We start from the raw sequence: 57,671 nt of genomic DNA on the forward strand, positions 1-57,671 counted from the left end.
ACGATACCGCGCGCGCCCGTGGCGCTGTTTTGCGCAAAGCTGGCGCCGGAGAAGTCGAAGGCATTGGCAGATGCGCCCTTGGCTTCAATGGTGCCGGTGTTGAGGATGTAATCGACGGTGCCGGCATAAAATGTCAGCCCCTTCGCCTCATTGCCATTGGCGGAAATCAGTCCGCTGTTTTCAATCCGCAGGGGGTTGGTGGCGGTTTCCACTTCCACGCCCCAAGCGCCGTCGCCTGTTGCGGTGATCGAACCCGAGTTGAGCAGCTTGCCACCGATAGTAGTCGGCGTTCCGCTGTTGACGTCGAGGACCAAGCCAATCGCATCCGGGCCGGCCATATCGATCACACCGGTGTTGGAAACATCACCCGCAATGGTAGTGCCATGCAGGTAAATGCCTTCACCGCCGCCCAGGTAACCAGGAGTCGTTACAGTACCCACCGGTGGCGTCGAGCGGATAGTGCCGGAGTTGATGACGCTGCCGCCAATCGTGGTGGCGCCGATCTCAAGCCCTTCATAACTGCCGTTGCGCATCAGAACGTTGCCCGCCTGAATCACATCTCCCGTGACAGTGCCGGGGTTCAAATTGGCGGGGCCCGTCCAGAACATCGGGTCGATAGCGATTGCACGAATAGTGTTGCCTTGTGATTCCAGCGTGATATCTGCGCGATTGATCAACGAACCCTGGATATGAGTATCGGCGACACCCAGCCCGGCTGGGGGCGAATGGGTCGGCGTGGTGATCTGCGTGGTCTGCCCGGTGAGGATCAGCGACTCGTTGTAGGTCTCGCTGACAAACTGGGTCTTGCCTGCGCCAAGGTCAACTTCCACCGCCAGCACCTGCGTGCTGATTGCGCCAACCATGATTGCCAACAGACTTTTCTGGAACGGCTTACGCGTCATTTCAAACTCCATGAACTACAGGTCAAAGCCGCCAACAGGCCCGGCGGCAGTAGGTGTATCGAACGACGGGATCAAAGGTCCCGGATGCATGCCCTCGGCGCGTTTGCCGAACGCGCAGGCGCGCGCCTTAGCACCGCACAAGGCAGTGGCGAAGAAGGGAATAAAGGGGGGAAAAGCTCACATCAATCCTTAATGTCTTTGAAAACGCTGCAGTCCATGCAGCCCGACCGCGCGTGGGTGGGCGCGGTAAAGACCTTCAAATGTACGAAAAGGTTCAGGACTGTGTCGGAAAGTTGTGCGGTCGGTCACACGGTGATGAGGTAAGGGCGTTTGCCGTGCGGTTTACATCCCGGCGTAATGGCGCCCAGGCTCAACCCACAACACGCCAACCAGATAGGCGGCCGCCGCCGCGAGCAGCACCACCGCCGCAAGCCGGCTGGCCATGAACCGCAGCGTTACCCGCCCGGTTCGAGACCGCTCGAACACAAACGCGAACAACAGCCCGACGCCGCACCACACAAAGCCCGCTGCCGCCGTGCCCACTACCGACGAACTGCGATCCAGGTAGACCCAGGCCAGCATGAACGCACCGGCGCTGGCGAACATCACCAGCAGGCACAGCCACTGCACCACTCGGCAACCCATACTCGAAAACTTCATGGAAAAGTCGTCCCAATGCGCGCGCGCTCTTTCGAGAACCAGATGCCGGTGACCTTGCCCACTACGTCCTCCACCGCAACCTGGCCCATGAAGCGGCTGTCGTTGCTGTTGTTGCGATTGTCGCCCAGTAAAAAGACATGACCCGGCTCGACCTTGATCGGCGCCATTGCCTGCGATTGCGGCCCTTTCACCCGGTCGGCCGGTGCGTGAAACAGCCCAAGGTTTTCACCGTTATGAATCAGCTCACCGTTCACGATGGCTAACGTATCCCCCGCAACACCCGCCACCCGTTTGACCGCTTCGGTGCCGTTCCAGCGATACACCACCAGATCCCCCACCTGCGGCGCGCCGACTTGCAGGTCGGCGATGATGTAGTCGCCAATGGACAGCGTCGGAACCATCGAGCCCGACGGAATGTAATAGTTCTTGAAGCCCAGCAACGGCACCCGAAAGACATCCAGCATCAGCACGAGGATCAGCACGCCGCCGACGTAGAGAGCATGAACACGTTTACGCGGCACATTGGGCGCGCCGCTGTAGCGACGGGCCAATACGGCGGACACGATGGCGGAAGTCAGCTTGACCGTAATGACGAACGCGAAGAAGGCATACAGCCCAAGCGGTGTGGTGATCCACCCCAAGGCGCCCATCAGCGCGACCCCGCCCAGTAACAACGCGGCGACCCGCATGCCCCACTGAAGGCGGCCTACATACACCAGGCCCCAGCCGGGTATGAGACAGGCCATCAGGAAGGCCTGGAGGGAGAATTTTGCGGGTTTCATCAAAGGTCCTTTATCCGGCGACTGCCTACTTAAGCTCTTGCACCAGATAACGCCCGGAAATCTGCGTGATACCGGTGAGCGCGCGGCGCAGCGCCTCAGGGTCTGTGCGGTAGGTGAGCGGCGTGTAGCCGTAGACATTCTGGCCATTGAACGGCGTGACCGCCTCGCTGGTGCGCCAGACCATTTCATCGCCGCGATTCATCTGCGCCAGGACATTGAGGGTGGGATAAATCACGCTGCTGAAACCTTGAGTCAGGCGAAAGCCCCACTCGGCCACGGTCAGCTGGATCTGCGCATCGGCGGGTTCATCGTCGCCCACCACCTTGAGCGTTGAGGTCTTGCCCAGCGCGTCGATAAAGCCCTGTTTGAGCAGCACGCCCAGATCGATTTTTTCTGCCTCCATCACCTTCAAAATGGCCACCGGCGTCGGCATCTCAGCCAACTGCCCAAGCTTCATGCCGGCGGCAAACCCGGCGCCGCTCAACGCTGCAGTGCCCACCTTGGACGCACCGCTGGCCATGCCGACGCCCGCACCAACCCCAGCCCCCAGGGCCGCGCTCCACGCTTGCTCACGGCCGAAGTACACCATGTTCTTTTCCCACTTCACGGGCAGGACTTTGACGGTCTTGATCTGCGCACGGTTTTCGGGGGTGAGGGGGTGGCTGACACAACCGCCGAGGATGAGAGTGGTGAGGAGGATGAAGAGGAGATTTTTCACATCAGTCCTTTAATGTTCACAGGTGAATAGCGGGGCCAGCAGAGCCTTGGGCTTCGGCCGGCGCCAAATGCGTTAATTTATTTGTTTTCTTTGACAAGGGTACCCAAGGACGCATCCTTGACCAGATAACGGCCTTCCAGGTCGCTCAGCACTTTGAGACTGTTGCGCGCCACGGCGAAGCCCATTTCAACTTCCTGCTTGAGGTAAACCACCTCACCGGCTTTGACGTCGATTGGCATGTCCGCCCAGTTTTCAGCCTTGGAGCTGATCACGTGCTTGCCCGGCGTCACGAAAAAATAGATGTACTGGTTACCGCGGTTGTAACCCATCTCCGAGTCGGCTTCCTTGTCATCCAGGAACACGTTGAACCGTACCAGCATCCCGACGTTGCTCGGGCGCACGACATACACCAGGCCTTTATCGGCCACGGCGGCCTTGGGCAACGAATAGCTCGCGACGTCAGCCTGCATCTTCTCTACAGAAGGCGTCGAAGAACAGCCAAACAGGGTGGCCAGGGACAGAACGACAGCGGCTTTGCAGAACAACTTGATCATGTATTTCTTCCTTGTGGGTAGCGGGTCTTATCATTGATGCATTGGGTCGTGGCCAGCCTGTCGGCGTTGTATGGCGCGAGACAAGGCATTATGCCACTACTCTGATGCCTTGCGCGGTTTTGGGTGAGGGGCTTATAGTCCGGCCGTAGTGTCGCCCGCTTTGTGCGTGAGTAGTACAACCAAATAAATCAACTAGATAAATCCGCCCCCTTTACTCACGCTTAAATAACAAGCATTTCAATTGAATAAATCCGCCTATTTTCTAGTTTGAACTACTGACCACATGGATTGACCAGCTGCAATATTTCCGGATGGCTCGTATATACGATGCTGGGATAGCGCGAGACATAAATTGCCTCGCTGGTCCGCCCGGTGGCTGTCACAAAATTACCCTCTGGCCCCACGTATGCTTTTTTCCCTTGCGGCACCATGGCATCGAGCATGAGCTTTTTTTTCTTCATATCCGGTTTACTATGCGCATCCATTGGCCAAATCTGCAGCGCATAATCTTTGGTGAATAAATAGAAATTCGGTGACGTATCTCTGGACTCGTAGAGGTGAGCACACATGACGTCACTGGCCAACACTTCTAAGTCGGGCTTATAGTGCTGACTGCTATAACTGGCAAATATCAGTTTTGTTCGCGTCTGTACCGCAAGTGCATCCTGTGGACGACACGGCGCCATGTCACCATAAGGATAGGAGCACCAACTTACCTGACTCATTATGACAATATCCTCAGCCTTTATGGAAAGGTCCTTCTGGATAGAAATCTGGTCTTCGGGCTTTTCGTAGGGAATTCCTGCGCAGCCTGTTAATAGAGTGAGCTTGAACAGAATGACTAGGTAAAGACCTTTTCGGTATACGTTCCAATACTTCATTGTCGAATTTCCTTTTCTATTGTCATGACTTTCCTGCCGTTGCTAAATGGATAAACTTGAATCAGGAAGAATAGGGGTCAGACCACCAATATACATTGATGCATTAATCGCGGTCTGCCCCCTATTTTCATTCTTTTAAGATTCACACCCAATAGGTGCGAGGTCGTTCGAATAATACCCGAACAGCAGCCCGATGTGGCCCTACACAAAAAACCGCCCTCCAATCAGGGCATAAACCAGAAAGCAAAAAACACTTTCAGATGAGGGTACTTCCCAGTGTTCATAGGTTGATCACTTGAACTTGGCATGGGTGATTTGCTGAGCGCGATTGCGAGTGTTCGCCGAGAACCTCCAAGCGTGCTACTCCAGTTTCAAGGGGTTTGTGTCTGTGTTGAATACGAACGGGCGCAAATTTGCTCCCAACCTTTTTCAATGGTACCGGTGTATTTACCGCACGATGCGCCCTTTAATTGAGCCTCCAGAAAGTCCTGCTGCGGATTGACCCACAGCAGGCCGATCAAATAGGCCGCGCCCGTCGCCAGCACCAGCAATGCCAAGGTCCGAGCCAGCATGAATTGTAATGTGGCGACGACGGTACGAGGCCGTTCGAACACGTACGCGAACAGCAGCCCAATACCGCCCCACACAAAACCAGCCGCTGCCGTACCCAACCCCGCTGGACGACGGTCGAGGTAGGACCAGACCAGCACGAAGGCAGTGGCGCTGACAAACATCACCAGCAAGCACAGCCACTGGCCAATCCGGCATCCTACGGTCGATAAACGCGCGATTTTAAAGCTCATTGAAACGTCCTCAGGCAAACGTGAGAAGTCACGTTTTGTCGTCTTGTCTTATAGGGTCGGCAAAGGGGTATTGCCGTTCAAGGCTGGAATCTTTGAAAAAACGTCAGTCATAAAATCCATGAACACGATAGCCCGCGTGGGAAGCAGTCTATTGGCGACATAAACCATCTGCACCTCATTCCCACTTTTTTCAAACAAACCCACCCCTTTTACATAACCCTCCTTGACACAAACCAAATGGACAATCAACCACTTTCAAAAAATCACTTTCACACTTTTACTCACGGATAAACGAAATTCGTCTTTACTTGCCCACCAACATCATAACTCATCACAAAAGAACTCCAGTTCTCACTCCGCGATGCTGCGCTAGCCTTCAATTCCTTAATTAATCGATACAAAACAGCACCATTGAAATCAGTTTGGGGCTGTTCATTTACCACGCCATTTTTCTCAATGGAGATCTCTTCAACCATGTATCCATCGCACACCTCAGCCTAATACCTGAATGCATCATAATCTTCAACAACTCCTGACTGAAGCAATTCAAAAATACTTTTAACAATTTCTATATCTTTGGTAATCATCCTTTATGCTGCGGTATTCGGCGAGCTTCATTTTCAAATCGAACAGTTTGACGCTTTCTATCGATTTTATAAGTGACATCCAGCGTATCTATACACAACGACCGAACGTCTTCGCGATTAAATTTTATAGTTGTCGGCCCTAATTTAAATAAATCTGTCCATTTTTCGCCGTTCACTTCCTCACAACCCTTTATTAATCCCGCTTTTATTGCACGGATCTAGACCTCACGCTTTAAATAAAATCTTTCTCAGCATGACTTGCCTCTCAGCCTGGATTCCTACATCAGCTGTGAAACACTGCTCGCAAGCAACAATCTTCAAAACACTACCCAAATCTTCCACGGAAAAACAGTCGACATTCATCAACTCTTTTTCGTCCACGCCTAATGAGTTAAGCAGAGACTTACTAACCCACACTGGCGAACCAACAGCCTCTATATAACCTTTCCTTAAAACCCAGCACCCAGGATTATTTGATATATCTGCAACCTCTTGGGTAAGCGGAAAAGTTAATCCACCAGACTGAACTCGGACATCCGGAATCGTCAACAAAAGGGGACAGAATTATTTAATAGACTTTTCCAACCCTAATTCAAATAAACCTGCCCCCTTTTCTCACTACTCTAGCAAGATTGAACAAACCGCATCCTTTTGCCCTCAATTATCTTTTGGCAAATTTATCGAAAAAGCCGAAAGGAAAGCCTCAATAGTTTTTCGATCTGCATCATTCTTTGCAAAACGCTTAAGCACTGGGACAAGATGATAAAACAATAACTCGAGCCTGCTAGGATCTTTGGGCAATGCATCGTTAATGCATGCAACCATTAACTTAACTGACATAATTGACGCGAACGCTTCATATCCTCTAGCGCTAGAGAACGGAATTTTCTTAAAATAATAATCTGCTAAACGTTTCTGCTCTGGTTTTTTCCAAGATCTATGAGGAAGAAGCAATAAAGCTTCACCCCAATTATCTGAAGCAAGCGGGTACCGACTCAATATCCAAGCTGCCGCCTGATCAGAAGTCATTTTCGCCAACTCTTTACAGAGTGATATCAATCTTGAATCCATACCAAACTATTTCCTCGGATTAAATAAGTTTTCCGGTAACCCAGAGTTAGCCTTTAGGGTAGCAGGTGGCTGATAATGACCGGAGCTATTATCCCATCTTGTTATTTTTCCTCGCTCTGGACCGTCATTGTTACCAAAGCGAATAGAGCCGGCATATTTAACTTCCCCCCCCTCGCTAAGCCCCAGATGGGTTGAAAATTGCTCATTCACATTTGGGCGGCTTACCTTGATAGTCCCATCCGGCAATGTGACAAAATCGTAAGAACCTGAAGGTGTGATTTTCCCCCCACCTTGCCCTTGCAGCCAATACCGGCCTGATTCGTCCTGAACAAGAGTTCTCACGGGCCGTTGCGCGATCGCGGGATCTGAAGGATAGACATTGGTGAGCGTGCCACGCTCGGTAAGATTGGGAATTGCTTGCTCCGGTGGTTTGCTGGAAACGGTCTTTCCGCCCGTTTGACCGAACTCACCATCTACGCGTGATTGAGGCGTATCCCATTTAGGCGGCGCCGTCCCAACGATGGGATCTTTTGGCAAACCACCCGGCTTCGCCCCTACCGTGCCGACGCTTCCAGCACCTGCCCCTGGAAGCATGCCAGGAACTATATTGATTCCGAACGGATTGAATCCTGTTTGATCGAGGTAAACGGAACCTTCCTTCATCCATGTAGGATCACCATTTACCCATAAATTGGCGATTTGATTAAGGTGCAGCTGGCCTGCCTTAGTCCATTCCTGTTCATTGACAGTTCGATAGCTAGCAACCAAGTCATTACTTGATCCGCCAGGATTCAGTGTCTCAGTTCGTTCTACTGATGCAACGATCGCTTTAGACCCCTCATCAAGCTCGGCACGAATTTGCGCGCAATTGTGAGTAGCTTCGCAATTATCCAACCGGGCCAGATTCGCAGCACTACGAGCATCGAACTCTTTTTTGACTTGATCGCAGGTTCCATTTGGGTGGCAATCTTTTTCTGCCGCCTCTAACTCAATTACATCCGAATGGTTCAGGAAATTGTACTGTGTCGCGTTGCTCGCAACCCAAGCCCCGGTCTGCAAACTCTCACCGTCAGCATCACTGTCCACCGATGCCGCAAGCACACCAATCAACTGCGAGCTCATCACCAGCAAGCTCTTTCTCTTATCCTCCGGCATGCTGGCGTACTGTTTGGCGAGGCTGTCTACCAGGGCTTCGTTCACACCTGCTGCCAACGCACCAGTACGGAAATCGCCGCCAGCGGCTTCAGCTGCCAGCCCGCCCATCAACGCATGCAGCCCAATCTTGGTGATACCGCCGTCGGCAAACCGATTCTTGGATACATCACCAATCATGTTGAAGCCATAGGCAGCAAATGCATTGGCAAGGCTGCTTTGCAATGCATCCCCGAAGCTGGCTTCTCCTCCCAGCGCTTTAGTCAGGATGGCCGATGTGCCGTTTTGCAGAACCTGATTCGCAGTAAATTGACCAACACCTTGCCAGGTACTCAATGGGCTCGCGGATGTCACTGCGCCCGAGTTAGGCAGCGCAGTAGTAGTGCCTGTCTGCGTGCTGGTCCAGTCGTCGTAGAACCCTGCGGTCAGCCCCGCGGTAACACCCGAGACAACATAGCCCCGCATCGCATCGCTGGAGGTTACGTCCTTGACCACTGCGCCTAAATTGCCACGGTTATTGATTGTGCTGATAGCACCATTGCTGGCCATGCCGGCAAGCACAACGCTGCCCGCAGCATTGGCCCAGCCTGCGGCAGATGTGGCAGTGGCAGCAGCCGTCGCCCCAGCCATCGAGGTGCCCGTCCCAGCGGCTGCAATTGCGCCGCTGGCGGCCCCCATCGTGAAGTAGGTAACAATGATCGCTATGACAATTTGCGCACCGGCGCCCAGGCCGGAATTGCTGTATTTGAAGCTGTCGTGCAGCTCTTTGACCTCGCGCCAGTCAACATCGCCACGCTGCTCCATTTGCTTGATCCAGGCGAGGCTTGGGTCCGCCTGGACCATCGCGTCGATGGTCTGGCTTACCGTGTTCTGGTTAACCTGCCTTACATCAATCTTCAGGCCGTCCACGGCCTTGATTGCCAGCTCGCCCTGCGCCACCAACTCACTCTGACGCAATGTCTCGTCGGTATTCCCCTTACCCTTGGCGCTGGTCCACGCCAGGTCACCCTTGCTCTTCTCGTGGCTCTCCTGGTGCAGGTCTTTGACTGCCTCGAACGTCACCGCACCGCCACTGGTGATGGCCAGGTCGTTACCACTCTCAAGCTTGGCCCGCTGATACAACTGATCACCGCCACTGACCAGCGACAGATCACCACCAGTCTTGATCTCAGTCCCCACATTCGTAACGCGGGTCACCTCATCGCGCTTGGTCTTCTTCGCGCCCCAGCCACCCTTCTCCTTCATGTCGTAAAGGCTGTAGGTGCTGTTCTGCGCCGCCAACAAACTCAACTTATCCCCGCTATACAGATAAGCCTCATTCCCCGCGCTGATCCTGCTCGCCACGATCGTGGTGTCACGCCCGGCCTGGCTGACAAAATCCCCACCCGCCGTCAGCACGCTCGCCACTTGGGTGGTCTGCTCGTCTGCGGTCTTGATGCGTTTCTTGCCGTGCTTTTCCTTGCCATCGACGTTGTGCATGTCGCTGACGGAGGCGATGTTGAGGTCGCGGCCGGCGGCGATGGTGAGGTCTTTGCCGGCAGTGGCGGTGCTACCGATGATGTTGACGTCTTGCCCGGCTTGCATGTTGATGCTGCCGCCCGCCGTGACGCTGGCGGCGAGGTTTTTGACGTCGGTGGTGATGCTGGATTTCTCGCCGCCGTCGCGGATCTCGTGTTTGACGCGGGTGTCGCTGGCGGCGATGAGGTTGAGGTCGCGGCCGGCGGTGAGGTTGGCGTCGTTGCCGGCGGTGAGGGCGCCTCGGTTGATGAGGTCGCGGCCGGCGTCGATGGCGAGGTTTTCGCGGGCGACGATGGTGGCGCCGCTGCCGTCGGTGAGGGTGCGCATGCCGACGCCGTCACGCACTTGGATAGCAGTGGTGTCGTTGGTGATGTCGCCTCGGAGGGCGGTGAGGCGGACTTGCTTGCCGCGAATCTCACCGGCCATGGCGTTGCGGATGCTGTCTTGGGCCAGCAGGCTCAGGTTGTTGCCGGCTTCGACCAGGCCGATGGTGTAGATGCTGCCGCTGTGACGCCTTGCACGGTTTTGGGTGAGGGGCTTATAGTCCGGCTGTCGCCCATACGGCGATCAGGTTTGGCGACCTGACAACAGAGTGCAAAAGCAATCCGCTTCATGCAGGTGTTTTTGCACCCGCAAAGCTGTGCTCGTTATGGCGGCTGTGCGCGGGAGACCTTCGGGTCTGCCGGTTTACTCTGTTGCCGGTTCGCCAACCTGCGTACAGCTGCCACCCATTCGTTTGGCGACGATTGAGTGGTGGCTTCAACCACCAAAAACAGAGTGTTAAGTATGAATAGATACATGCCCCTAACCGGCCACGACTGCACCGCCCCAGCGCTGATCATCGACACCCAGGCACCTCTCGAAGTCCTTCACGACGCCGCCGTGCACCGCATTCGGGCCGTCACCCAACTGCTGGAAAACCTGGCCTTCCGCGAACAACTCAGCAGCGATGCCGTAGTGCTTTCAGACTTCGCCCATTTGCTGGCCATTCCGCTGCGCGATGGGTGTGATTTGCTGGATGTCATCAGTCGCAGGCTGAATGCCGATCCGTACTGAGTTAAAATCGGGCGGCCTTAGTGTCGCCCGCTTTATGCGTGAGCAATTCAACTTAATAAACCGGTCCACTTTTTTTCGTCATTTCACGCAGCAAACCTGATCATCCGAAAGATAATAAAGTCCCTCCAGCTTTCCGCAAATGGAAGGAAGACCGAAAACCGGTTCTGAGGCATAAGAAATAGGCAGCTCGGATCTAATCGAACCGGCAAACTCCGAACTATCCCACGCTGGAGCGACTATGCCGCTCCAAAAACTTACGGCGTCTCCCTTATCAGACAATACAACAGGCTTTAAGTATTCAATTGCGGCATTGGAGTCCCAATACAAATAACCGCGATACACAGCGCCACTTTCACCAAAAAAATTAGCTCTAACGACAATCTGAAAGTCTGAGCACGTTTCCTGTTCGACGAGGGGGCGTACAGTTAATTCATCCTCCACAGTGTCGTCCATAGGAAAGAACCAAACGCTACAACTATCAAGATCATCAATCGTTAGCTCATATACTTGTTTTTCCGACATAACTCACCCTCCTTATTTGATTAAATGCTGTACCGATTTAAAAAGCTCAGGACGTCCAATATCTCCATACGCTTTTTGCAACCCAGTACTGATCTGATCTGGAGTATAGCTAGCGGCTTTACCCCCTACCATTGGAGGCAGATATTTACTTATAGCTTTATGCATGGCATCCGGGTTCAGCTTACCAGTATGCGAGTATTGAGTGATCAATGTCGCGGGGTGATCCATCATGTCATTTTTTGAGTACCCCAACATCTTTCCTAGATACTGAGGAAGCGTGTGGTGAGCTTGGAAGCCTTTATTTATACCCTGAAGCTCGCGATACGTAGGACTAATTTCGGCAGGCGTCGTACTTCCACCTTTGCTTGACGCACCACTGGCCGCACGACCAGCGAGTAAGACCATCGCAGCGGCGGTCCCTAGCTCAGTCAATATGTACGCTTTTTCCTTGGCCTCCAGCTTCCGGCCTACAGCACGATCGACCCACCTTGTAGAGTCATTCCAGCGTTCAACATCAGCCGATTCTTCTGGGGTCAACCAGCCTTCTTGAAGATTTTTAGCAAAAGCTACCTGCTTATCCGCAGCAAACATATCGCCCCATCCACTTGGGTTAGGCGATTGTGAAACCACATCACTAGGGTTCCCTTGAAGCAATCCAGGCGTGTCATACGTCGTCTGTCGCAGCAGGCTAAGCAGTTCCTGTGCAACAGGACTGTCCATTCGAACCGAACTATTCAGGATATCGTCAACACATTTTCGCGTCGGGCAGTCCTTGATGGGGCTGGAGTTATCCGCAGAAATATTTTCATATTTATTCAATATTTCTTTTATTTTGGCTTCACCGCAGATCTTGGTTGCGCGGCAGTCCTTAATTTCTTTAAGTAGATTCTCAGCCTCAACGTGATTCAGATTGTTATAGACCGTAGCTTGCTGAGCCACCCATGCGGCTTTTTCCTGAGCTTTTGCATCCCCACCTGCTGCTGCGGCAACCGTCAGCCCGACTAACTGGGAGGTCATTGCCAGAACTCGTTCGTGCGCCTCACCCGGAAAGATTTTTTCACCGACCAGGCTGATCAACGCTTCGTTAGCTCCGGCGGCCAAGGCCGCAGTTCGGAAGTCGCCCCCCGCGGCCTCGCCAATCAATCCGCCCACAATCGCATGCACAGCGATTTTCTTAGGAAGGCCACTACCCAATAGCGAATCACCGACTCGATCGAAAATCGCGCCACTTAGGCCGTCTGCAGCCATGCTGATCGCGGCTTGCACAACGTTATCCTTGAACTTCCCACCGTTGGTGAGCGTGTTCAGGGCTGATCGAACGGCAAGCTGAGCACCGAGGCTGCTAGGCATAAAGCCGCCGCTAATGCCGGCAACCGCATAGCCTTTCAGGCTATCGCTGGAGGTGACATCTTTAGCCACTGCGCCAAGATTGCCACGATTATTGATGGTGCTTGTCGTGGCATTTACGGCAGCTGCGGACACTACTGAGCTTGCGGCAATGCCCGTTGCGCTAGTGGAGGCTGCGCCGACAAGACCCGCACCGGCGCCCCACGTAAAGTAGGTGACAATAATTGCAATGACTAAAGATGCGCCGCCACCTAAGCCAGAGTTATCGTATTTAAAGCTATCGTGAACCTCCTGAACCCTGCGCCAATCTACGTCCCCACGTTTCTCAGCCTCTTTCAGCCAAGCCAACTGCGGATCTGCCTTCACCATTGCATCAATGGCCTGACTAACCGTTTGCTGATCAACATGCGTAACGTCAATCTTCAAGCCATCTACAGCTTTGATAACCACTTGTCCCTGCGCAATCAGCTGGCTCTGGCGCAATGTCTCGTCAGTATTTCCTTTGCCTTTGGCGCTGGTCCAAACCAGGCTGTTCTTGCTTTTTTCATGGCTTTCTTGATGTAGATCCTTGACCGCCTCAAAGGTAATCGCGCCACCGCTATCCAAAGTGATGTCACGGCCGCTCTGAAGCTTGGCAAGTTGATAGGTCTGGTCGCCTCCACTTTTGAGTACCAGATCACCACCAGTCTTGATCTCAGTCCCCACATTCGTAACGCGGGTCACCTCATCGCGCTTGGTCTTCTTCGCGCCCCAGCCACCCTTCTCCTTCATGTCGTAAAGGCTGTAGGTGCTGTTCTGCGCCGCCAACAAACTCAACTTATCCCCGCTATACAGATAAGCCTCATTCCCCGCGCTGATCCTGCTCGCCACGATCGTGGTGTCACGCCCCGCCTGGCTGACAAAATCCCCACCCGCCGTCAGTACGCTGGCCACTTGGGTGGTCTGCTCGTCCGCGGTCTTGATGCGTTTCTTGCCGTGCTTTTCCTTGCCATCGACGTTGTGCATGTCGCTGACGGAGGCGATGTTGAGGTCGCGGCCGGCGGCGATGGTGAGGTCTTTGCCGGCGGTGGCAGTGCTGCCGATGATGTTGACGTCTTGCCCGGCTTGCATGTTGATGCTGCCGCCCGCCGTGACGCTGGCGGCGAGGTTTTTGACGTCGGTGGTGATGCTGGATTTCTCGCCGCCGTCGCGGATCTCGTGCTTGACGCGGGTGTCGCTGGCGGCGATGAGGTTGAGGTCGCGGCCTGCGGTGAGGTTGGCGTCATTGCCGGCAGTGAGGGCACCCCGGTTGGTGAGGTCGCGGCCAGCGTCCATGGCCAGGTTTTCGCGGGCGACGATGGTGCCGCCGCTGCCGTCGGTGAGAGTGCGCATGCCGACGCCGTCACGCACCTGGATGGCGGTGGTGTCGTTGGTGATGTCGCCTTTAAGCGCTGTGAGGCTGACTTGCTTGCCGCGAATCTCGCCGGCCATGGCGTTGCGGATGCTGTCCTGGGCCAGCAGGCTCAGGTTGTTGCCGGCCTCGACCAGGCCGCCGGTGTAGAGGCTGCCGCTGCTGACGGCGGAGAGGTTGTTGCTGGCGCGCAGGGTGCCGACGTTGATCAGGTCGCCGCCGGTGACCAGGTTGAGGTCGCGGCCTTGGATCAGGCTGTTGCCGCGCACGTTGCGCGACTCGGCCTGGGCCAGGTAGAGCACGGGCACGAGGACGGTCTGGCCGTCGATGACGCGGTTTTCCATCCACACGATGTCGTGGGTCAGGGCGCCGACTTGCTGGCCGGTGAGGGAGACGCCGAGGCTCAGGCGCAGGGCGTCTTTGCTGGCCAACGCGTTGTCCATCAGGTAGCGGAACTGGTCGGCGTCGCTGTACAGGCCGCCGGCGAGGAAGCGTTGGCCGGTTTGGGCGAGCACGGCGTCGCGGATCAGGCGGGTTTCGTATTGGCCATCGCCGAGGCGGCGCCAGGCGTTGTCGGAGCTGAAGCCGAGTTTGCCGAGCATGTAGTCGGAGCTGAAGAAGCCCGTGAGGGAGGCGAACTCGGGGTTGGTCTCGATCAGGTAATGGCTGGTCGGATCAGGATTTTTAACGAACAGGCCGTACTCGCCCTTGGGCAGTTGGAAGTTGGGCGAGGTGGTCGGGTCGACCGGGGCGAAGGCGGTGCCGGTGTAGTCCACGGGCACGAAGCCGCCGCCGGGGGCCGCGCCTGCTACGGGCAGGATGCTGCCGGCGGCCTTGGCGCTCGGGTCGTTGGCGTGTTTGCTCAGGTTGATGTTGATGCCACCGACGGGGATGCCGGTCTGGTCGTCGCCGAGGGTGCCGGTCAACTGGGCCAGGGTATTGTTGTGCAGCGTGCCGTTTTGCAGGGTGCGGGCGACGTTGAGGTTGACCGTGCCGCCGGCTTGCAGGGTGGCGTCGTAGCCGGGGCCACTGTTGTTGGTCCAGGTGGTGACGTCGCTTATGTGCTCGAAAGGATAGCTATTGGGTGAGCGGTTTTTCAGCTCTTCGAAGCGCGCCTTATCGAAATGCCCAGCCGCCGTGGCCGCATTGAAAGCGGGAACGTCGACCCATTGCATGCGTTCAAATAAATCGTCGGAGACACGTCCTGGCGTGGTGACGACAATCTTGCGCTGCCCTGTGCGCGTGGCGGCACCCTGGTTAAGCAGGTCACCGGCGGCAATACTCAGGTCGCCATTGGCAGCCATCAGGCTGTAGCGATTCTGCACATTGTCGCCTTGCAGCAGCATGTTTTTGCCAGCTACCAGGCGCGCCGCTGCCGAATCCTTGGTCGCCGCCTCAAGGTAGGTCTCGTAGATGGTGATGATGCCTTTTTCCCACCAATCTTTTTCGCCGCAGTGCTGGCCACAGATCCAACTCAAACTGCCGGTGGTCAGCGTCTGCCCGAGTTCGAATTCATCTTTGGCGTTTTCGATAAAGCCCGCATTGATACCGATCGAGCCTTCGCTTTCCACGGTGCCGGAACGGTTACTGAACAGCGCGGCACGGCCGCCATCGCGCGCGGCGAAGCTCAAGTCGCCTTTGCTGTAGACGTCGCCATGAAGGTTGCTGAAACCATTGGCGCGCAGAGTCAGGTTGCCACCGCTGAACAGCAGCGAATCGGCCGCGTTGGTGATGCCATTGACCGCAGTGAGATTTACCGCACCCTGGGCGCCGAGGGTGCCGCGGTTATTGATCTGCGCCGCGGCGATATCCAGTTGCTGACGCGCAGTGAGGAAACCGAGGTTGTCCAGGGTGCCGCCCAGTGTCAGGCGGGTATTGTTGGCCGCCAGGCGGCCGCCGTTCTGGCTGAGGTTGTTCGCCGCCACGGTGAGTGTCTGCAGGGCCGACACGCGGCCGCTGTTGCTCATGTCGCCAGTGGTGATGCTCAGGTCACCGTCGCTGAGCAGTTCGCCGCCGTTGTCCAGGCTTGCCACATTGAGGACCAGGCCCTTGCCGCTGGCCATGCGGTCGCCGGCCTTGAGGGCCAGGCCTTGAGCACTTTTGTAGGTAAGCACTTCGTTGAGTTGCAGGCGACCGAGCCCGTCGACTTTGCCGAACGCCCAGTCGGCGGTGCCCATGCCGTTGATAGTGCCCTGGCTGCCGTTGAGGCTGGCGGTGTTGATGCGAAACAGGCCGCTGCCGGCGTGCTGCAACAGGCCGGCCTGGTTATTCAGGCTGGTGGCGTCGAGGCTGAAGGCCGTGCTGCCGAATTCGAGGGTGCCGCCCTGGTTGTTCACCGCGCCGCTGAGGTTGAGGCTGCTGCTGGCACCGCCAAGCGCGCGCAGTTGGCCGTTGGCGCTGTTGTCCAGGTTGCCACCGTTGAGGCTCAGCCCCTGGTTGGCTTCGATCAGGCCGCCCTGGTTGGTGAGGGTGTCGCGTGAGGTCAGGTTGAGTAGGTTGCCGCTGACCTGGCCGCCCTCGCTGTTGTCGAGGGTGGCGCCGCTGACGGTCAGCTGTTCTTTGCCGAACAGTTTGCCGCCACGGTTGGCCAGCGCTTCGACGGTCAGTTGCAGGTTGCCGACCAGGCTCGCCATCAGGCCACCGCTGCCGTTGTCGACCTTGTCGGCGGTGACAGTCAGGCTGTCGCCTTGCACCGTGCCGCCCTGGTTATCCAGGCTGGTGGTGTGCAACTCGGTGAGGGCGCCGCCGCTGAGGATCAGGCCCTTGCGGTTGCTCACATCCTGGCCGCTGTAGTTCAAGCCCCCGGCGCCGGCCAGCAGTTGGCCGTCGTCGTTGTTATTCAGGTGCTGGGCGGTGATGTCCAGGCGCTTGCCGCGCAGGGTGCCGCCGTTGTTGTTGAGAGTGGTGAGTTGCTTGACCAACACACTGCTTTCGCCCGCGTCGATCTGGCCGCCGACGTTGGTCAACAGGTCGCTGACGTTGAGCACCACGTCGCCGCCATCGCTGACCAACGCGCCTTTGTTGCTGTTGGTGAAGCGCTGCGCCGTCACATCGACGGTTTGGCCGAGCAGGATGCCGGCACTGTTGTCGAAACGCTCGCCGCGCAGTTGCAGCAGGCCTTCGCTCTGGATGCGGCCCTGGGCGTTGAGCAATTGGCCCGGGCCTTTGAGCAGCAGGCTTACGCCCTGGGCGCCACCGGCGAGCAAGCCGGCGCTGCGGTTGTCGAGGCCGGAGGCGCGTACGTCGAGTTGGTCACCCAATACGCGTCCGGCGCGGTTATCGATATCACCACCGGAGACGTCGAGCAGCAATTGTTTGCCGACGATGACGCCGCTCTGGTTATCCAGGTTCGCGGCGTGCAGTTCGATATTGCCCTGCCCGGCCTGCACGCGGCCCTGGGCGTTATTGAGCTGTTGCGCGGCGGTGAGGGTCAGCTTGCCGGTGTCGGCGCTCAATACGCCGCCGGCATTGCTGCCGAGGGTGCCGGCGTTGACGGTCAGGTCGGTGCTGGCCTGGGCGAAACCCTGGGCGTTGTTGAAGCCGTTGGTGACGGTGAGGTTGAGCGCGCCGCCGTCGGCCTGGATCAGGCCCTTGAGGCTGTTGTTGAGCTCGGTGGCATTGACGTTGGCGGTCTTGGCCACCAGCACGCCGTTCTGGTTATTGAGCTTGCCGGCGTTGAGCGTCAGCTCGTTGGCGATGATTTGCCCGCCGCTGTTGTTCAGGTCGGCACTGGTGAGTACCAGGCTGCCGCCGGCCATCTCGATACGGCCCTGGTTGTTCAGGGATGCGCTGTTGAGCGTGGCGGCCTGGCCTTCACCGAAGCGAATCAGGCCGCCGAGGTTGACGATGGCTGGTGAGCTGATCGCCAGGCTTTGTTCGCCGAACAAGCGTGCGGTGGCGCCCTGGTTGGTCAGTTTGGAGCTGCTGACCTCCACAGTCTTGGCCTGGATGATCGCGCCCTGGTTGGTCAGCGCCTGCGCGGCGGCGATCGCCAGGGCGCGGCTGGCCAGCAGGTTGCCGGAGGTGGTGACGGTTTGCGCGTTGACTACCAGGTCGCCGGTGGTATTGCGGCTGTTGTCGGAGGCGACGCCGGCTTCGACGATGCCGGGGTTGGTGACGGTCGCGGCGTTGAGTTCAATGCGCTGACCGGCCGCCACGCTCTTCTGGTTGACCAGGGCCTGGGCGCTGGTGATCTGCACGTTGCCGGTGGCGTAGACCTTATCGGTAAGGTCGACGTTCTGCGCAGTGACCTTGATGTTACCGGCAGTGGCCGCCGCCTGCGCCATGCTCAGACGCCCATTGGCATCGAGCTGAATATCCCCACCACTGGCCGCCAGCGTGCCGTCGAGCTTAACGCCCACACCCGCCTCGGTGCCCACCAGCTTGATCGCGCCGGCGTACATGCCGCCCAACGCGCTGGAGTCGATCGCCAGCTCGGGCTTGGCGCTGCCGTCGTCGGCGCGCGGTGTGGTTTTCAGGCTTTGGACGTCCACATCGTTGCGCCCGGCGATTACGTTCAGTTCGCGCGCGTTGATCTGCGCGTTGATCTTGGCCGAGCGGGTGATGATGTCGAAGCGGTCGACGTTGCTGGCGTTCAAGCCTTCGCCGTCGATGGTCACCGCGCCGCCGTCGACCTGGTAGCTTTTCAGTTGGCCGTTCGCGTCAAGTACCGGTTTGCCGGTGGTGAGGGTGACGTTCGGCGTGTTGATAAAGCCGCAGCCGCTGCAGGTGACGCCGTACGGGTTGGCGACGATGACTTTGGCCGACTGCCCCGCCACTTCGGTGTAGCCGCGCAATTGGCTGGGGTTGCTGCCGGTGACTTCGTTGAGGATGACGCTGGCCGCGCCGCCTTTGAGGTTGGGGTTACCGACGATGTAGCCGCCCAACTGGGTGTTGGTCACCGCGCCGCTGGCGTTGTTGAGGATCACGCCGTTGGGGCCGACGTTGTATTGCTGGAACTGGTTATGGGACAAGCCGGCGCTGTTGGGCGTGGCGATGTTCACCACCGGCACGCCATTGCCCGCCGCGCCAACGGAGGTGCCCGGCGCGCTGACCACAATGCCTTCGGCCTGGGCCAGCAGCGGCTGCCAGAACAGCGCGTTGGCCAGGATCAACGCCAGCCCGCGCTTGGGCAGGCCGAAGAACGCGTCACGCGGCTTCAAAGCGGCGGAAGGTTGGCGGGCCAGGAAGGCAAATTGGCGAACATCCATTGTCAGATTCTCATTGCGGCGGGGCGTTGAATTACAGGAAGAAGTCCATGCGGAAGTAGATCGGCGCTTCGCGCTCGCTCACTACGGCCGGTCTTTCCAAAGAATGGGCAAAGGTCACGCTGGTGCTGACGTGCTTGCCCCGGGCGAACAGTTCCAGGGAGTTGCTGGACACGCGGCCATGCACATCGCCGTTGTAGCGGTCGTTGCTGATCACGCCCTGGTCGTAGCCGACGCTGGCGCCGTACTCGGCAAAGGCCGGGCGCATCCAATCCAGGGTCACCGGGCGCGCCCAGCGCACCTCGTTGCGCCAGTAGCCGCCGCTGTCGCCGGTCAGTTGCTGGTCCTTGAAACCGCGTACTGAGGCCGAGCCGCCCAGACTGACGCGTTGCGGGCTGAACAGAATGTCTTCGCTGCGCTGACCGGTGGCCAGGCTGGAAAAACTCAACGACTCGCCCCACAGCGTGAACGGCTGCAGATAGCTGACGGTGGCGGTGTATTTGCGGTAGCGCGAATTGGCCTGGCGGTTGCCGAACTGATCGCGTTCTTCTTCAGACTGGGCATCGAGCAGGCCGATGCCGTTCTGCATGCCCAGGTCGAGGTTGACGAACGCATTGCCGATGCGCCGACCGTGGTTGATGCCGAACTGGAGTTCGCTGAGGCGGTTGCTGCTCGGCGCGGTGCGCACGTCGAGGACGTAGTTGTTGGTACGCAGATGGGCCAGGCCGACGTTCACCGAGGTCTTGCTCACGTCGTCGCGGTGGATCACCCGCTCGGCGCGCAGCTGGTGGTTCTCGTTGTCGCCATTGAGCTTGAATTTGGTGCTGTCGGTCTGGCCGTACGTGCGGTAGTCGCTTTCGCTGTAGGTGTAGCTGAAGTTCCACCAGCCCCACGGCACGTTGTAATACAGCATGCTGTTTTTCGAGGTTTTCTGGTGGTCGCTGACAGCGTCGTGGCCGCCGCGAAGTATCAATTGGTCGCCCAGGCCCAGGGGGCTGTCCCATTCCAGGCCGGCGCCCCACTGCTGTTCGCCGGTGCTTTTCTGGCCGTCGTTGTTACGCGACAGGCTGGCGCGCCAGGGCTTTTGCGGGGTGTTCTTGACCACCACGTCACTGCCGCCGATCTGCTGGCCTGGGGTCAGTTCCATCTGCGCCTGCTTGGAGGGCAAGCGGTTGAGTTGGTCCACCAGTTGCTCGATTTCGCGCAGGTTCAGCGCCTCGCCGACCTTGCCGGGAAAGGCCATGGCCAGTTCGCGGTCGGTCACGCTGCTGCCCTCGGCGCTTTTCAGCGCTTCGAGTTTGCCTTCGACCACCAGCACCTGCAGGTGGCCGCTGGACAGGTCTTGCTGCGGCAAGTAGGCACGGCTGGTGACGCGGCCTTTGGCGATGTAATAGTCGGTGATGACCTTGAGCAATTCATTGAGCTGCGACACGCCCAGGCACTGGCCGATGTAAGGTTTGAGCAGGCGCGCGCGGTCGGCGACGGACAGGCTGTCGGCGCCCTTGAGTTCGATGTCTTGGATCGGGAAGCAACGGCTGTCGGCCGGCGTGGCCGGGGCCTCGGGCTTGGCCTGTTTGCCGGGCAGGTCCTGGAGTTCCTGCAGGCGACGGCTCTGTTCTTCGAGCAGGCGATTCTGCCGGTCGCGGATCAGGTCTTGATCGCCGGGCGTAGGCGCGGCGGACGCACTGTTCACGCTTAAACAAGCGAGCAGGAAAGTGCACAGCGATAACCGAATCCGTGGCAATAACAGGGGCATGTTCGATCCGTCGAAAAATCAAGGGGGCGCAAACTAACATCGAACTTGCTCTAACCCAAGCACAGGGGTTAGTTGCACGCTCGCACTTACTTAACGCCTAACCTATTGATTATTAATAATAAAAAAAATCAAAAAGAACTAATGCCATTCGCTCGAGTGATTATTCCGACCAGTGGCGATTCTTTTTGAATATGAGCCGAGCACCTTGATAAATAGCCATTATTTCGCCATCAAGGTTCCGCCGAGATAGGTTAGTACCGAGAAAGCAGGAAAAGTTCGCGGGCGTTTTGTGAATTGGATCCCATTTGTCGGGATTGCGCTGCAAGGCAGGAAACGCTCACCGGCAGGGCCACCTGTTTTTCGTGCCCCCTTGCAGGTACAGGTGTCTACACAGCTTCGGCGTAAACATAACCTGAGAAAATGAGGTTGTTGTGGTGAGCAGGCTTGCCCTGCTCACCACAACAAGCCCGCTCACCCCATGACTGCACGGCCGGAAGCTATCCACCCAGGGGATTCAGCCGATGTCCTGGCCTTTTTCCTGGCCGGGCACGAGGGTCAGTGGCGGGCGTTCCACGTCACGGGAGACGTGGGATTTAACTTCGCCCACACCGCCGTCTTCATCGTTGTGAATCACCAGTACGCCCGGACGGCGCAGTTGTTCCAGGTCGCCCGCGCCCAATTTGAAGCTCTCACTGAGATGCTTGTCGCTCAGGCCGCTGGTTTGTGCGCGGCGCTGGGCGAATTTGCGGCCTTTGCGTTGCTGATAGCGCGCCCAGGAGACCAGGATCACCGCGTTGAACAAGGCGATCCACAGGTAGATCTGCAGGGTGTTGAGCGCTGCGAAAATCGGTGCTTCGATCCGCGGGCCGCCATGGGTGTCGAGCATCGAAGTGATGCCGCGCGCGAGCAACCAGATCAAGCCGGCCCAGGCCATCAGGGTCAACAGCACGTCGATAATCCACATCACCAGGCTTTGGCGAGTTCTGACCAGGTTCATGATCACGCCTCCTCACTGACAGGTTTGATACCACGGTCCGGGCTCACCCAGCGCGCGCGTTTCTGATGCTGGTTGAACAGCACCTTGGGGAAACTCACCAGCGTGGTAAACAGGCTGACCAGCCAGAACACCATCGGGTACCACACCGTCCAGAACAGGGTTTTCCATAGGTCTTTCTCGTAACGGCGGTCGATGATAATGCTGACCGCGAACTGCAGCAGACACACCATCGCCAGCACCAGACCGGTAAACGCCGGCGGCATCAGGGCGTCGACGGCGATTGCCTGCGGCAGCGGAATAAACTTGCCCACGCCCCAGAAAATCACCGACAGCAGGAAGGTAAACGCCCAGCCGGTGGACAGGCAGTACTCGAACAGCAACGGCCACAGGTAGCGGTGACGCCATTGCCAGATGCCGCGGATGTTCTTGAACAGCACTTCGGCGCCGCCCTGGGCCCAGCGCAAACGCTGCTTCCACAGGCCGCCGACGGTTTCGGGCATCAGGATCCAGCACAACGCGCGCGGCTCGTAGAAAATGCTCCAGTGGTCCAACTGCAGCTTCCAACTCACGTCGATGTCCTCGGTGATCATGTCGGTGCTCCAGTAGTCGATGCGGTCCAGCGCTTTCTTACGGAACGCCACCACCACACCCGACACCGTGAAGATCCGGCCGAACACGCGCTGGGTGCGCTTGATCAAACCGATGATCGACGAGAACTCGCCCACCTGCACACGGCCGATCAAAGTCGACCGCGTGCGAATCCGTGGGTTGCCGGTAACAGCGCCCAGCCGGGGGTTATCGAGCATCGGCGCGACCAGATAAGCCGCCGCGTTTTTGTCGAGCAACGCATCGCCGTCGATGCACACCAGGTATTCGCTGCGCGCCGCCACCGCCCCCATGCGCAGGGCCACGGCCTTGCCCTGGTTCTGTGCCAGGTGCAGCACGCGCAGGCGTGGATGCTCCAGTGCCAGGGCATCGAGCACCGCTGCGGTGTTGTCCTTGGAGCCGTCGTTGACCGCGATCACTTCAATGTTCGTGTACAGCTGGCCGAGCGCCGCATGGATGGTATCGGCGGCGTTATCCCCTTCGTTGTAGCAAGGGATGATGATCGAGATCAGCGGATTGCCGGCCAGGGTCGGCGCCGGGGTGTCTTCCTCCCAAGGCCAGTGGCGTTCCCAGTGCAGCCAGAAGTACAGGCCGCCGGCAATCCACAGCGCTGACATGAACAGCGGGTAGAAGAATACGAAGTCCATCAGGAACTGCCCGGTGACCAGGAAGATCAGGCCCAGAGGCACGCCCAACACCAGCGCCAGTACGAATAAAGCCAGGATTCTGTCGAACATGGTCAAGGGTTCCATTGGTTGGAAAGGGCCGGACGCACGGTCTTCAGGTCCGGAGAGTTTTCCAGGAAGTTGTCCGGGTAATAACCAAAACTCGTGACCCCCTGGCGTTTGAGCACACCCATCCATTCGGCCATTTGCGCACCGTTGATATCGGTGGCGTCTTTGGTGCGCCAGTCTTTGGCCTGCAGTTCAAACACCGTGCGCTCCAGTGCGCCGGGGCGCTTTTTAACGGTGGCTACCAGTTTTTCCAGCCAGGCATTGGAGGTGTTTACCTGCTGTCCTTCCATCAACGGCATGGCCATCGGTGCGGTCCAGTCGTAAGCCTGGAGGAAATCGTCGAGGTTCTGCGCGAACCAGGCTTCGCTCGGCGGGTTAAGCATCGGCTCGGCGAAGATGTTGCGCGCGGTCAGCACCTGCGGGCCGCGGATGGCGCGCACCTTGGCGGTCAGTTCGTGGGTGAAGTCGATCAGGTAGCGGCTCTTGAAACGCGTCCAGCGCTGCATCACCGCCGGGTCGGCGCGCAAGGCCGCAATGCTATCGGGCAAGCCGTTGGCGGCGTAGGTCTTGAGCGCGGCGGGACTGGCGTCTTCGAAGTCGTTGAACACCGCATCGTCGTGATAAAGGATGCCGTCGATCGGCCCCACCCGCGCCAGGTCCTCGTAGATCTCGCCGATGATTTTGCGCACGGCCGGATCGAATGGCGACAGGCGCTGGTACTGGTCGGGATCGAGGCCGACGCTGCCGGTTTTCGGGTCCCAGCGCGTTACACGTGGGAGCTTGGGGTCAAGGGCAAAGCTGAGCACCGGCATCCAGGCATACACGCTGGCATGGGCGCGGGTACGCAGCTGCCAGGCGACGCGGTTGAACAGGTCGGCGCGCATCGGCAAGTGGCGGTTAGGGAAATACAGTGAATGCACCAGGCCGTCGCCCTTGGGGTCGGCGAAGGCTTGCAGGAACACTGTGCCGGCGCCCATATCCACCACGCGCTGCACCAGTTGGTCGAGGTTGCGCGCCTGCTGGGCGGCGTCCGGGTCGTACACGTTGTCCAGGTCCACATGCAGCACGCGCAACGGCGCCTTGGCCTGCACGGCCACGATGCTGTTGGCGAAGTGCTCGCCGTCCGGGTCGGAGGCCACCAGGAAGCGCGGGCTGCTCATCAGGTCGCCGAGGTTGTCGAGGCCGTCTTCGAGGGTGAGGGCCATCTGGTAACCCTGTTCGCCGACCACCGCCAGCGACGTGCCGTCGGCTGCGCCATACGGCCATACCCACACCCGTGGCGCCTTGCCGGTGACGGCGCGGATCTTGTTGGAGATCGCCACCACGTCGGCGCGCATGCGCGCCTGGAACTGCGCTTCGGTTTCGTAGCGATGGGTCGCCGGATCGTAGCGGCGGGTGGTCGCGGCCGGCTCCAGGTTGCCCTGGGGGTTGGCCAGGATGCCTTTGTGATTGGCGTCGGTGTGCGCGGCGATTTCCACCAGGCCCGATTGCGACACCTCGCGAATCTGCTCCCAGGTGAGGAACTCACCCCGGGGCCGCGGCATGCCGGCGAAGTCCACGGGTTTGTTCAACGGCGTGTCGATCCAGTAGCCCACCGGCGCCAGCAATGCCGGCCAGTGATAGGCGCGCAGAATCGGCATCACGCGGGTGTAGAAGCTCGAATAGCCGTCGTCGAAACTCAGCATGATCGCCTTGGGCGGCAATGCCGGGCCACCACGGCGGGCGGCGAGGATCTGGTCGACGCTGACCGCCTGGTAACCGTTCTCGCGCAGCCAGGCCAATTGTTCGATCAGCCGCTCGGTACGCACCGCCACCACGGCCTGGTCGGGATCGCGGTCCGACACGTCGTGGTAAGCGATCCCCAGGAAATGGTTCTTCGGCCACGCCGCTTCGTTGGCCGGGGTCGGCCGCTCGGCGGGTGGGGTGAAGGGCGCGGGTTGCTGGGCGCAGGCGCTGGCCAGCAATACACCCAGGAGCAACAAGCAACGGCTGAGAACAGTCATGGTCAGGCTCTTTTAGAAACGGTAAGTGAGGTCGACGAGCAGGCGCAGATCGCGTTCGCGATCACCGTCGTAGGGTCGGCTGATCAGGCTCAGGTTGGCGCCGACTTCCAATACGTCGTTCCAGCGAAAGCGTTGGCCATAGCCGATCAGGCCGACGCCACCGGTGGAATAATCCCGCTGGCTGTAAGTACCCGCACCGACTTGGAACTGCTGACTCCACTGGGTCTCGTAGCGGTGGTAGAGCACATGGTTGACGTTGACGGTGGGCAACACGCTGAAGTCCGACTTCGGGTTGAAATACACCGTGTCTTCCTTGCTGTTGCGGCTGGTGGCAACTTCCAGGCCCAGGTCCACTTGCACCTTCGGCGAGCTGTAGAGGCCCTCGCGGCCGGTGAGCACTGCTTCGACGCGATCATTGCCGTCACTGAAATGGGACGGGCTGACGGACAACTTCCACTCGCGGCTTTCGTTGGCGCGCCAGCGGATAAAGCCGCTGCCGCCATTGGCGGTGATATCGGCGTTCAACGCCCGCAACGGAGTGGTGGCGGCGAGGTAATCGAGGCTAGCCCCGTATTGCCAATGGTCGTTGAGGTCATGGGCAAACGCCACGCGCGCGCCCTGCTTGGAACCAAAGCCGTAGGAGTGGTTGGACACCTCGGCTTCCAGGGTCAAGTCACGGGTGCGCCGTTCCACGCCGACGCGCTGCCAGCGGTGCTGACCGGTGCCTTCTTCAAAGTCGGCGGTGGCGTAACCGGCACCGGCGAACAGGCGCCAGTCTTCGTCGATGGGCGGCGTGTAGATCACGCTCTCGATGCCCCAGTCACGGCTGCCGGCCACCGCACCGGCGTCGCTGTCATTGCCGCCACCGTAGCTTTTGCCGGTGTAGGCTTCGACGCGCAGTTCGGCCATGTCATGCACATTGCGCAGGCGGTTGAGGCGCTGCACCTGGCGACTGTCGGGGTTGCGCGCGACCACGTCGTCGGTGAGCACGTCGAGCTGGCGCCACTCCTGCAAGTCCATGGCGGTGTAAGCCTGGGACACTTCCAGGCCGATGTCGCGCGGGGCCTGGGCTTCGGTTTCCTTCAGGATGCCTTCGGCGCGGCGCGGCAGGTCGCGGGCGCGGTACATGTCGGCCTGGGCCAGGCGCAGGCCGACGTTGCCCGGGGCCTTGGCCACCAGTGCATCCAACCCGGCCTCGCTGCCCGGCAGGTCACCGCCGTAGACGCCGGACTGGGCGGCCAGTTGTTGGGCGTCCATCCATGAATCGTTGGGGTTGCCGATGGGCAGGCCCTTGAGTTCAACCCGGGGTTTCTGGCTGTTGGCCAGGCCATTGGCGACTTCACGCGCTTGCTCGCCCTGATCGCTCTCCTGCAGGGCGTAGAACAACGCGGTGGTGTCTTCGACACGGTCATCCGGCTCGGCATCGGCGGCGCTCAGGGCCTGACGGTAGAGCGGCTCGGCCTTTTCCGGCTGGCGTTGGTCCAGGTAGGACGCCGCCACCCAGCGCACGGCGTAGGTGGGTAATTGCACGCCTTCGCGGGTCAAGGTTTCGTATTCGCGCACCACATCCGCCGTGCGCGCCCGAGCCTTGAGGGCGCCCAGGCGATCGATGCGCCAGCGCACCACGTCATCGTGGGCGCTGGCGTCGGGGGTCCAGCGTGCGAGCAGGTTGTCGTAAGCCTGCAGCGCACGGTCGGCGATCACGTAGCGCTCCTGTTCGCTGCGGGTGGCGAACTCGGCCATGCGCACACGCTCGGCGGCCAGGTCGCCTTCCAGGCGGCGTTGGGTAACCGCATCCAGCAGGCCCGGACGCTGGGCCGACAGGCGCAACGCAGCCTCCGGCAAGCGAGCCTTTTGCAGGGCAACGATGTACTCGCGAGCAACTTCGGGTTTATCGCCGGCGCGCATAAAAGCCTGGTCGAATTCGAACAGGGCGTCGTAGTTCAAGCCGGCACGGGTCAGCGCATAACCCAGGGCCATGCGGCGGTTGGGGTCGTCAGGCTTGGCGGCCACCAATGCACGAGTGCTCTGCACCGCCTCGTTGGCCTTGCCGCCATCGGCCTGGGTGAGGGCCAGGCCCAGTTGCAGGTCGATGTTGTTCGGTTCGCGCAGCAACGCCTGACGGTACACCGCCTCGGCCTGGGCCCACTGTTTCTGGTTGCGATAGGTGCGCGCCACCGTGGCGAGCGCCTGGGTGCTGAGGTTGCGGTGCTTGCCCTGGGCCTCGTAGACCTGCAGCACTTCGGCGTCCTGGCCGGCCCAACCGGCAATCACCAGGTGATCGCTGACCTGGCCGGGCGTCTGGCGCTCGGCGGACAACTGGCGCAATTGCGTAAGGGCGGGGGTGAAGTTGCCATTGCGCGCCTGAATGATCAGCGCATCGTAGGCCGGGTCGGCCAGGGCGTAAGCGGGCATCAACAATTGGCTGCACAAGGCGACCCCGATAAGCAGTCGCAACCGGCCTGATGCACTGAGTGGAGGGTTTGGCAACATATCGTGAGCTTCCTTACAGGGAAAGCTGTAACGATAGGTAGTCCTGGGCGTTTCGCTTCAGGGTGCCGACGTCTCATGACCCGGCCTAGCTTTCCTGTGGGCACTATCGCCGAGCGCGGGGCGCAAAAGCGCAAATCAGAACAATTGTTCAGATTTGGATAAGGACGTGGGATTTATACGCGGGACGGGAGGGAACGCTGCGTGTGGCGAAGGAGCAATCTCCCTCGCCACAGCTTACTCAGTGCACTGACGCGATTATTGCTCGCCGCTGACCGCGCCGACTTTGGACATCACAAAGCCGATGAACTGCTCGACGGTCATTTTCTGGCCGTTGAAGGTCACTTCATTGTTGGCGTAGTGCAGTTTGGACACCACGTCGTTGCCGACCAGGGTCGCCAGTTGTGCGCCCACGGCCGTGCCGCTGACCATCTCGGCGGCCATCTGGGCTTGCTGCTCGATGGCTTTAGGGTCGGTCAGGCCAACAGCCTGGGCCTGCAGGGCCGACACATCGGCGATCATTGGCTTGGACAGGGTCAGGTTGGCGTCCAGCAGCGACACCATCTGCTTGCCCAGTTCCACCGGCGGCAATTCCATCGACGCGGGTTTGGCCAGGTCGACCACCAGGTTGAACTTGCTTTCGCCGTGGGTGGTTTTCAACGACAGGTTTTCCAGCGCCAATTGCGGCTTGGCGGCCAGCAGTTGGTTGACGTTGGCCTCGGCCAGGGCCTGCTCGGCTTCGGTCAACTGCAATTCAGGCGCGGGTTCGCCAGCGGCGGCGGCGGCTTGAACCGGCTGCAGCTTGTCCTGGTAGAGCTTGGTCAACACCAGCATGGCGGGGACGTCGACGTTTTTCATGCTCAGCGCCATGGCGGCCGATCCGACGGGTTTGCCCTTGTAGCCGATCTCGTCGATTTTGTAGTCGACGCGGCCGGCCAGGTTGTTGTCCTTGGTTTCGCTGGAGTCTTTCTGCTCAAAGCCTTTGAGCGAGATCACGTCTTTCTGCACGCCGACGGTGAACTTGGCGTCCGTCAGTTCCACGGTGTTCTGCCCGGTGTAGAAACCGAAGGTGGACTTGGCCAGGTTGCTGGCCACGGTCAGGCCGGCCAGTTCGGCTTCGAACGGCGCGCCCTGGGCATCCACGGCGGCGACCTTGAGGCTGTTCATGAAACCGTCGGCCTTGACCTTCTGGCCTTCGGCGGTGCTGTCGAAATTCATGTTGGCGCCGGAGAAGCTCACCGAGGACTTGTCATCCTTGAACTCCAGGGGCAGCAGTTCGACATTGCCGTTGACCGCGCGGGTGTAGCTGATATTGGCCACGCCCTTGAGCGGCGACACGTCTTTGGCGGCGGCAAACCACTTCTCGGTGGTAGCGTTCTTTTCCAGCTGGTAATGACTGGTGGCCATGACCGGCAGCCATTTAAGCGTGACCAGGCGCGAGAACGGCAACGGGCCGTGTTCGATATGGTCGACGAACAGCAGCTCCGGGTTCGGGTTTTCTTCGCCGAACACCGAGCCCTGCGCTTTCAGGCGGTAATGCGCGGTGCTGCTGAACACGCCACGTTCCAGCGACACCAATTCAAGGGCGACGCTGCCGTCGACGCCGGCCATGGAGGTTTGCAGTTCCTTGTTGGCGTTCTGGATTGCGGTCTGCAACACCGGTTCCAGCTGCTTGCCGGTGTACCAGGCGCCGCCTGCACTGACGACGCCGACGGCGACAACAAAACCCAAAAGAACGACTGCTGGCTTATTCATGAAGTGACCTGATCAAATCCTGTGAGAAGTGGGCTGTCTTCCTTGAACCCTGTAGGGGTTGGCTCAAGCCCGCCGAAAACGGGGGAAGATTAGCACTGGCGGCCTTAAACGGCGCAACCTTTCAGAGGCATCAGATCGCTACTGGTTCACGAATACTCCAACTCGATTTCGTCAAGCTGGTGATCGAAGCTCTTCAAACGTGCTGTCCAGGTGTACACCAGCACCTCGAACTCGCGGTGGATCACGGCATTGCCGGGGGTGTCGACCTTGGGATCGCAGAAGTCCAGCTGGTAGCGTTCGCGGGCCATCTGCGCGGCGACATCGGACAATTCCCGCGCGTTATTCAGCCAATGCCGACCTTCGGCGATCTGCTTGTCGAGCACCACGCACTGTTTTTTCAGGGTTTCGAGACTTTTTTCCAACGGCGTGCCGGTGAGGTCGCCCATGACTTCCTGGAAGGTACGCCCCGGCTGCCAGTAGCTGCCCCAGAAGTAGCGGTCGAACACAGTTTCGACGCGGCGCAGCGCGACCTTGGTGTCCCAGATGGCCACGCGGGTCTTGCCTTGTTCGAGGAGTTTTTTCTTGATGCGTTGATTCTGGTAGGACGCCCAGGCCACCACGCCGATGGACAAGGTGCCGATCACCAGGCAGGCGCTGTCGAGGAACACCATGGCCTTGTCGAGGGGGTGGGCGAGCATGACGCCGTAGAAATACGCGGCCGATAACAGCACCAGTGCGAAGAGCACGCACCAGAAAGCGGGAGCATAAGGGTTTTTCATTATTGGAATCCCCATGAGCAAACGCGAGCAGTGTCAGGCGCGCGCCTGGCTCAACAGCCACGGCGCCCGCCTGTCAAAGCATAGCTATTCGCTCAGGGTTTGCCGGGTGCGGAGGCTTGCGTTCGTCCGCTTTCCCAACCACCCCCGAGGGCCAGGAACAGGTCGATCTGGCTCATGGCGACCTGAGTGTTGGCCGCCGCCAATTGGGCACGCATATCGGTGTAGGTGCGCGTGGCCTGCAGGTCGGCCAGGAACGACGCACGACCGGCCTGGAAGAAGCGGTGGGTCTGGTCCGCCGCCTGTTGCGCCGATTGCTCGGCCTCGGCCAATGCGTCGCGGCGCTGCAACACGGCGGTGTACTGGGCCAGGCCGGTCTGGGTTTCGCGGATCGCGTTGAGCACCACCCCATCGAAATGCGCCAGGGCGCCCTGGGTGGCGGCTTCGGCCTCATGGATGCGTGCGCGGGCGCCGTTGGTCGGTACGGTCCAACTGATCATCGGGCCGAAGCCCCAGCGGTTGGTCGCCGGCTCGCCGAGGTTGTCGAGCAGGCCCACGGTGCCGACGCTGGCGCCGATGGCGATGTCCGGGTACAGCGCGCCGGTGGCCACGCCGATGCGCGCGGTGGCGGCAGCCAGCTGGCGTTCGGCCTGGCGCACGTCGGGGCGGCGCTTGAGCAGCGTGGCGCCGTCGCCCACCGGCAGCAATTGGGCGATGTGCGGCAGCTCGGCACAGTCGCCGGTGCCCGCCGGCAGTTGCTCGACGGGTTTGGCCAGCAGCATCGACAGTCGATAAAGGCCGGCCTGGCGCGCCGCCTGGTAGCGCGGCATGTCGGCGCGCAGGGACTTGTATTGCGTCTGCGAGCGGGTCACCTGGGTTTCGTCGCCCCGGCCGGCATCGCGCAGGCGCTGAGTCAGCGTGGTGCTTTGCGCCTGCAGCTGCAGGGAATGGTTGGCAATCGCCAGTTCTTCGTTAGCGGCGCAGACTTGCGTGTAAGAGCGCACCACATCGGCCACCAGGGTGATGCGTGCTATATCGGCGGCGGCCTGGGTCGCGTCGGCGCTGGCCTGGGCGCTTTCGATGCCGCGCTGCAAGGTGCCGAACAGGTCGAATTGATAAGACGTGGTGATGCCCACGCTGCCGATATTGCCCACGGGGACCTTTTCCGGCAGCAGGAAGGCTTCGCCCGATTCCTGCAGGCGTTGCGCCTCGGCCTTGGCGCCGGCGCTCCAGCCCCCGGCGGATTCGGCCTGCTGCACCTGATACCGCGCGCGTTGCAGGTTGGCCGCAGCCACGCGCAGGTCGGTGTTGGAGGCCATGGCCTGGCGTACCAGCTCATCCAGGCGCGGGTCGTTGTAGAGCTTCCACCAGTCAGCCGGCACCGGCGCCGACACTACGTTCTTGCCATCGGCCGGCAGTTGCCCTTGCAGGTCGCCGCGCTTGACCGCGGCGGTGTCCGGCACCTGGTAATCCGGGCCGACCATCTGGCAGGCCGACAGCAGAGAACCCAGGGCAACGATGGCCAACAACTGCTTCATGGCCGGGCTCCGTCCTTGGGTTGGTCGTCGATGATCGACACCGTGGCGGTACGCCCGGCGATCATGCGAAAGTCCGCCGGCACCTCGTCAAAGGCAATGCGCACCGGGATTCGCTGGGCAAGCCGTACCCAACTGAACGCCGGGTTGACGTTGGGCAGCAGGTTGGAGCCACTGCTGCGGTCGCGGTCTTCGATGCCGGCGACGATGCTCTGCACATGCCCGTGCAAACGGGCGTTGTCACCGATCACGCGGATGTCGACGCCCATGCCGACGTGGATACCGTCGAGCTTGGTCTCTTCGAAATAGCCGTCGATGTGAAACGAGTTGCTGTCCACCACCGACAACACCGGGCGCCCCGCGGTGACGAACTCCTGGGTGCGCGGCGCGCGGTCGTTGACGTAGCCGTCCACGGGGCTGCGGATTACCGAACGGTCGAGGTTGAGCTGCGCCGAATCCACCGTCACCTGGGCTTCGGCCAGGGCCGATTGGGCGCGGGCCACGCGAGACTGGCTTTCTTCCAACTGTTCGCTGGGCACCAGGTTGCCGAGGCCACGGTTGCGCTTATATTCGCGCTGGGCCTGCGCCAGGGTTTCCTGGCGGTCGGCCACGGCGGCCTGGGCCTGACGCAGCGCCAGTTTGAAGCGGTCCTGGTCGACCGCAAACAGCACCTGGCCTTTGCTTACCAATTGGTTGTCGTGCACATCCACGCGCTGGATCAGCCCGGACACGTCCGGGGCGATCTGTACGATGTCGGCACGGATGTGCCCGTCACGGGTCCAGGGCGCAAACATGTAGTACATGACCATGCGCCACACCACCACCACCGCAAAACTCACGATCAGCAGCGTCAGGACCACACGGCCAATAGTCAAAAAAGGTTTTTTCATGTCATCAGGTATCGACTGAGTGAGTCCACCGCGCCCAGCAACAGCGCGTAGAGCCCCACATTGAACAATGCCCGGTGCCAGACCAGGCTATAGAAGTGGAGGCGGGTCAATAACCCGTGCACCACCAGAAACAGCACGTACGTAATGCCCATCAGCACCAGCAGCGTGGGCAGGAACACCCCACTGATATCCAGATCACCGATCATAAAGGCGCTCCATCGGGCAGCGGCGCTTCCATCTCCGTGCCGCCAATAAATTCCACGCCGGGCAACAACGCCAGGCGCAGGCCCGCCAGCGCATGCAGCAGGTGCAGGCGGGTGTCGTCTTCGTCTTGCAGGCCCTGACCGTTGAGGGCACGGCGCGTGCGGTCGAGGGTCATCAGCAGACCGCTGGGCGCAGGCAAGCGTTCACCCGCTTTCAGGCAGGCCTTGAAGTAACCGCCCACGCCTTCCACCACTTGGTTGAGCAGCACACGCGGCACGCCGAGGATGCGCGGCGAGTAGGCCAGCAGGTCGAGCAGGTTGAGCGCCACGCGCAAGTCGCGCAGGGCGATGCCGGTGTCCTGGTTGATCAGGGCCAGGCGCGGCAGGTGCTGCATCAAGCGGTCAAGCATTTGCACCGCCAGGTGTCGGTGTTCGGCCAATGTGGCCGGCTCGGTGAGGCCGACGATGTCGTGCCAGCTGAAACGGGTCAGGCGCTTGGCGGCCAGCTCGGCGCCGAACGGGCGGGCGATCAGCGTCCACACAAACGCGAACAGCAGGCCCACGGGCCCGGCCAGGTTGACGTTGGCGAAGTTGAGGAAGTCGGCGTCATAGGCGCCCTGGATGCTGATAAACGACGAGGTGTTGACCAGCGTCAGCAGCATGCCCAGGTAGAAGCGCGGCTGCACGGTCAGCGTGCCGATGCAGATAAACGGCACGGCGAATGCCAGTACCAGCATCGGAAAATCGTGCAGGTTGGGCAGCACCAAAAACAGATAGAGGCTGGCAAACAGCACCGACATCGCCGTCCAGAAAAAGAACCGGTAGATCTGCGGCGCGGGGTCGTCCATCGAGGCGAAGAAACTGCACGCCACGGCGGCCAGGATCACCGCGCTGCCGCCGTCGGTCCAGCCCAGCAGAATCCACAGCACCGAGGCGACGATAATCGCGGTGACGGTGGAAAACGCCGAGTAGAACATCAGGCCACGGTCGAGAAACGGCGTGAGCCGGCCCAGGCGCCAGTGACGGTAGACGGCGCGCCAGGTGTCCTGGCTTTCGCAATGGATGGCGGCCTGCAGGCTGCGGCAGTCCTGCCACAGGTCGACCCATTCGCCGAGGCGGTACAGGGCGTTGGAAAACAGCAGGGTGTGGCGGTCATCCAGCGCATCGCCCTCGGGTTGTTGAGCTTCGATCCGGTCACGCAGGGCGCGCCAACTGTCCAGCGACGGGTTGTCGGTGCTGCTTTGCAGCCACTGGGCGGTGGCGTCCAGCAGCGGTTTGAGGCGTTCGAGAAACTGCGGCGCGCGCTGTTCGACGGCGTACAAGGCGTCATCCAACTCCTCCACCACCGGCAGCAGGTGGATCATGCGCCCGCGCAGCTCCTTGGTATTGCGCACCGTCTGCGGCCGCGCGCCTTCGTGGGGCAGCTGGCCGATCATCAGTTCCAGGGTGTTGAAGGTGGCGACCATGCCGCCGCGCAAAGTGCTGATTTCGTCAGGCTGCACCGTACGCGTGAGGAACCGCTGGCTGTAGACCTGTGCGTCGGCAAACCATTTGGCCACCGAACCGTCGAACACCGGCGCCAGGCGCCGCGGCCAGAACATCGCGCCGACCACGGCGGCCACCACGATGCCGAGGAAGATTTCTTCGGTACGCGCCTCGGCCACGTCCCATACCGCCAGGGGGTTGTCCACCACCGGCAGGGCAATCAACGGCAAGGTGTAGCCAGCCAGCATCAACGCGTAGTTGTTGGCGGTGCGCAGGTGCATGGACAGAAACAGCAAGGTGCCCGTCCACAAGGCGATCACCACCAACAGGATGTACGGCGACTGCACGAACATCGGCACAAAAAACACCGCCGCCGCCGCCCCCATCAGGGTGCCGATGGCGCGGTACAGCGCTTTGGAACTGGTGGGGCCGACAAACGGGCTGGAAACGATGTAGACCGTGGCCATCGCCCAATACGGACGGGGCATCTGCATCAGCATGGCGATGTACAGGGCGATCATCGACGCCGCAAAGGTGCGTACGCCATAGAACCAGTCGCGAGCAGGCGGGAAACCGGTGAAGAATCCGTTCAAAGCGTCGCCGCCTCAAAGGCACGCAACACCCGCAGCGCCGCCTCCATATCGGCCGGCGCGATATCCGCCAGCACGTCTTTACGCAGGCGCACCAGTTGCACCTCCACCGCCTGCACCAGTTCGCGACCACGTTCGGTGAGGCTCAAGGCCTTGGCGCGACGGTCATGGACATCTTCGGTGCGGCACACGTAGCCGCCGTTGCACAGCTGGTCGAGCAGGCGCACCAGAGATGGGCTTTCCATCCCCGACGCATGGGCGACCTTGACCTGATGCACGCCGTCGCCCAGACGGCCGATCATCAACAACGGCACGGCGCAGGCTTCGGAAATACCGTAGCTCACCAGCGTGGTCTGGCAGATTTTGCGCCAGTTACGGGCGCCCACCACCATGCTGCTGCTGAGGTTCATCTGGAGTTGTTCGAGAGAGTGAGGCACTGGATAGTTCGCATACAGTTAGTTTGCTAACTATCAATATGGTGGAAGGATCGAATTGCGTCAAGTTTTGAAACAATTTCGCGATCGATGGAGCGATTCAGCAGCAACACCGCAGGACGCATGTGGGAGGGTTGGGGACGTTCGCTCCACGGTGGCGCAACAATGCAGAGAGCCCACGCCGTTGAAATCCGCCAGTGGATGTTGGCGATTTGAGCCCAGATTTTTTTACCACTCACCTTTTTTTTTTACAAAACCACAATTTCCAAAAGATTTTTTTACACCCCTCGGCCATCGCGCAACATCAGATTCAACGCATCCACTACTTCCGCCCAATCGGCGTCGTCCAGTATTTCCTCACGCAAAAACGCTTTCTGGCTCTGCGTCCAGAAAAACGCATCTGCCAATTTCAGATCCGGCTTGAGTGGCGAGTGGGCGGTCACAAACCGCTCAATGCTGACCGGGTCATGCTCCAGGCCAAGTTGTTTGAACAACGATGGCAAGCTGTGCACGGGCGATTCCATGATGGGTTCCTTAAACAAGGTCGTTAACTGAGTCTAGCGGCAGCTTTCGGGTTGCGGTTGCGGCACAGCGCACAGCACAAACAAGCGCGCCCTGGCGCCGCCGCCATCCTGGCGACTCAGCTCGCGCCAGCCCACGGGCAGCGGCGCAAACTCGTCCGGTGCATCGTTGCTGCTGATCAGCCAGACGCGGCGAGTGTCGGCGGGCAGAGCCGACAGATGGTCGAGGTAAATGCGCCCGCCGTCCTGGTCGACCAGGGTGCCGAAGCCGTACGCGTTCGGCCGGGTCGGCGTGCCGTCGGGCTTGGGCGGGGTGTAGAGCTGCAGCTGAGCATCGGTCTGGTCGTAATACACGTAACTGAGGTACCACATCATGTCGCTGAGGATGATGCGGTCGTCTTCTTGGTAGTGCTGGTTAACGAATTCCACCGGCACGTTGAATTGGTCACGCTCATCCACTGTGTAGTTGTTTTTGAGCCCTGCCAGCTCTGCGACGACGAACAGCACAAACAGCGCCGCCCCCAAAAGCGATAGCCGTGAGGGCAGGCGGTCAATGGCCATGGCAACCACGATGGGCAGACCCAAGGCATAGACGGTGAGGTAACGCTCGATAAACACGGGAGAGATAAAAGACACCCCGTACACCAGCAACACCGGGAGCAGGAAGAACAGCCCCAGCAGAACTGCCGGCCGGCCGGGCTTGCGGTCCAGCCATCCAGTGACCACCACGACAGCTGCCAGCACCAACGGGAAAGCCCAGAATAAAGGGCGCCAGAGTTCAAGGCCTTCGTCCTGCAGCAGGAACTGCCAGATCATCGACGGCAGCGACAGCATGTCCACCGGCTCTTCCCAGCCTATGTCACCTCCCACCTTGAGCTGGTCGACGTGTTGCACCAGGTCCAGCAGGTTCGGTAGCCAAGGCAGGTACACCAGCACAATGGCCGCGTTGGCCGCCCACCACGCCGGGCGCATAAGCAGACGCTCGCCACTGGATTGCCTTGCGCTCACCACCCCCAGATAAGCCCAGTGCACCAGCACACACAGCGCAGTGAAGTAATGGGTATAGAAACCGGCGCTCATCAGCAGTGCGTACAGCACCAGGTAACGTGCGCGCGTGGGCTGGCGAACCCAATACACCAGTGCCAGGGTGGCGCCTAACAGCCACACGCCGAGCAGCGAATACATGCGCACTTCCTGGCTGTAGCGCACGGCCGTGGGCAACAGCGCCAGCATGACACCGGCCAGCAACGCGGCGCGGCGGGTGGACAGTTGTCGCGTGAGCCACACGCCCAGGCCCACGGCAATGACGCCGGGCAGCACGCTCATGCTGCGTATCGAGGCGATGCTGTCACCGAAGCACTCGATCCAACCGCGCAGCATGAAAAAGTACAGCGGCGGATGCACGTCATGGGCGGCATGAAACCAAAGGTCGTCCAGTGCGTACTCGCTCAGGAGCAGACTCGAACCTTCATCCCCCCAGATCGCGGCGGCGGTCAGGTTGTACAGCCGCAGCGCCACGGCGAATGCGATGACGGGCACCCACCACAGATGACTGAGCCCCACCACGCGCTGCCAACCCGACGCGTACTGACTGATGGAACCCCAAGCACTCGTTTTTTCGTACGGTTCTGATACCGACCGACGCATACCGCCTCCGCGACTACTGCCCCACTGCAGGACAACTACTGCGCATGCGCATTTGCCGCCACTTTAGGTCAAAAGCCTGCGAATCGCTTCAGTAATCGGACAAATCGGCAATTTGTGTAGGCCTTCACCTTAGTGATCGTAAGATCACGTTATTATTGCTGTCCTCCCAGCACCCAGGATCAAGGACACCTCATGCGCATCGGTTTTTTGTCACCTCTGGCACTCGCCCTGCTGGCTGCCACTTCCCTGCAGGCCCAGGCCAGCTCCGACGACTCGTGTTACCCCGACTGGCGCATTACCCGTGACACCCTGGACCCGTGCAGCAACCAGCCGTTCCTCAACCCCGGCAACGACAGCCGGGTCAACCTGCGCCTGCTGTTGGCCGACAAAAAAAACACCGCCCTGACCCCCAACGCCCTGAGCGAAGATGACCTGGCCGAGGGTTTTGGTCCGGTGCCATTCCCGGTGTATCGCCTGACGCTGCGCGGCAGCTCGGAAACCGAGCCGGATGACGGCGGCGACAGTTCGTCGACTGCCGAACTCGACAATCTGTTGCAGCCCCTGGGCATCAAGCGCGAGGACTACACCACCGCCGGCGAGGCGTTTGTTACAGGTGAAGGCAGCCGCTGCCGCAGCAACGACGATGACAGCGCCACCGCGTTTGTGCGTCAGGCGGTCAAGGCCGACATGCCGGCCGCCGAGCGCGAACTGCTGGTCAAGGCGCGCCTGCAACTGCTCACCACCTGCGAGTGGGATGGCCCGGTCGTGGCGAATGCCCAGCAACTGCAATCGACCGACGGCCAGCAGCTGTACACCTACCTGCAAGCCGCCGCCGACTTTTACAGTGGCCGGTTTGCCGAAGCCGAGCGCGGTTTCAGCGCCGCCCGCAGCAGCGCCCTGCCCTGGCTCAAGGAAGCCGCCCTGTACATGACCGCGCGCACTGCGCTGAACCAGGCCCAGGCCGATACTTACGACGCCGACGGCGTGCCGAATCTGCAGCGTGTGGATAAGTCGGCGCTGGCCAACGCCGAACAGGCCTTCGACAGCTACCTGAGCACTTACCCACAGGGCGACTACAGCGCTTCGGCGCGCGGTCTGCTGCGTCGCGTCTACTGGTTGGCCGACGACGGCGGCAAACTCGCCGAGGCCTATGCCTGGAGCCTGACGCAGGCCAGCGACGCGCAGCGCAACGTGTCCGAGGATGAGTTGGTGGAAGAAGCTGACCTCAAGTTACTGATGGTCAACAGCCAGCCGGTGAAAACGCCGATGATCCAGCTGGTCAGCGACCTGATGGTGATGCGCGGCGGCAACCAGCCGACCCTTTCCCGCGCAGACCTGGAAAAGCAAAAAGCCCTGTTTGCCAGCGAGCCCGAACTCTACGATTACCTGCTGGCGGTGTGCGCGCTGTACATCGAGCATCAGCCGGATGCCGCTTTGAAGCAGCTGCCGCAAAGCGTGCCGTCCAGCCTGAATTACTTCGCCTTCAGCCAGCAGACCCTGCGCGCCCTGGCGCTGGAAGCCAAGCAGGACTGGAAAGGCGCAGAGGCACTGTGGCTGCAACTGCTGCCGCTGGCCAAATTGCCGTTGCAGCGTGATCAACTGGAGCTGGCCCTAGCGATGAACTACGAGCGCAGCGGCCAGCTGGCCAAGGTATTTGCCGCCGACTCGCCAATCAGCGCCAAGCAGGTGCGTTACATCCTGCTGCGCAATAACGCAGGACCCGAGCTGCTGCGCCAGCAGATCGCCCAGGCCAGCGATCCGGTGGAGCGCCAGACTGCGCAATTCGTATTGCTCTACAAAGACCTGCTGCGCGGCCAGTTCGCTACCTTTGCCGAGGACTTCAAGCAACTGCCGACCCCGGCGCCCGAAGACAAGCTGAGCAGCAGCCTGGGTTATGTGTACAGCGAAGGCCAGACGTTGAAGCTGTTCCAGTGGAACGGCGAACAAGCCGCCTCCGGCTACACCTGCCCGGCCATCGCGCAAACCGCCGCGACCCTGCAAACCGAGGCCAGGAACCCCCAGGCCCTGAACTGCCTCGGCGAGTTCATCCTGCGCAATAACCTGGACAGCATGCCGCTGGAACAGGCGCGCACCGCCGGCAGCCTGGGCAGCACTGCATCGGAGTTCAAAGGAGCGACGTTCTCGCGGCTCGACGGTTACAAGCAGGTGATCAGCGACGCCAAGGCCCCGAAGACTGACAAGGCCTATGCCCTGTTCCGCGCCATCAACTGCTATGCCCCGGCCGGTTATAACAGCTGCGGCGGACAGGACGTTGAGCCGGCCGTGCGTAAAGCCTGGTTCCGCCAGCTCAAAAGCGGCTACGCCGACACCCAGTGGGGCAAATCGCTGCAGTACTACTGGTGAGGCACCTGTGGCTAGGCTTGCTGCTGCTGGCAAGCCCGGCCCTCGGCGCCGTCGACGCCCACGACTATGACGCCTTCTGGCTGTGGAGTGGCGTCGCTGCGCAACCGGTGCTCAAGCAGGCCAAGACCCTGTACATCCTTCAGGGTCAGATCAACGCCTCCCGCCGCGCGCCCCAGCGCGGTGTGCAATTGATCGCCCAAGGCATGAGCGTGCCGCGCCTGACCCAGGGCGAAGTCTGGGTGGTGTACCGCGCCCATACCCTGCGCTGGCCCGAAACGGTCTACACCCGCCTGCTCGGCCAGGTGCAACGCTGGCGCGACGCGGGCAACCCGGTGGTGGGCATCCAGATCGACTTCGACGCCCGCACCCAATACCTGCACGAATACGCCGACTTCCTGCGCGACCTGCGCCAACGCCTGCCCGCCGACCTGCAGCTGAGCATCACCGGCCTGATGGACTGGAGCAGCAACGCCGACCCGGCCGCCATCGCCCAGCTCAAAGGCGTGGTGGATGAAGTGGTGGTGCAGACCTATCAAGGCCGCCACAGCATCCCGGATTACGCCGCGTACCTGCCGCGCATGAATCGTCTGGGGTTGCCGTTCAAAATCGGCTTGATTCAAGGCGGTGAATGGCAGGCGCCGGGGTATCTGCAGGGCAATGAGTGGTTTCGGGGGTATGTGGTGTTTTTGCGCAATCCCTGAATACTCGGCTAAGGCACGGTCGCCTGCAGCGGATACACCGACTCCCACCCTCCTCCCAATGCCTTGTACAACCCAACCATGGCCAGCGACACGCCGGTGGAACTCTCCACCCATTGCTCCTGCGTCGCCAGCAACGCGCTCTGCACGGTGAGCACGTTGACGAAGTCCACCACGCCCTCGACGTATTGATGCTGCGCGGTAGTGAGAGCGATCTGGTTCTGGCGCACGGCTTCGGCCAGGCTGTCGCGGCGCAGTTGGCTGGCGTTGTAGCGGGTCAGTTGATCGTCGATTTCATGCCAGGCGCGCAATACGGTTTGCTGGTAGGCGATTGCCGCTTCCTGTTGCTGGGCTTCGCGCAGCTCGAGCATGCCTTGCAGGCGCCCGCCATTGAACAGCGGCAGGCTCAGCTGTGGGCCGAAGGCAAAGGCGCGTGATCCCCACGAACCGAAATCCGACAGTTGCATGGCCTGGGAGCCGAGGCTGCCGGACAAGGTGATGCGCGGGTAAAAATCGCCCTTGGCCACGCCGATGCTGGCGGTGGCGGCATGCAACCGTGCCTCGGCCTGGCGGATATCGGGGCGACGTTCGGCCAATTCAGACGGCAGGCCGATGGCGACCTGGCGCTGGGCCTGTGGCACGCCGGCGTCCTTGGACAATTGTGCGTGCAGTGCTTGCGGCGGCTCGCCCACCAGCAGGCTCAGGGCGTTGATCAACTGGTCCTGGCGCTGCTGCAGGTCGGGCAGGCGCGCTTCGATGGCAGCGACTTGGGCGGCCGCTTCGGCCACATCCAGGTCGGTCGCCACGCCGTCGGCCAGGCGCAATTGCGAGAGCTTGAGACTGTGCCGCGCCACGTCGAGGTTTTGCTCGGTGACAGCGCGGGTATTCTGCACGCTGCGCAGTTGGATGTAGTCCTGGGCGGTTTCAGCCAGCACCGACAGCAGCACGGCGCGGCGGTCGTTCTCCGCGACTTGCAGCGTGGCGTCGGCCGCTTCGGTTTCGCGTTTGATGCGGCCCCAGAAGTCCAGCTCCCAGGCGGCGGAAAATCCGACATCCCATTGGTTGAACGCGGCGCGGCCGTTTTCGCCGGACGGGTCGTTGAGGCCTTTGGCGCTGTTGCGTTTGCGCTGGTAGGCGCCGGTGGCGTTGGCGCTGGGGTAACGCTCGGCGGTGGTTACCTGGCGCACCGCGCGGCTTTGTTGCAGACGGCTGCTGGCCAGTTTCAAGTCGAGGTTATCGCTGAGGGCGCGCCGGGTCAGGGCCGACAATTGCGCGTCGTGGAACACGTCCCACCAACGCTCCTGCAACGGATCGCTGACGGCATGGCTGGCAGCCTGACGGCCTTGGGGTTCGGTCCACTGCGCGGGCTGCGCGCTTTGGGGGCGCTGGAAGTCCGGGCCGACGGTGCAGGCGCTCAGGCTGACGAGGCCGAGGGTGAGCCAGGCGAGGTGTCTCATTGCTGGGCCACCTCGCGCTGTGGTGCTGCGGCTTGGGTGTCGACGCTGGCTTCCACCGACATACCGACCCGCAGACGCTCGGTCAGCGGCTGATTGGGCTCAAGCACGATCTTCACCGGAACACGCTGCACGACTTTGGTGAAGTTGCCGGTGGCGTTGTCCGGTTTGATCGAGGCGAAGGTCACTCCGGTGGCGGGCGCCAGGCTTTCCAGGTGGCCATTGAGCACTTCACCGTCGAGGCTGTCGACGCGCACCTGCACAGCCTGACCGGCATGCATGTGGGACAGCTGGGTTTCCTGGAAATTGGCCACCACATGCGCCTCGGCCAACGGCACCACCGCCAGCAACTTGCTGCCCGGTGTCACGTAGGCACCGACCCGCACAGCGCGCTCACCGACCATGCCATCCACCGGCGCGACGATGCGTGTGTAGGACAGTTGATAACTGGCCATTTCCAGCGCCGCCTGGGCGCGTTTGAGCCCGCCCTCGGCGGCATCGCGCCGGGCCATGAGGATTTCCACCTGTTTGCGCTCGGCCGCCAGCACGGCCGTGGCCTTGGCCAGGCGAGCGGTGGCCTGGTCGATGCGGGTCTTGGCCTGCTGGGCGTTCTGCACGGTGCCGGCGCCGACACCGGCCAGATGGTTGTAGCGGTTCAGTTCGTGTTCGGCGAAGGCCACTTCGGCGCGATCCGCCGCCACCGTGGCCTGAGCCTGGGCGATCACCGAGGTTTGCCGCTCCAGTGTCGCGGTGGCGTTTTTCAGTTGGGCTTGGGCCACCAGTGTGTCGGCATCGGCGGCCTGAGCGGCAGCGCGAAAATCGCGGTCGTCGATCAGCGCCAGCAGTTGCCCGGCTTTGACGCGCTGGTTGTCTTCGACCAGCACTTGCTTGATAAAACCGGCCACGCGCGGTGCGACCAGAGTGAAGTCGGCGGCAACGAAGGCGTCGTTGGTGGTCTGCTGCCGGCTGCCCAACAGGCCAGGCGCGGCCAGGTACACCAGCACACCGACGGCGAACAGGGCGATTACGGACACGGCAACTTTGTCTTTGCGTTTCATGGGGAGTCCTTTGAACTAGGTCGGTGCGCGCGGCGGAAAGATCCGCGTGGGCATCCAGAAAATCAGCAGGATCAGAGCCGCCGCGACCGCAGCCATGACGTAGTACAGATCCGACGAGGTGAGCACCACGGCCTGTTCGTGCAGGCGGTGCGCCAGGCCCGGTGCATCGGCGTCGGCCAGCGGCGAGTTGCCGAGGCCGTCTACCAGTGTGCTCGAGTGGAAATGCACGCGGCGGGTGGTCAGCACCTCCAGCACACCGGTGGCGATCACGGCGGCCAGGCCTTTGACGGTGTTGAACCAGGCCGAGGCGAACGGCCCTTCCACCGGTTGGATACTGCCGGTGGAGAGCATTAATAACGGCAACACGGCCATGGGTTGCCCGAAGATCTGCAGCAGGTACAGCACGTAGAAGTCGTCGCGGATCCACGCCGATGTCAGATGTGCGCTGCCCACGCAGGACAGCACCAGCAGGCCCAGGCCCGTGCCCAACACCCAGCGGCAATCGATCCAGCGCAGGTTGCACAGCGCCGCCACCAACGGCAGTGCGATCAATTGCGGCAGCGCCATCAGCAGCATCAGCGGTGCGGTTTGCAGTGGCCGGTAACCCTGCACCTGGGCGAGAAAACTCGACGGAATGAGGATCACCGAGGTCAGCACCATCAGCACGCCCGCCAACACGATCAAGGCAAACGCGAGGTTGCGCAGGCCCAGCATCTGCAGCTTGAAAAACGGCAGCGGATGCGACCATTCGTTGAACAGGAACAACACCAGCAACAGGCTGCCACCACTGAACAGGAAGGTGATCAGACCGGACTCGAACCAGTCCAGGCGATTGCCTTGCAGCACGCCGATGACCAGCATGCAGATCGCCGGGAAGCCCAGCAGCAGGCCGCGCCAGTTGAACTGCTTGAAACGCTCCAGGCGCAACGGGTCCTGCGGTAACCCGTAAGCCACGGCAACCATCGCCAGCAGGCACGGTGCGACGATTTGCCAGAACGCCCACTGCCAGCCGACGTATTCGGTCCACAGCGCCGCCAGCGGCGTGCCCAGGCTCGGGCCGAAGGTGGCGGTGAGTGCGTAGCCGGCCAGGCCGTACAGCTTGACGTTCGCCGGCAGGAAGCGCAGCGCTACGGTCATCAGCATCGGCGGCAATGCACCGCCCGCCAGGCCTTGTACGGTGCGCAACAGCAGCAGGCTTTTGTAGTCGGGCGCAAAGGGGCAAAGGATGCCCAGCACCGTGAACAAACCGATGGCGCACAGCGTGAAGCGGCGCAGCGAGAACGTCACCGCACACCACGGCGCGAAAGCCATGGCCGCCACAGAGGTAGCGGTATAAGCGGCGACCAGCCAAGTGCCTTCGTCAAAGCCGATGTACAGCGCACCGCGGATATCAGCAAGGGCAATCTTGGTGACCATCTCGTTGAGACCGGACACCAGCACCGCCAGCAATACGCCGACCAGGCCGACGATGATGCGCCGGCCGAATACGGGCGGGGTAATGGCGGTGGGTTGGGCTGCAGCCGCGAGGGTGGGGGCAGCGAGGGAACTCATGAACAGGTAACTCGGCGTAGGAAATACCCGAGCAGTTTAATCAGACTAAAACATGACAAAAAGTTACTTGTCGGCAGCTTATAAGTGCGCTGAACGCAATCCATGATCCGACAAAAATCTCCAGGTGGGAAGGGGTTTGGTCTCGACGCTGTATGACAGGCATAGAGTTTTCATCTGATCGACCGCTATCGGGGGCAAGCCCCCTCCCACATTTTGAGCCGGTTCTTTCAGTTAATACTGAGGAGGGGGTTTGGATTCGCATACTGGCTCTGGTTTTTTAGTCATTACCCCTCTCGCCTTAACTGACTGGCATTAGGGCAAGCGCCTTCCCACATTTTGACCCTGCATGATTTGGAGGTCAGGTGGGTTGCGCTTCCAGCCAGGTGGCGTGGCAGCTTTCGCGCAGGGTCTCGCGTAGCCATTTGTGCGCCGGATCGTTGTCGAAGCGCGGGTGCCAGGACTGGGCCAGCACCAGTGTCGGCAAGGAGATGGGCAGCGGGAAGGCGCGCAGCGGCAGCTTCAACCGGTTGGCACTGTAGAGCGCTTCCTTGGGCACCGGCAGCAGCAGGTCGGAGTCGGGCAGCATGAACATTGCGCCGTGAAAACCCGGCGCGATCATCGCCACGCGGCGCTCCAGGCCTTGGGCATTGAGCGCGGTATCGATCGGACCACGGGCAATGCCGCGCCGCGAGATGCTGATATGGGAATAGCTGGCGAAGCGTGCGGCGGTGATGTCGTCATCGAACAGCGGGTGGTCTTGCCGCGCCAGGCCCACGAAGGTGGTGGAGAACAGGTTCTGGACTTTCACTTCAGGGCTGGCCGGCATGGTGTTGCTCACGCGCAGGTCCAGTCGCCCTTCGCGCAGTGCTTCGTCGTCGGTGTCGCCTTCGGGCACGAAACACAGCTCGCACAACGGCGCCATGCGCTCCATGGTGTCGAACAGGCGACCGCCGTACACCCCGATAAAAAAGTCATTGGCTCGCACGCTGAAACGGCGGCGCAGGGTACTCAGGTCCACTTGGTCGGCCGAGCGAAACAGCAGCGCCGCCTGCTCGACCACGTTGCGCACCTGATCCTGCAACTGCAAGGCCTTGGGTGTCGGCACCAGGCCGCGCCCGGCACGCACCAGGATCGGGTCGCCCACCGCTTCACGTATGCGCGTGAGGGTACGGCTCATGGCCGCAGGGCTGAGGTTCATGCGGCGCGCGGCGCCGACCACACTGCCTTCATCGAGCAAGGCGTCGAGGGCGACCAGCAGGTTCATGTCCGGTAGTTGCATGCCAAGCACTCATAAGCAGTGGGGAGTGAACTGGGCGCAATCGTAACAGGGATGGGTCTTTCAGCGCTGCATACCCCAACGCTTCACGGTAAGACGTTCGAAGGTATCGAACACCAGGTTCTCCACCAGCAGGCCGATCAGGATGACCACCGCCAGCCCGGCAAATACCTTGTCGGTGTACAGCTCGTTGCGGTTCTGGAAGATGTACCAGCCCAGGCCGCCTTTGCCGCTGGTGGCGCCGAACACCAACTCGGCGGCGATCAACGTGCGCCAGGCGAAGGCCCAGCCGATTTTCAGGCCTGCCAGAATGGACGGCAGCGCCGCCGGGATCAGGATAAACAGTACAAAGCGAATGCCTTTGAGGCCATAGTTGCGACCGGCCATGCGCAGGGTTTCGGACACGCCCAGGAACCCCGAATAGGTGTTGAGCGCCAGCGCCCACAACACCGAATGCACCAGCACAAAGATCAGGCTGTTCTGGCCCAGGCCAAACCACAGCAGCGCCAGCGGCAGCAGGGCAATGGCCGGCAATGGGTTGAACATCGAGGTCAGTGTGCTGAGCAGGTCGCGGCCCAGTTGCGTCGACACCGCCAGGGTAGTCAAGGCGAACGCCAGCACAATGCCGATCAGATAGCCCTTGATCAGCACCGCCAGCGAGATGCTGACTTTGCCGAGCAGTTCCCCGCTGAGCAGCCCCTCGTAGAACGCGTGAAAGGTCTGCACAACACTCGGCAGCAACAAGTCGTTGTCCTGGTAGCGCGCAACGGCTTCCCAGAGGACGGCGAGCACGAGCAGGATCAGGCCTTTGCGCAACCAGCCCTGTTGCCACAGGCGCTGGCGCAGCGGCAGTACTCGCTCCACCGGCACGCTGAGCAACGGCTCAAGGGTAATTTCATATTCCTGGCGCATGGGCAGCCCCTTAGTAAGCGATGCGGATATCGGCAAAATCCAGCTCGGGTTCCGCCTCGGTGGCTTCGTCGAACAACAGCCGATGAATCCGTCGCGCCGAGGCCTGAAAGTCGGCACCGCCGAGGCTGTGCAGATCATATTGGTGACTGTGGATTTCCGCGCGCACGCGCCCGGGATGCGGTGACAGCAACAGGATGCGATTGCCCACCACCAGCGCCTCCTCGATGGAGTGCGTGACGAACAGCAAGGTGAAGCGCACCTCCTCCCAGAGCAACAACAGCTCTTCCTGCATCTTGCGCCGAGTCAGTGCATCGAGAGCGGCGAAGGGTTCGTCCATCAACAAAATTTTCGGTTGCATCGCCAGCGCACGGGCAATCGCCACGCGCGCCTTCATACCGCCGGACAGGGTGTGAGGGTACGCATCGGCAAAAGCGCTGAGGCCAACTTTGTCGAGGTAATGCCGCGCACGGTCTTCGGCTTCGGCGCGCTTGCAGGTATTCGACGCCAGCAGCGGGAACATCACGTTCTGTTTGACGGTTTTCCACGGCGGCAACTGGTCGAACTCCTGGAACACCACGATGCGGTCGGGGCCCGGTTGCTCGACTTTTTGCCCCAGCAGGCGAATCTCGCCTTCGCAAGGTTTGATAAACCCGGCGATGGCTTTGAGCAACGTGGATTTGCCGCAGCCGGACGGGCCGAGCAACACGTAGCGGTTGGCCGGGTCGATCTCGAAGCTGACCTGGTGGGTGGCCCGTACCACGCGCTCGGCCGTGCGGTATTCCAGGCTGACGTTATCCACCGCCAGCAACGGCGCGCAGGGGGTCAGACTGCTGGCCGCGTGGCCTGGCAAAGGCGCGTTCATTTCAGCTTCCCTGCAGGGGTTTGGCGTCTTGGAAGAAGTAGTCCTGCCACGACTGCGGTTTGTGCTTGATAGCGCCGACGCGGTACAGGAACTCTGCCAGCGGGTAGGTGTTTTTCGGCGTGACGCTGAATTCGAACTGTGGGTTGTCGATGATTTTGAGCAGCTCGGCGCGATCGATCCTGGCCTTGGTCACGCGCAGGTAAGTGTCGGCCGCCGCGCCTTTGTCGTTCTGGGCGAACTGTGCGGCTTCGGTCAAAGCGTCGACGAACGCTTTGTAAGTCTTGGGGTTGTCGTTGCGGAATTTTTCGGTGGCGAACAGCACGGTCGGCGAGTTCGGGCCCAGCAGGTCGTAGGTGTTGAGCACCACGTGCACGTTGGGGTTGGCCAGGGCTTGCTCCTGGAACGGCGGGTTGGAAAAGTGCCCGGTCAGTTCGGTGCCGCCGGCGATCAACGCTGCAGTGGCGTCGGGATGCGGAACTGCGACGGTGTACTTGTCGAGGCGGTTGAAATCCTGGTCGCCCCACAGCTTAGCGGCGGCGTATTGAAGGAAGCGCGACTGCACCGACACACCGACTGCCGGAACCGCGATGCGGTCCTGGTCGGTAAAATCGGCGATGGTCTTGACCTTGGGGTTGTTGCTGACCAGGTAGTACGGAAAGTTACCCAGGGACGCGACGGCTTTGACGTTCTGCTTGCCGTGGGTGCGGTCCCAGATGGTCAACAACGGGCCGACGCCGGCCCCGGCGATGTCGATGGAACCGGAGAGCAATGCGTCGTTGACTGCCGCGCCGCCGGACAGCTGGGTCCAGTCGACCTTGATGTCGATGCCTTCCTGCTTGCCGTATTTTTCAATCAGATGCTGGTCGCGTACCACGTTGAGCAGCAGGTAGACGATGCCGAACTGTTCGGCGATGCGGATCTCGCCTTCGGCGTGCGCCACCGATGGGGCCGCGAGGCTGCCGACCAACAGGCTGAAACCCAGGCCGACGCTGGCGGCCAGTCGTGCAAATGGAAGGTGTCTGGACATGGTCGTGCTCCGGATCAGAAAGGCGCGTCGCCCTGGATGGTGGTGCGAAACAGCTTGCGGCGCAGATGGCTTGGGCAACCGGCGGCCAGGTGGATCAGCGAGCGGTTGTCCCAGAACACCAGGTCGTGGGGCTGCCATTGATGGCGGTAGATGTTGTGCGCCAACACGCTGTGGGCGTAGAGCTGCGTCAGCAGGTCGCGACTTTCGTCCTCCGGCAGCCCGACGATGCGCGTGGTGAACCCCTCACTGACAAACAGCGCCTTGCGGCCGCTTTCCGGGTGCGTACGTACGATGGGGTGCACCACTTCGGCGACTTGCGCCAGCTGCTCGGGCGTCAGGGTCGGGCGCCAGTTGCCTTCGAATTTGGTTTCGCTGTAACGCGCCGTGTAGGAGTGCGCGGCGCGGCGGCCTTCGACCGCCGTGCGCAGATGCGCGGGCAACTGATCCCAGGCTTTGTGCATGTCTGCGAACAGCGTGTCGCCGCCCTCACTCGGCAGCTCCTGGGCGTGCAGCATCGAGCCGAGACTGGGCAGCTCTTTATAGGACAGGTCCGAGTGCCAGAATTTGCCGGCGTCTCCGAGGCCAATGGCCTGGCCGTTTTCGATGATATTGGAGACGATCAGGATTTCCGGATGATTGGCCAGCAGGAACTGCTTGAGCACGTGGATTTGCAGCACGCCAAAGCGCCGGCTGAAAGCGATCTGCTGCTGGGGAGTGATGCGTTGGTCGCGAAACACCACCACGTGGTGGTCCAGATGCGCGCGGTGGATGCGCGCGAAGTCGCGGTCGTTGACGGGCCGGGATAAGTCCAGGCCAACCACCTCGGCGCCGACGCTGCCGGGAAGCGCACGAATTTCAAACGTTTGAAGGTGAGTAGCCTCGGATGCAACGGTAGAGACGGTGGACATGTGTTCACTCCCGGTCAGTCAGGAACTGAACTTTATAGGCATAAGAACTTCAATTTAAATACCAATAAAGAATAACTATATGCGTGAAACTGACGGTAAGCACCAGGAAGTTCGCCGCCGAATCGTCCGAACCTGGACGAGTTCGGCACCTGCTGTAAGACGTTATCAAACCCTGTCGTGAGCCCGCAGAGCGCCGTGTTGATACGCTTACAAGCCGAAACCGTGCATGTTTGACAAGCCTGGGAGCAGCCTCTAGTGTGCATTGGATCCAATTAGCCATCATCCATTTCAGCAAGGAGGGCAGCGTAACCGTGACGCAGAAGCCGACACCTTTGAACAGCATCAAGATCAGCGGTCCCATCCCCGCCCACCTTGCCCGCTCTGTGATTGAAGAAACCCTGCGCAATGCGATACTCGATGGCCGCCTGCCTTGCGGGACGGCCATGCGCCAGCAGGAACTGGCCAGCCTCTTCGGGGTCAGCCGCATGCCGGTGCGCGAAGCTTTGCGTCAGCTGGAGGCCCAATCGCTGTTGCATGTAGTCACTCACAAGGGCGCCGTAGTTGCCCCCTTGATCGAAGACAATTCGGCCGAAACCTATGAGCTGCGGATGTTGCTGGAATCCGAAGCGCTGCGCTTGTCGATTCCCTGGCTGACCGAGGCTGATATCGCCAATGCTGACGGGCTCATTCGTGCGCTGGAGCAGGAAAAGGACTACACCGAGATTGGCCGACTCAATCGCTTGTTTCACATGGCCCTGTACAGCAAAGCGCCTAATCAGCGGCTGCTGAAACTGGTGGAACATGGCCTGAATGAGGAAGAGCGCTTCCTGCGTTTCAACCTGGAGGCCATGGGACTGGGTCAGACGTCCCAGGAGGACCACCGCGAGCTGTTGAACCTGGTGGCGCAGAAGAAGATCCAGGAAAGCATTTTGACCCTGCGCAATCACCTGATGCGCGGGATGGAAGTGATCTCTACCTACCTTGATGGCCTTGGCAAGGCCGAGCGAAACAACCCGCACTAAAACCGCGTGCACCCTGCCCCTTGAGCGAGGCAGGGCTACCTGATCCTGCGCAATTTCCCCATTAAATAAATAGGGCACATTCGCTTTGGCTTAATAACCAAGCCGAGGCTGCCTGCTTGTGTGCGGAAACTTTCCCACTTTCAAAAACCAACTTACTGACAGCCCATATTATTTGGAAAAACATCTAACACATTTATATGCTCGTCAAACTGTTTAACCTGACTATCATCTTCGCCATCAAACCAGACACCTTATCCATCGGTGCATTCCGGCAGGTTACAAGGCGCGTGCCGAGCCTGGTTTAAATCTCTTATCGCTTTGCCGATCACAAAAGCTCATCGCTGTATTCACAGCAGACGCAACAACTTATAGGCAGCAACCATGCATCAACTTTTACTTGAACAAAAAAAGCAGCAGTTATGCGCTCATCCACTCTTCAAACAAATAACATCTCTAAACAAGTTACAACTTTTCATGGAGAGCCATGTATTTGCTGTCTGGGACTTCATGACCATCACCAAACGGCTGCAACGGGAGTTGACGTGTACTCAACTGCCCTGGCTGCCACCTGCCAACCCGCAGGCAGCTCGCCTGATCAATGAAATCGTGCTGGCGGAAGAGTCCGACGCACACCCGCGCGACGGTCATTGCAGCCACTTCGAGCTGTATCTGGAGGCAATGTGCGAAATCGGCGCCAACGCCAACGCGATCAACCGTTTCATGGCCCTGCTACGCCAGGGTGTGGCGCCGATCACGGCGTTGCATGAGGCTAAAGCCCCCTCGGGCGCCAGGCGCTTTGTCAGCGACACGCTGCGCGTGGCGTTGAACGCGCCGACTCACTGTGTCGCGGCGGTATTTCTTCACGGTCGCGAGCGTGTAATCCCCAGCATGTTCGAGCGCCTGCTGCTGGCCGACGCGCTGATTGAGGACCGCGCGCCCATCTTATGTGCCTACCTCAGACGCCATATCGAGCTGGACGCCCAGGATCACGCGCCGGCAGCAGAGCGCTTGCTCAGACAACTGACCGACGCACACCCGACGTATGCGCAGCAAGCCAACGAAACCGCGATCGTCGCGCTGGACAGCCGAATCACGTTCTGGGATGAGGTGCAGGTGTCGCTGCAGGAGGTACGTCCATGAACCTCGCCGGCTACCATTGCTTTGCCGACGATTGGGAACGCCGTGCAACCATTCGCACCCGCCCGCGACGTCTGCTGGAAAACGACAATAAGCTGATCTTTCCAGTGTGCCGCCAGCCATTGGTGCTCAGCGCGACGTTCGTTGAACACTGCCCGCAGTGGCGCGAATTCGTACTGGTGCAAAGCTTCTATAAATTCATCAATGACGTGGTGATCTTCGAAACCGAAATCGTCGATAAAACCGCGCGCGCCATCGCCAAGAATCGCTTCTCGCTGGCCTTCCCGCTCGCCTGTCGCGTGGACGCGATGACCGTAGTGGTGGACGAGGATTACCACGCTCTGGTCGCGCTGGACTTCCTGCAACAGACCGTGGCGCTGACGGGCATTGCCCCCCTCGATCTGCCCTCGCACATTGAACTGAGCCGCGCGTTGCCGGCGGCGCAGGCACAGGCACCGGCTCACCTGCGCGACGCCGTGGAGCTGATTGGCGTGGCCATTGCCGAAAATACCGTGACCCACGATGTGGCGGCGTTTTCCAAGGACAGCAGCGTCAAGGGCGCCATCCGCGGTATGATGGCCGACCACCTGTTTGACGAAGGTCGGCACGCCCGGTTCTGGACCAGCCTGGTCCGCCTGTATTGGCAAGCGGCGAGCGCACAGGACCGGGATGCTATCGCGCATGTTCTGCCGACGTTTCTAGGGCACTACCTGACCCATGAGCTGCAGAAAAATTTCGACCTGCACCTGATCGACCACCTCGACATCAGCCCGAACGTGCGCAATGCGCTGCGTGATGACGTCAGGGCGCTGGCGTTTCCCATCCATCGCCAGCACCCCTTGATGAGCAATATCCTCGGTTTCCTGCAGAACAGCGGCCTGTTGCAGACGCCGAGTGTGGCGGACGCGTTGAACGCCTTCGCGCCGGGCCCCGGGGGGCTGGCATGAGGCGCCTGACCATCGGCTGGCGCGGCACCAGCACGGCCCTGGCGGCCACCAGGCGGGTATTGGAGGAGTACGGGCACGCCTCGGCCGACGAAGCCATTGACCTATGGATTGAAGATGGCAGCTCATCGCAGCCCCTGGATGGCGGTGACGCGGCCTGCATCCTGCTACGCATGGGCGTTGGTCCGATCACCGAAAGCGGGCTGCCGGTACTGCAATTGCGCGCTTATGACCGTGGGCACCGGCTGGTGGCCATGTTGGATGTCGTCGACGAGCCCAGCGGAAACGGCCAACGGCAGCGTCAACAGGTGACCCATGCACTGGTCGAATGGGTGGCGCTGTTGGTCAGCGGTTTTTCGCGGGACCCCGCCTACTTCTCACCGACCGCAGCCACCAACGACTGGCCCGAACAAGGCCTGCAGGAGCTTGAGGCATTGGCGTTCCTGCATCGATTCAACCGCACGGCAAACCCCGAAGTGATGCAGCGGGCGCAAGTGGTCATGATTGACCGAATACAAGCCAGCCTGCAGGCCTTCGCCGAGCGGCCGGCGTTGAATATCGCCGGCACCACGGTGACTTACCGTGAATTGCATCTTCGCGCTCTGGCGATCCAACAACGCTTGCGCCCTGTGCTGCAGCCCTTTGAAGCGCCTGCGGTTGTGGGCGTCTGCCTGGAAAAATCCCTGGATCTTTATGCCAGTATTCTTGCTGTGCTCGGCAGTGGTGCGGTGTACCTGCCACTGGAGCCAGACCAACCCGCGCAACGTCATCAGGCCATGCTCGAAGGCGCCCGGGCCGTCGTATTGCTGGATGCTGGTCAACATCCATTGCGCGAGCGTTTTACTGCGTTGGATGTCAGCACTGTAGAGTCAGTCGACGGTGGGCTCGCACTGATGTGCCATCAACCATGCCTGGATGCGCCGTGCATGGTGCTCTACACCTCGGGCACCACGGGCCTGCCCAAAGGCGTTGTGTTGAGCGAAGGCAACCTGGCGCATTTCGCAGCCTGGTTCGGGTCGTGCATGGCGCTGGATGAGCACTGCCGCGTGCTGCAGTTTTCGCCACTGAGTTTCGACTCGTCGCTGATCGATATTTTCCCTGCCCTGATAGCGGGTGCCGAGTTGATCGTCCCCAGCCAGGCGCAACGGCGTGATCCGGTGCAACTACTGGCGCTGCTGCGCCGGCAGCGTATTACTCACGCATTCCTGCCGCCCGCGCTGCTTAGTATCCTGCCACTGGAGCAACCGCTGGGCCTGACACATCTGCTGACCGGCGGCGACGTCTGTGAACCTCATGTCATCGAGCAACTGGCCGGGCAGTGCCAGTTCCACAACCTGTATGGCCCTACCGAAATCACGGTGCTGGCCACTCACCGCACGTTCGTCCAGAGCGACAGTAATCGCAACCTCGGCCGCCCTATTGCCAATAGCCGGGTGCTGATCCTCGATGAACATTTGCAGCCGGTGGATGAACATGTAACGGGCGATGTGTATATCGTCGGCCCTGGGGTAAGCCTGGGTTACGTCAATGTACCGCAGCAGAACGATGGACCGTTTGTCGACCTGCCCATGCCGGGAGGCCAGGTAACGCGAGCCTATCGCAGCGGTGATCTGGCGCAGTGGACGCCCGACGGGATCCTGCTGGTCGGGCGACGCGATGACCAGGTGAAAATCCGTGGGTTCCGGGTGGAGCCTCAGGAAATCGAACACTGTTTGCGCAGCGGCCGGCTGTATCGCCAGGTTGCCGTGGCGATCGACCGTGACCACCGAATCTGCGCATTTGTCGCGCAGCCCGAACCGGACGCTACGCTAGAAACCGTGAAGCAGCATGCGCGGCAATGGTTGCCGGATTACATGCAGCCGGGAATATGGGTCGAGCTGCCAGGATTGCCCTGTTCCAGCAATGGGAAAGTCGACAGGCAGGCGCTGCTCGCATTGCCGGGGCGGTCAGGCAGGCAGGTCAACGGCGGCGTGACGCCGACATCGCTTCAAGCACGAGTGGCGCAATTGTGGGGCGGGGTGCTGGAGTTACCCGCCGCGCAGTTGTCGGTCGATGCCAGCTTCTTCGACCTGGGCGGTCACTCGATTTTGCTGTCGACGCTGTTGCTGCGCGTACGCGAAGAGTTTGGCCGCAGTTTCGCGTTGAGCCAGTTCATTGAAGTGCCCACGATCCGCACGCTCGCCATGTTGATGCAAGAGGGAGAGCGGCCTGACGCCTCCTGTGGCCAGGCCGTTCGGGATGCGCAACGTGAGTGGCGCGTGAAAACCTTGCCCGAGCGGCTTGGGGGCAATCCGAAGAAGGTCGTGGTCACAGGGGCCAATAGCTTTGTGGGCGTTCATATTGTCGAAGCGCTTCTGGCCGGCGGGGCGGCCCAAGTGGCGTGTCTGGTACGCGAACAGCCGGGGCAGTGCGCAGCGGCGCGGTTCAGTCAGGCACTGCGCGACTACCGCCTCGACCACCTGGACCTTGGCCGGGTGCGGGTATTGGCCGCCGACATCAGCCAACCTCGATTGGGGTTGGCCGACGCAGTGTATGACGAGCTTGCGAGGGAGTTCGGCGTACTGGTGCACAACGCGGCGCAGGTCAACCATGTGATGGACTACGCCTCACTGGCCAGGGACAACGTCGAACCCATCTTCGAATGCCTGCGTCTATGCGAGACCCACTGCAAGAAGGTGTTCAATTTTGTCTCGACGCTTTCAGCCGCCAGCTGCATCGATACCCAGGGCCATGTGCTGGAAGCTCAGGCCGGTGCCGCGCCGCCGCTGTTCATCAAGAATGGCTACAACCTGTCCAAGTGGACGGCTGAACGGCTGTTGGGGCGTGCGATCGAGCAAGGTGCATGGGTCAACATCCTTCGTCCGGGCAACGTCAGTTTCAACAGCCGCACCGGCGTTTGCCAACCGCAAAAAAATCGCTTGATGCTGATGCTCAAGGGGTCGCTGCAGTTAGGCCTGTTGCCCCGCTTGGAACTGGATTTCGACCTGATGCCGGTGGACTTCCTGGCGCGCTTCATCGCGTTCCATTGCATGAGCTTTCACGCCAATAGCTGCGTGTTCAACCTGCATAACCCACAGCCGTTGAGTTGGGAGCGCTACTTGGATGAATTAAGCCGGGTGGGGGGCGGATTCGAGCGGGTATGCGTTGCGCAATGGCAACAAGCCCTGCGCACGGTTAGCCAGGACAACGCAATGTTTGGGGTACTCGGGTTTTACCTTGATCGCCTGGATGATGACATTGGAGATACCAAGATGATTGTGCATAACAATGCCCGACGGGGTGTTGAGCAGATGGGCGAGCACTATCCGGAAAAAGACCCGGCGCTGTTGAACAAAGGCTTTGAGTACCTCAAGGCCATTGGCTTTCTTTGAACCGTTCCAGGACCACGATATGAAACCGCTGCAACCCGATACTTTAATCTGCAACCCGAACGGCCCGCCGATTGTGGCGAGCGTCGTCATCAACTGCGAAGCGCTTCGCGTGTGGGAGATGGTGGGGCAGTTTTCGAGCTTTGATGCCTTCATCCCGGCCTTGGCGTCTGTCGAGATGATCGGCACAGGCGTGGGTGCATTGCGTACCAAAACGTTCCGTGATGGCAACTGTGTCGTCGAGCAACTCAATAGTCGAGATGATCATGCCATGCACATGACCTGGACCATGATCTATAACACGCTGGGCGTGGCCAGGTTGTGGGCAGGGATTCGTGTGCAGGCACATGGCGTGCAATGCGCCAAGGTGAGCTGGACCATCATTGCCGAGCCAGTGGACAAGACGCAGGTGGGCTTCGAAGCGTTTGTGCAGGACTTTGCCGACAGCGCCCTGGTAAACGTGCGTAAGCTGCTGGGCGGTGCGTAGGAGCGAAGCTGCTCGCTCCTACGCACCGCCCAGACAAGTCAGATCTTGAAGCTGTCGACCAGTTGCTTCAAGCGATTGGCCTGTTGCGACAGGGCATCGCAGTCTCTGAGTGTCTCGTTGAGATTGGCTACGCCCTGCTGGTTAAGCAGATTGATCTGGTTGATGTCCACGTTGAGCGTTTCCACCACGGCGGTTTGCTCCTCAGTGGCCGCAGCGACGGACTGGTTCATGCCGTCAATCTCAACGATTCGCTGCGTCACGCTCACCAGGCGTTCACCCGCCTGGTTGGCGACCTCAACACTTTCCTCACTTGAGACCTGGCTGGCATTCATGGTGGTCACCGCCTCGCGGGAGCCCACTTGCAGTGAAGTGATCATTTTATGAATCTCTTCGGCGGACTCCTGGGTACGGTGAGCCAGGTTGCGTACTTCATCGGCCACCACAGCAAAGCCACGCCCGGCCTCACCAGCACGCGCGGCTTCGATCGCGGCGTTGAGAGCAAGCAAGTTGGTTTGCTGGGAAATGCCTTTGATCACATCCAGAATGTGACCAATGTTGTCGGTACTGGCGTTAAGCGTTTCAATCTGTGTGCACGAAAGACTGATCTTCTGAGACAGCTCAGACATTGCCAAAATGGTCTGCTCAACCACTTTGCGCCCATCGTCAGCCTGCTCACTGGCACCGCTGGCGTGTTGAGATGCATCAGCCGCGTTACGCGCAATCTCCTGAGTGGCGGCCCCCAGCTCGTTGATCGCCGCAGCAACGCTGTTGGTACGTGCACTTTGCTCGTCGGAGCCGATGATCGACGCGTTGGACGACGCCATCACGCGCTGGGACAAATCATGAACCTGGCGCGTGGCCGAAGAGACTTCCGAAATCGAAGCGTGAATACGCTCAACGAACCGGTTGAACGCACTGCCTACTTCGCCAAATTCGTCCTTGCTGGTGACAGCCAGGCGACGAGTCAGGTCGCCCTCGCCTTGGGCGATGTCCTGCATGGCGACGCCCATGGTGGTCAAGGGGCGCAGTAG

The 57,671-nt window shown here is 60.4% G+C and carries 42 protein-coding genes and 1 pseudogene (2 of these 43 running past the window's edge); 8 read left to right on the top strand and 35 right to left on the bottom strand.

Features of this window, described 5'->3' with window-relative positions:
* The 10 genes and pseudogenes from QRN10_RS18925 to QRN10_RS18970 all read right to left on the bottom strand — a co-directional run.
* Nucleotides 1-902 carry the 5' end (the start) of an autotransporter family protein gene (locus QRN10_RS18925; RefSeq protein ID WP_285428886.1) on the bottom strand. 1,687 nt of this gene lie to the left of the window's left edge, so only the first 902 of its 2,589 coding nucleotides appear in the window; the start codon lies at nt 900-902; its stop codon lies off the left edge, out of view.
* A gap of 342 nt (nt 903-1,244) precedes the next feature.
* Nucleotides 1,245-1,562 (bottom strand): hypothetical protein, encoded by a 318-nt coding sequence (locus QRN10_RS18930; RefSeq protein ID WP_285428887.1) that lies wholly within the window; start codon nt 1,560-1,562, stop codon nt 1,245-1,247.
* A complete protein-coding gene (gene lepB, locus QRN10_RS18935) occupies nt 1,559-2,344 on the bottom strand; it encodes a signal peptidase I (RefSeq protein ID WP_285428888.1) in 786 nt (261 codons plus the stop codon). Before lepB ends, QRN10_RS18930 begins: the two co-directional genes overlap by 4 nt.
* A gap of 25 nt (nt 2,345-2,369) precedes the next feature.
* Nucleotides 2,370-3,062 (bottom strand): hypothetical protein, encoded by a 693-nt coding sequence (locus QRN10_RS18940; protein WP_285428889.1) that lies wholly within the window; start codon nt 3,060-3,062, stop codon nt 2,370-2,372.
* Nucleotides 3,063-3,139: 77 nt separating this feature from the next.
* On the bottom strand, nt 3,140-3,532 hold the full coding sequence (locus QRN10_RS18945) for a DUF2846 domain-containing protein (RefSeq protein ID WP_177449824.1): 393 nt from the start codon (nt 3,530-3,532) through the stop codon (nt 3,140-3,142).
* A gap of 356 nt (nt 3,533-3,888) precedes the next feature.
* Entirely contained in the window at nt 3,889-4,497 is a 609-nt protein-coding gene (locus QRN10_RS18950) for a hypothetical protein (protein WP_285428890.1), read from the bottom strand.
* A 371-nt stretch (nt 4,498-4,868) separates the two neighbouring features.
* On the bottom strand, nt 4,869-5,300 hold the full coding sequence (locus tag QRN10_RS18955) for a hypothetical protein (RefSeq protein ID WP_285428891.1): 432 nt from the start codon (nt 5,298-5,300) through the stop codon (nt 4,869-4,871).
* Between the two features lie 281 nt (nt 5,301-5,581).
* The gene (locus QRN10_RS25195) at nt 5,582-5,776 is read right to left on the bottom strand and encodes a hypothetical protein (protein ID WP_350310268.1); all 195 of its coding nucleotides are present in this window, start codon (nt 5,774-5,776) and stop codon (nt 5,582-5,584) included.
* Nucleotides 5,777-6,544: 768 nt separating this feature from the next.
* Nucleotides 6,545-6,916 carry a hypothetical protein gene (locus tag QRN10_RS18965; protein WP_285428892.1) on the bottom strand — a complete coding sequence of 124 codons (372 nt, stop codon included), beginning with the start codon at nt 6,914-6,916 and terminating at the stop codon, nt 6,545-6,547.
* A 1,214-nt stretch (nt 6,917-8,130) separates the two neighbouring features.
* Nucleotides 8,131-10,138 (bottom strand): annotated as a pseudogene (locus QRN10_RS18970) (DUF637 domain-containing protein); the annotation flags it as partial.
* 288 nt (nt 10,139-10,426) lie between these two features.
* On the opposite strand from QRN10_RS18970, the gene QRN10_RS18975 reads away from it, so the two are divergent.
* Nucleotides 10,427-10,684: a hypothetical protein gene (locus QRN10_RS18975; protein ID WP_253509912.1), complete on the top strand. Its 258-nt coding sequence runs from the start codon at nt 10,427-10,429 to the stop codon at nt 10,682-10,684.
* A 78-nt stretch (nt 10,685-10,762) separates the two neighbouring features.
* On the opposite strand, the gene QRN10_RS18980 is transcribed toward QRN10_RS18975, so the two are convergent.
* The 16 genes from QRN10_RS18980 to QRN10_RS19055 all read right to left on the bottom strand — a co-directional run bounded on the left by QRN10_RS18980 (nt 10,763) and on the right by QRN10_RS19055 (nt 37,572).
* The gene (locus QRN10_RS18980) at nt 10,763-11,206 is read right to left on the bottom strand and encodes a hypothetical protein (RefSeq protein ID WP_253509911.1); all 444 of its coding nucleotides are present in this window, start codon (nt 11,204-11,206) and stop codon (nt 10,763-10,765) included.
* A gap of 12 nt (nt 11,207-11,218) precedes the next feature.
* A complete protein-coding gene (locus QRN10_RS18985) occupies nt 11,219-19,153 on the bottom strand; it encodes a two-partner secretion domain-containing protein (RefSeq protein ID WP_285428893.1) in 7,935 nt (2,644 codons plus the stop codon).
* A gap of 31 nt (nt 19,154-19,184) precedes the next feature.
* On the bottom strand, nt 19,185-20,906 hold the full coding sequence (locus QRN10_RS18990; protein WP_285428894.1) for a ShlB/FhaC/HecB family hemolysin secretion/activation protein: 1,722 nt from the start codon (nt 20,904-20,906) through the stop codon (nt 19,185-19,187).
* Nucleotides 20,907-21,420: 514 nt separating this feature from the next.
* Entirely contained in the window at nt 21,421-21,903 is a 483-nt protein-coding gene (gene pgaD, locus QRN10_RS18995; protein WP_266245348.1) for a poly-beta-1,6-N-acetyl-D-glucosamine biosynthesis protein PgaD, read from the bottom strand.
* A 2-nt stretch (nt 21,904-21,905) separates the two neighbouring features.
* On the bottom strand, nt 21,906-23,246 hold the full coding sequence (pgaC, locus tag QRN10_RS19000) for a poly-beta-1,6-N-acetyl-D-glucosamine synthase (protein WP_285428895.1): 1,341 nt from the start codon (nt 23,244-23,246) through the stop codon (nt 21,906-21,908).
* A gap of 2 nt (nt 23,247-23,248) precedes the next feature.
* Complete coding sequence (gene pgaB, locus QRN10_RS19005; RefSeq protein WP_266245346.1) at nt 23,249-25,246, bottom strand: poly-beta-1,6-N-acetyl-D-glucosamine N-deacetylase PgaB; 1,998 nt, start codon at nt 25,244-25,246, stop codon at nt 23,249-23,251.
* A 12-nt stretch (nt 25,247-25,258) separates the two neighbouring features.
* Entirely contained in the window at nt 25,259-27,739 is a 2,481-nt protein-coding gene (gene pgaA, locus QRN10_RS19010; RefSeq protein WP_285428897.1) for a poly-beta-1,6 N-acetyl-D-glucosamine export porin PgaA, read from the bottom strand.
* Between the two features lie 255 nt (nt 27,740-27,994).
* Nucleotides 27,995-29,491, bottom strand: coding sequence for a YdgA family protein (locus QRN10_RS19015; RefSeq protein WP_181081761.1), 1,497 nt, complete (start codon nt 29,489-29,491; stop codon nt 27,995-27,997).
* 146 nt (nt 29,492-29,637) lie between these two features.
* Nucleotides 29,638-30,270: an NADH:ubiquinone oxidoreductase subunit N gene (locus QRN10_RS19020; RefSeq protein ID WP_285428898.1), complete on the bottom strand. Its 633-nt coding sequence runs from the start codon at nt 30,268-30,270 to the stop codon at nt 29,638-29,640.
* 92 nt (nt 30,271-30,362) lie between these two features.
* Nucleotides 30,363-31,805, bottom strand: a complete 1,443-nt coding sequence (locus QRN10_RS19025; RefSeq protein ID WP_181081763.1) for an efflux transporter outer membrane subunit — start codon at nt 31,803-31,805, stop codon at nt 30,363-30,365.
* A complete protein-coding gene (locus QRN10_RS19030) occupies nt 31,802-32,692 on the bottom strand; it encodes an efflux RND transporter periplasmic adaptor subunit (protein WP_181081764.1) in 891 nt (296 codons plus the stop codon). The genes QRN10_RS19025 and QRN10_RS19030 overlap by 4 nt, the downstream gene beginning before the upstream one ends.
* Entirely contained in the window at nt 32,689-32,898 is a 210-nt protein-coding gene (locus QRN10_RS19035; protein WP_285428899.1) for a DUF1656 domain-containing protein, read from the bottom strand. The genes QRN10_RS19030 and QRN10_RS19035 overlap by 4 nt, the downstream gene beginning before the upstream one ends.
* The gene (locus QRN10_RS19040) at nt 32,895-34,973 is read right to left on the bottom strand and encodes an FUSC family protein (protein ID WP_285428900.1); all 2,079 of its coding nucleotides are present in this window, start codon (nt 34,971-34,973) and stop codon (nt 32,895-32,897) included. Before QRN10_RS19040 ends, QRN10_RS19035 begins: the two co-directional genes overlap by 4 nt.
* Complete coding sequence (locus tag QRN10_RS19045; RefSeq protein WP_181081766.1) at nt 34,970-35,380, bottom strand: MarR family winged helix-turn-helix transcriptional regulator; 411 nt, start codon at nt 35,378-35,380, stop codon at nt 34,970-34,972. The genes QRN10_RS19040 and QRN10_RS19045 overlap by 4 nt, the downstream gene beginning before the upstream one ends.
* Before the next feature lie 302 nt (nt 35,381-35,682).
* Nucleotides 35,683-35,928, bottom strand: coding sequence for a DUF2789 domain-containing protein (locus tag QRN10_RS19050; protein ID WP_253509901.1), 246 nt, complete (start codon nt 35,926-35,928; stop codon nt 35,683-35,685).
* Between the two features lie 33 nt (nt 35,929-35,961).
* Nucleotides 35,962-37,572: a glycosyltransferase family 39 protein gene (locus QRN10_RS19055; RefSeq protein ID WP_285428901.1), complete on the bottom strand. Its 1,611-nt coding sequence runs from the start codon at nt 37,570-37,572 to the stop codon at nt 35,962-35,964.
* Between the two features lie 192 nt (nt 37,573-37,764).
* Between QRN10_RS19055 and QRN10_RS19060 the strand changes: the two genes are divergently transcribed.
* Both QRN10_RS19060 and QRN10_RS19065 read left to right on the top strand, forming a co-directional pair.
* Entirely contained in the window at nt 37,765-39,936 is a 2,172-nt protein-coding gene (locus tag QRN10_RS19060) for a PA5441 family protein (RefSeq protein ID WP_181081769.1), read from the top strand.
* The gene (locus tag QRN10_RS19065; protein ID WP_181081770.1) at nt 39,933-40,637 is read left to right on the top strand and encodes a DUF3142 domain-containing protein; all 705 of its coding nucleotides are present in this window, start codon (nt 39,933-39,935) and stop codon (nt 40,635-40,637) included. The genes QRN10_RS19060 and QRN10_RS19065 overlap by 4 nt, the downstream gene beginning before the upstream one ends.
* An 8-nt stretch (nt 40,638-40,645) precedes the next feature.
* Here QRN10_RS19065 and QRN10_RS19070 read toward each other — a convergent pair whose 3' ends face one another.
* The 8 genes from QRN10_RS19070 to QRN10_RS19105 all read right to left on the bottom strand — a co-directional run bounded on the left by QRN10_RS19070 (nt 40,646) and on the right by QRN10_RS19105 (nt 49,682).
* Complete coding sequence (locus QRN10_RS19070; protein WP_285428902.1) at nt 40,646-42,091, bottom strand: efflux transporter outer membrane subunit; 1,446 nt, start codon at nt 42,089-42,091, stop codon at nt 40,646-40,648.
* Nucleotides 42,088-43,146: an HlyD family secretion protein gene (locus tag QRN10_RS19075; protein ID WP_285428903.1), complete on the bottom strand. Its 1,059-nt coding sequence runs from the start codon at nt 43,144-43,146 to the stop codon at nt 42,088-42,090. The genes QRN10_RS19070 and QRN10_RS19075 overlap by 4 nt, the downstream gene beginning before the upstream one ends.
* 15 nt (nt 43,147-43,161) lie before the next feature.
* Nucleotides 43,162-44,697, bottom strand: coding sequence for an MFS transporter (locus tag QRN10_RS19080; RefSeq protein WP_285428904.1), 1,536 nt, complete (start codon nt 44,695-44,697; stop codon nt 43,162-43,164).
* Nucleotides 44,698-45,055: 358 nt separating this feature from the next.
* Nucleotides 45,056-45,976 (bottom strand): LysR family transcriptional regulator, encoded by a 921-nt coding sequence (locus tag QRN10_RS19085; RefSeq protein WP_253509897.1) that lies wholly within the window; start codon nt 45,974-45,976, stop codon nt 45,056-45,058.
* Nucleotides 45,977-46,036: 60 nt separating this feature from the next.
* Nucleotides 46,037-46,885 (bottom strand): ABC transporter permease, encoded by an 849-nt coding sequence (locus QRN10_RS19090; protein WP_253509896.1) that lies wholly within the window; start codon nt 46,883-46,885, stop codon nt 46,037-46,039.
* Between the two features lie 10 nt (nt 46,886-46,895).
* The gene (locus QRN10_RS19095; protein ID WP_285428905.1) at nt 46,896-47,747 is read right to left on the bottom strand and encodes an ABC transporter ATP-binding protein; all 852 of its coding nucleotides are present in this window, start codon (nt 47,745-47,747) and stop codon (nt 46,896-46,898) included.
* Between the two features lies 1 nt (nt 47,748).
* Nucleotides 47,749-48,774 carry an ABC transporter substrate-binding protein gene (locus QRN10_RS19100; protein WP_253509895.1) on the bottom strand — a complete coding sequence of 342 codons (1,026 nt, stop codon included), beginning with the start codon at nt 48,772-48,774 and terminating at the stop codon, nt 47,749-47,751.
* Between the two features lie 14 nt (nt 48,775-48,788).
* A complete protein-coding gene (locus QRN10_RS19105; protein ID WP_266245328.1) occupies nt 48,789-49,682 on the bottom strand; it encodes a TauD/TfdA dioxygenase family protein in 894 nt (297 codons plus the stop codon).
* Nucleotides 49,683-49,993: 311 nt separating this feature from the next.
* Between QRN10_RS19105 and QRN10_RS19110 the strand changes: the two genes are divergently transcribed.
* The 5 genes from QRN10_RS19110 (at nt 49,994) to QRN10_RS19130 (ending at nt 56,640) form a co-directional block, all read left to right on the top strand.
* Entirely contained in the window at nt 49,994-50,704 is a 711-nt protein-coding gene (locus tag QRN10_RS19110) for a GntR family transcriptional regulator (protein ID WP_181081779.1), read from the top strand.
* Nucleotides 50,705-51,085: 381 nt separating this feature from the next.
* Nucleotides 51,086-51,844, top strand: a complete 759-nt coding sequence (locus QRN10_RS19115; protein WP_285428906.1) for a DUF3050 domain-containing protein — start codon at nt 51,086-51,088, stop codon at nt 51,842-51,844.
* Nucleotides 51,841-52,788 (top strand): diiron oxygenase, encoded by a 948-nt coding sequence (locus QRN10_RS19120; protein WP_181081781.1) that lies wholly within the window; start codon nt 51,841-51,843, stop codon nt 52,786-52,788. Before QRN10_RS19115 ends, QRN10_RS19120 begins: the two co-directional genes overlap by 4 nt.
* A complete protein-coding gene (locus tag QRN10_RS19125; RefSeq protein ID WP_285428907.1) occupies nt 52,785-56,156 on the top strand; it encodes an amino acid adenylation domain-containing protein in 3,372 nt (1,123 codons plus the stop codon). Before QRN10_RS19120 ends, QRN10_RS19125 begins: the two co-directional genes overlap by 4 nt.
* A gap of 19 nt (nt 56,157-56,175) precedes the next feature.
* Complete coding sequence (locus QRN10_RS19130; protein WP_253509891.1) at nt 56,176-56,640, top strand: SRPBCC family protein; 465 nt, start codon at nt 56,176-56,178, stop codon at nt 56,638-56,640.
* Between the two features lie 38 nt (nt 56,641-56,678).
* Here the strand turns inward: QRN10_RS19130 and QRN10_RS19135 are convergent, their stop codons facing one another.
* A protein-coding gene (locus QRN10_RS19135) for a methyl-accepting chemotaxis protein (RefSeq protein WP_181081784.1) crosses the window boundary here: on the bottom strand, nt 56,679-57,671 show its 3' portion. It continues 888 nt past the right edge of the window; the window shows 993 of its 1,881 coding nt (coding positions 889-1,881); its start codon lies beyond the right edge, outside the window; it ends in the stop codon at nt 56,679-56,681.

Origin of the sequence: Pseudomonas sp. lyk4-R2A-8, from assembly GCF_030209095.1 — a bacterium.
GTDB lineage: Bacteria > Pseudomonadota > Gammaproteobacteria > Pseudomonadales > Pseudomonadaceae > Aquipseudomonas > Aquipseudomonas quebecensis.

Bases quoted from the DNA above. Each gene is read 5' to 3' on its own strand.
- QRN10_RS19095 (WP_285428905.1), bottom strand. From the start codon at position 47,747: ATGAACGCGCCTTTGCCAGGCCACGCGGCCAGCAGTCTGACCCCCTGC.
- QRN10_RS19020 (WP_285428898.1), bottom strand. From the start codon at position 30,270: ATGAAAAACCCTTATGCTCCCGCTTTCTGGTGCGTGCTCTTCGCACTG.
- QRN10_RS18950 (WP_285428890.1), bottom strand. From the start codon at position 4,497: ATGAAGTATTGGAACGTATACCGAAAAGGTCTTTACCTAGTCATTCTG.
- QRN10_RS19080 (WP_285428904.1), bottom strand. From the start codon at position 44,697: ATGAGTTCCCTCGCTGCCCCCACCCTCGCGGCTGCAGCCCAACCCACC.
- pgaA (WP_285428897.1), bottom strand. From the start codon at position 27,739: ATGTTGCCAAACCCTCCACTCAGTGCATCAGGCCGGTTGCGACTGCTT.
- QRN10_RS18985 (WP_285428893.1), bottom strand. From the start codon at position 19,153: ATGGATGTTCGCCAATTTGCCTTCCTGGCCCGCCAACCTTCCGCCGCT.
- pgaD (WP_266245348.1), bottom strand. From the start codon at position 21,903: ATGAACCTGGTCAGAACTCGCCAAAGCCTGGTGATGTGGATTATCGAC.
- QRN10_RS19030 (WP_181081764.1), bottom strand. From the start codon at position 32,692: ATGAAAAAACCTTTTTTGACTATTGGCCGTGTGGTCCTGACGCTGCTG.
- QRN10_RS19015 (WP_181081761.1), bottom strand. From the start codon at position 29,491: ATGAATAAGCCAGCAGTCGTTCTTTTGGGTTTTGTTGTCGCCGTCGGC.
- QRN10_RS19025 (WP_181081763.1), bottom strand. From the start codon at position 31,805: ATGAAGCAGTTGTTGGCCATCGTTGCCCTGGGTTCTCTGCTGTCGGCC.
- QRN10_RS19120 (WP_181081781.1), top strand. From the start codon at position 51,841: ATGAACCTCGCCGGCTACCATTGCTTTGCCGACGATTGGGAACGCCGT.
- QRN10_RS18930 (WP_285428887.1), bottom strand. From the start codon at position 1,562: ATGAAGTTTTCGAGTATGGGTTGCCGAGTGGTGCAGTGGCTGTGCCTG.
- lepB (WP_285428888.1), bottom strand. From the start codon at position 2,344: ATGAAACCCGCAAAATTCTCCCTCCAGGCCTTCCTGATGGCCTGTCTC.
- QRN10_RS19125 (WP_285428907.1), top strand. From the start codon at position 52,785: ATGAGGCGCCTGACCATCGGCTGGCGCGGCACCAGCACGGCCCTGGCG.
- QRN10_RS19115 (WP_285428906.1), top strand. From the start codon at position 51,086: ATGCATCAACTTTTACTTGAACAAAAAAAGCAGCAGTTATGCGCTCAT.
- QRN10_RS19105 (WP_266245328.1), bottom strand. From the start codon at position 49,682: ATGTCCACCGTCTCTACCGTTGCATCCGAGGCTACTCACCTTCAAACG.
- QRN10_RS19100 (WP_253509895.1), bottom strand. From the start codon at position 48,774: ATGTCCAGACACCTTCCATTTGCACGACTGGCCGCCAGCGTCGGCCTG.
- QRN10_RS18975 (WP_253509912.1), top strand. From the start codon at position 10,427: ATGCCCCTAACCGGCCACGACTGCACCGCCCCAGCGCTGATCATCGAC.
- QRN10_RS25195 (WP_350310268.1), bottom strand. From the start codon at position 5,776: ATGGTTGAAGAGATCTCCATTGAGAAAAATGGCGTGGTAAATGAACAG.
- QRN10_RS19055 (WP_285428901.1), bottom strand. From the start codon at position 37,572: ATGCGTCGGTCGGTATCAGAACCGTACGAAAAAACGAGTGCTTGGGGT.
- pgaB (WP_266245346.1), bottom strand. From the start codon at position 25,246: ATGACTGTTCTCAGCCGTTGCTTGTTGCTCCTGGGTGTATTGCTGGCC.
- QRN10_RS19130 (WP_253509891.1), top strand. From the start codon at position 56,176: ATGAAACCGCTGCAACCCGATACTTTAATCTGCAACCCGAACGGCCCG.
- QRN10_RS18965 (WP_285428892.1), bottom strand. From the start codon at position 6,916: ATGACTTCTGATCAGGCGGCAGCTTGGATATTGAGTCGGTACCCGCTT.
- QRN10_RS19035 (WP_285428899.1), bottom strand. From the start codon at position 32,898: ATGATCGGTGATCTGGATATCAGTGGGGTGTTCCTGCCCACGCTGCTG.
- QRN10_RS19075 (WP_285428903.1), bottom strand. From the start codon at position 43,146: ATGAAACGCAAAGACAAAGTTGCCGTGTCCGTAATCGCCCTGTTCGCC.
- QRN10_RS19090 (WP_253509896.1), bottom strand. From the start codon at position 46,885: ATGCGCCAGGAATATGAAATTACCCTTGAGCCGTTGCTCAGCGTGCCG.
- QRN10_RS19045 (WP_181081766.1), bottom strand. From the start codon at position 35,380: ATGAACCTCAGCAGCAGCATGGTGGTGGGCGCCCGTAACTGGCGCAAA.
- QRN10_RS18945 (WP_177449824.1), bottom strand. From the start codon at position 3,532: ATGCAGGCTGACGTCGCGAGCTATTCGTTGCCCAAGGCCGCCGTGGCC.
- QRN10_RS19085 (WP_253509897.1), bottom strand. From the start codon at position 45,976: ATGCAACTACCGGACATGAACCTGCTGGTCGCCCTCGACGCCTTGCTC.
- pgaC (WP_285428895.1), bottom strand. From the start codon at position 23,246: ATGTTCGACAGAATCCTGGCTTTATTCGTACTGGCGCTGGTGTTGGGC.
- QRN10_RS19060 (WP_181081769.1), top strand. From the start codon at position 37,765: ATGCGCATCGGTTTTTTGTCACCTCTGGCACTCGCCCTGCTGGCTGCC.
- QRN10_RS19070 (WP_285428902.1), bottom strand. From the start codon at position 42,091: ATGAGACACCTCGCCTGGCTCACCCTCGGCCTCGTCAGCCTGAGCGCC.
- QRN10_RS18980 (WP_253509911.1), bottom strand. From the start codon at position 11,206: ATGTCGGAAAAACAAGTATATGAGCTAACGATTGATGATCTTGATAGT.
- QRN10_RS18990 (WP_285428894.1), bottom strand. From the start codon at position 20,906: ATGCCCCTGTTATTGCCACGGATTCGGTTATCGCTGTGCACTTTCCTG.
- QRN10_RS18955 (WP_285428891.1), bottom strand. From the start codon at position 5,300: ATGAGCTTTAAAATCGCGCGTTTATCGACCGTAGGATGCCGGATTGGC.
- QRN10_RS19050 (WP_253509901.1), bottom strand. From the start codon at position 35,928: ATGGAATCGCCCGTGCACAGCTTGCCATCGTTGTTCAAACAACTTGGC.